The following is a 57382-nucleotide window of genomic DNA, read 5'->3' on the forward strand; positions in this document are numbered from 1 at the left end:
GGCATTGGCCACCAGTTGCAGTGATCAGCCCCGAGGCATTATCTAACAATTGCTCTGCCCATTGGAAAACGCCTCCGAATCAATCCGGACCCTGTGTTATTTCATCAAAAACCAGAAGTAAAAACGATGCACCGCGACCCAGCTGCCCTTCGCCGACGCCAGCTTCGACGTCGTCTTCTCGTCCTTCGGCGCGCTGCAGTTCGTCAGCGACATCGCCGACGCCGTCGCGGAGACCGCGCGGGTGCTGCGACCCGGAGGTCGGTACGCGTTCTCGATCACCCACCCCACGCGGTGGATGTTCCCCGACGACCCGGGCGAGGCCGGCCTGGTCGCCAGCCAGTCCTACTGGGACCGCACGCCGTACGTCGAGGTCGACGACGCGACCGGGCAGGTGTCCTACGTCGAGCACCACCGCACGCTCGGCGACTGGGTCGCCCTGCTGGCCGGGGCCGGCTTCGTGATCACCGACCTGCTGGAGCCGGAGTGGCCGCCGGACCACGACCGGGTCTGGGGCGGCTGGTCGGGGACCCGGGGCCGGTTCACCCCGGGCACCGCGATCTTCGGCGCCGACCTGCGGGCCTGACCCGGGCGCACGGCCCGGCCAGGCCTCCCGCGGTCAGACCGTGGTGGCGGCCTTCTCCTGCTCGACGTGCGCGCCGCCGCCACCCGTGGTGCGGTTGCGGCGGGCGGAGACCAGGAGCAGCGCCCCGGCGATCACGCACAGCGCGCCGCCGACGAAGCCGGCGACCGGCACCCAGACGGTGATGACCGACAGCAGCCGCATGTTCGTCACCGCGTCGTCGGCGAACTGCTGGATCTGCTCGTCGGTGAACCCGATCTTCAGGTCGAGCACCTGGGTGCCGTCGTCGAGGTAGCGCTGCTGGTCCTGCGTCTGCTGCTGGATGGCACCGGTCTTGGGCTCGACCCAGATCTCGACGGTGTTGTCGTAGGTGCCGTCAATACCCTCGGCGATCTCGATCGGTGCGTCGGTGATCGTGAAGGTGTAGACGTAGCACTCGATGCCCTCGATCGTCTCGGTGCGGTCGTAGGTCGCGTCGACCGCGGAGCCGATGGTGCCGTCCCAGTAGGGGTAGGTCGTCTTCTCCGCGTCGAACGGGAACTTGTTGACCAGGCCCTCGTGCGGGACGGCGTCGGCCGGGAGGCCGGGGAAGTCCGGGATCGCCAGGGCGGAGACCCGGTCGGTGGCGAAGGCGTCGGTGCTGGCGGTGATCAGACGCGGGTCGTCGCCGTCGACACAGTCGGGCGCGTTGTCGATGTCGGCCACCACGCACGTGGTGCCGACCCACACCGCGACGTCGTCGGTGGACGCGTCGGAGTCGACCTGGGTGATGTTCTGGACCTTGACCGGGTTCTCCTCGAGCTCGCCGGTCGCGGCGTTCAGCTTCTTGACGGTGCCGTCGAGGTGGGTGACCTGGTTGACGTCGAGCGGGGTCTTCTTGACCACCCCGGGTGCCCAGACGAGACCGAGCACCCCGATCGCCAGCAAGAAGGCGCCAAGGCCCAGCAGCACGACACCGAACCACTTACGCTTCACGAGCAGTCCCTCCCAGGATCAATTGGGCGCACGTTAGCATTACCGACCGGTACAGATGCGACTTCCGTCACAGCCGTGACCGAAAGTTGTCCGCGCCCCTGTGGGAGACTCCCGGCGTGCCGCGCCGACCCGACCGCTTCCTGCTCGCGGGCGCGCTCCTCATCCTCCTGCAGCTGGTCTTCCGGGCCTGGGCGCTGTGGGGATCGTGGTTCTACTTCGACGACCTGGCCTTCCAGTCGCGGGCCATGAACCAGGACTTCGGGTGGTCCTACCTGACCGAGTCCTACGGCGGGCACCTGATGCCGGCCGGGTTCGCGATCGCGTGGGTGCTGACGAAGTGGTGGGTCTACCAGTGGGCGCCCTGGGCGGTGACGCTGCTGCTCCTCCAGCTGGTCGCGAGCATCGGGATGCTCCGGCTGCTCGTGTCGATGTTCGGCCGGCGACCGGTCGTGCTCGCCCTGCTCGCCGGCTACCTGATGTGGGTGTTCACGCTCTCGGCCGGGGTGTGGTGGGCGGCCGGGATCAACCAGCTCCCGCTCCAGATCGCGCTGACCTTCGGGCTCACCGACTTCCTCGCCTACCTCCGCGGCCGGCGGGTCCGGCACCTGGTCGGTTCGCTGCTGTGGGTCGCGATCGGGCTGCTCTTCTACGAGAAGACCGTCCTCGTGCTCGGCATCTACGGCCTGGTCGCCCTGGGCTGGTTCAGCGCCGGCAAGACCCCCGAGCGGCTCCGGCGGCTGTGGGACACCTACCGCCTGGCGGTCGTGCTCGCGGTCGTCGCCGGCGGCGCGTACGTGGCGGTCTACGCCGCCGTGGGACTCAACTTCTCCCCCGGCGAGTCGACGGACGTCGCCTGGGGGCCGATCGCCTGGAACCTGGTGGCGGTCGCGATGCTCCCGGCGGTCGTCGGCGGTCCCGTGGTGTGGCAGCCGCTCACCGGCGGCGCCTTCGCGGACCCGCCGGACGTCCTCCTGGTGCTGTCCTGGGCCGCCACCGCCGCCGTCGCGGTCTACGCGTGGCGCAGCCGCACCATCAGCAAGCGGGCGTGGGGACCGCTCGCCTTCATGACGATCGCCAACGTCGCCCTGCTCGCCTCGGCGCGGGCCGGCGTCGTCGGGCCCGACATCGCCCGCGAGTACCGCTACCAGACGGAGTCGGCCGCGGTGATCGTGCTCGGTCTCGGCCTCGCCTTCCTCCCGCTGCGGGGCGCGGTCGAGGAGAACGAGGTCCGCCCCGACGCGCCGAACGGCTACGAGGGTCGCCGGCTGATCGCGGCGATCACCGTCGCGGTGGTGCTCCTCGCGGCGGTCTCCAGCGTCCGCTGGGTCGACCTCTGGCAGGACCGGAACCCGACCCGCGACTACCTGACGCAGGTCGAGGAGACCCTCACCTCCTCCGACGAGCCCGTGCCGCTCGTCGACGCGGGCGTCCCCCAGACGCTGCTGTGGTCCTTCCGCTACCCGGAGAACACCTACAGCCACCTGTTCAAGCCCTGGGCCGAGCACATGTCGTTCCCCCGCAGCTCCGTCGACGACCTCTACCTCTTCGACGACGACGGCCGCCTCACCGACGTCCAGCTGGACCCGGCGCGGCTGATGGAGGTGCCCGAGGACGCCGATCCCGACTGCCCCTACCCGCTCGAGGGCGGCATCGTGCGGATCCCGCTGGACGGCCCGGTGCTGGGCGACGGCTGGTGGATCGCGGTCAACTACCGCAGCCCGGTCGACACCCACTTCCGTCTCGTCGCCGGGGACCAGGCCCACGACGTCGACCTGCCGGCCGGCAAGCACACCGCGTGGTTCCAGGCCTCGGGGACCTTCGACACCGTGGTGATCAACTCGTTCCCCGACGAGACCGGTCTGTGCGTGACCGGCCTGGTGCTCGGCTCGCCCGAGGCGGCGAAGCCGTCCCGATGAGCGCGGACACCTCGAGCCCACCCGCGAGTCCTCCCGCGAGCCCCACCGCCGGTCCGGTCGCCGGCCGCGAACGTCGCGTGCTGGTCGCCGCGCTGGTCCTGATCGCCCTCCAGCTGGTGGTGCGGGCATGGGCGACGTACGGCGGCTGGTTCCACGTCGACGACTTCAACTTCATCTCGCGGATGGTCCACGACGGCCTCTCCCCCGCGGTCGCGTCGCGCTCCTACTTCGGCCACGTCATGCCCGCCGCGATGTACCTCACCTGGGTCAACCAGCAGGTCGCGCCGTGGAGCTTCGCGCTGCCGGCGACCGAGCTGGTCGCGCTGCAGGCGCTCTGCGACCTCGGCCTGCTCTACCTGCTGCGCACGCTGTTCGGCCTCCGGCCGGGGATCCTGCCGCCGCTCGTGCTGTTCCTGGTCTCGGTCATCTCGCTCGAGGGATCGATCTGGTGGGCCGCCGCGGTCAACCTGCTGCCCCTCCAGGTGGCCCTGTTCTTCGGCCTCGCCGCCCACGTCACCTACCTGCGCACCCGGCGGCTGCGGCACGCCGTGGCCGCGAACGCCTGGATCGTCGCCGGCATCGCGTTCAACGAGAAGACGGCCCTCGTGTACGGCGTCCTCGGGATCGCGACCCTGTGCTGGTTCGCCACCGGGAGGTCGCCGGTGCAGCGGGTCCGCACGGCGGTGGCGGGCCGCTGGCCGGCGCTGGTCCTCTACGTCGCGACCGGTGCGGTCTACGTCGTGCTCTACCTCAACGTCGGGCGGGACTTCCGGGCGTCGAAGCCGCTCGGCTACCCCGCGCTCAGCACCTTCCGGCGGATGTTCCTCGACTCCTACGTGCCCGGCCTCCTCGGCGGGCCGCTGCGCTGGTGGCGGGTCCCCGACCAGCCGTTCTCGTTCGCCCTCCCCGGCGACGGGCCGGCGCTGCTCGCGCTCGCGCTGCTCGCGGTGCTGCTCTGGGAGATCCGCAAGCACCGGCGGCGGGCCCTGCGGGCGCTGTGGATCCCGGGCTACTTCCTGCTCATCGACATGGTGCTGGTGCTGGTGACCAGGGCCAGCGTGTCGGGGCCCCTCATCGGCCTGGACTACCGCTTCCAGGGCGAGCTGGCGGCGGCGTCGGCGATCGCGCTGGCCGGCATGACGATGCCGGTCATCGGCGCCGCGGAGTCCTCGGAGCGCCGCTCCGAGAGCGAGTTCCTCGACCACCCGCGCCGCATCGCGGTGGCCACGGCGCTCGTGGCGGTGCTCGCCGGCTGGTCGACCTGGGGCTTCGTGGACCACTGGCACTCCGACACCGCGGCCGAGCGGTGGTTCGGGCGCCTGGTCCCCCAGCTCGAGGCCGCGACGACGCCGATCGCGACGGTCGACCGGCCGGTGCCCGACTTCGTCACCTTCGGGGTCCGCTACCCCGAGAACCTCGCCAGCCGGCTGCTCGCCGGCGAGGACGCGCTCGCGTTCACCGACGTCGCCACCGACCGGCTGCAGGTGATCGACGACGAGGGGAACATCGTCCCGGCGACGGTCACGCCGGTCCGCGAGGGGAAGGACGGTCCGCACCGCCGGTGCGGGTGGCGCGTCGAGCAGTCGCCGGTCACGATCCCGCTGGACGGGCCGGTGGCCTACGGTGGCTGGTGGATCCGGATCGGCTACCTCAGCAGCGGCGACAGCCCGGTGCGCGTCACGGCCGGGGACGTCACCCGGGACACGACCGTCCGCGCGGGGGTCCACGCGCTGTACGTCGCCGGCGGCTCACGTCTCGACTCGGTCACGATCGGCGGACTGGTCGACGGGGTGGCCTTGTGCACCGATGATGTGACCGTGGGCCGCGCGGTCCCGCAGACCGACGAGGAGGGCGCCGGATGAGCTTCCGGGACCGGAGATTCCCGACGCTGAACGCCGCGCGCGCCATCGGGGCGATCATGGTCGTCCTCACCCACTCGGCCTTCAACACCGGCCAGATCAACCACGGCTGGGTGGGCGCGGTGCTGGCCCGCCTCGACTTCGGCGTCACGATCTTCTTCGTGCTGTCGGGCTTCCTGCTGACGCGGCCGTGGTTCCTGACCGCCGCGCTCGGCAGGCCGGCGCCCTCGACCCGGCACTACCTGTGGAAGCGGGCGCTGCGCATCCTGCCGCTCTACTGGCTGGTCGTCGTGATCGCGCTCGGTTTCGACCCCGCGAACGCCGACATGGGCTGGCAGGACTGGCTGGCCAACCTGACCTTCACCCAGCTCTACCGGCCCGAGCTGCTCCCGAGCTCGCTCACCCAGATGTGGAGCCTCTGCACGGAGGTCGCGTTCTACCTCGTGCTGCCCGCCCTCGCCTGGTTCCTGACCTGGCGGCCGGGCACCCGCCTGCACACGCTGCACCTGCCGAGCGTGTTCGGCCGGTCCGCGATCTTCTTCGCGGCCGGCGTCACCTGGCAGGCGATCGTCGCGCAGATCCCCGGCAACGAGGGTCACTACGCGCAGTGGCTGCCCGGCTACCTGCCCTGGTTCCTGGTCGGGGTGTGCTTCGCGGCCGTCTCCGCCGACCTCGCCGTCCACCCCCGCGAGCACGTCCTCGAGCGGCTCGGCCACGACCTGCTCGGCTGCTGGATCCTGGCGACCGCGGTCTTCGCGATCGCCGCCTCGCCGCTGGCCGGTCCGCGCACGCTGCTGACGCCGGGCGGCTGGGAGGCCGGTCTCAAGGTCGTCCTGTACGCCGTCGCCGGCGGCCTCTACCTGCTGCCGCTGGTGTTCGGGCCCGAGCGCGAGGGCTGGGTCCGCACGCAGCTGAGCGGTCCCGTGCTCTTCTGGCTCGGCGAGATCTCCTACGGCATCTTCGCCATCCACATGCTCGTGCTGAACGGCGTCTTCGCCGTCCTCGACCTCGACTACTTCACCGGCCACTTCGTGACGGTCGCGGCGCTGACGCTCGGCATCACGATCGTGCTGGCGACGATGTCCTACTACGGCTTCGAGCGCCGCGTCATGCGCTTCAAGAACGTCCGGTTCTTCGCCCGGATGGACGCCGAGGCGCGGCCGGACCACGCGACCGTCCTCTGACCGGGCGCCCAGGCGCTCGCCAGCGAGGCGACCGCGAGGCAGACCGCGGCGAGCAGCCAGGACTGGCTCCAGGTGACGGCCCACGACCGGGTCGTGACCCAGTCGACGGTGAGCGCCATCGAGCCGACGACGAGCGCGATGCCGGCGAGCCACGCCCAGCCCGCGAACCGCCGGAGCAGCAGCCCCGCGACCACGGCGACCGCCGCACCACCGAGCCCCCACCACCCGGAGAGCAGCGCGCCCGCAGCCAGGACGACGACGGCGTCGAGCAGCCCGGGTCGTCCTGCCGCGAGCGGCGCCGGCTCCGCGGCGACCGACCGGCGCCGCCGCGGCCAGACGGCGACGGCGACGACGACGAGCACGAGCGCCCCGCCGCCGGCGAGCAGCAGGGTGAACGGCAGCGCAGGGCGGTACTCCACGGTCATCGTGCCGGCGGCACCGGCCGGCACCCGCCAGCCCTGCTTCCACCCGTCCATCCGGACCGGGGTCAGCCGCTCCCCGTCGAGGTCGGCCTGCCACCCGCTGTTGATGTTCTGGGGCAGCGTGACCACGCCGTCCTGAGGCCGCGCCGGCAGGTCGACCGACGAGGGTGAGCCGGCGCCGTCGTGGGCCACGTCGACGGCCGTCGGCTCGGGGTCCGGCACCCGGTGGCGCAGGGTGGCGGACTCGAAGCGGAACAGCGGGTTGGGCAGCGCGAGGAGCGAGGTCGTGGCCGGGGACAGCAGGATCTGCGGGGAGCCGCAGATCCGCAGCGGCACCGTCGCGCCGCGGATCAGGTCGCGGGTGCTCGCCCGGAGCGCCGTGTCGCGGAGCTGGCCGGCCACGGTGACCTGGGGTCCGGTCCCGCAGGGGAAGCGGCGGGGCGTGACGGCGTCGTCGTTCAGCGACTCGCCGTCGACCTCGAGCTCGGAGATGCCGGCCGGCAGCCGGACGAACGCCCGCCCGTACGCCGAGACGGCCGTCCTCGTGTCGCGCACCTGGATGTCCAGCTCGTCGGTCCGCCAGCCCGGCAGCCGGGCCACCCCGTTCTCCGTCACGCCCACGACCACGTGCCGGTCGCCCGCCCGCACCAGCAGCTTCGACGGCAGGGCCGCGGCCGCACCGATGTTGACCTGGAGCCGCAGCTGGTCGACGGTCCGCCGCTCGGGGAGCTGGAGGTGCACCACCTCCCGCGGGTTGCTGGCGACCCAGGTGGTCGCGAGGTCGCCGTCGCCCATGGCGACCGGGCTGGTGGCCACGTCCACGATCGGCGCGTCGCTGGTGAGCTGGGCGCCGGAGGAGAGCAGCAGGCTCGCGTCGACCGTGCGGCGCAGCGACCCGGTGGCCGACAGCCGGTAGAGCGACTGGTACGACGGCACGAACCGCCGCGCGAGGGTGTCCCCGTCCTCCCCCGGCGAGAACAGCGACTCGTCGCACGCGTAGGTCGCGCCCACCATGACGCACGGCGCCCGGTCGGGGTCCCGCGTCACGGCGATCGCGTCGAGCGGGAACCGGTCGTCGGGCAGCGGCATCGTCAGGTAGCGCTGCGCGGCGACCCCGGGGACCTCGACCTCGGCGAGCGCGAAGGTGCCGGGCAGCCGCAGGTCCCGCCCGGCGGCGGTGATCCGCAGGTAGCTCGCACCGGTGATGCCGAGGTCGTAGGTGCGGGCCTTCCCGGGCTCCGGCGCCGGGACGACCCGGCCGCCCTCGTCGGTCTGGATCTCGAGCTCGGCCACCGGCGCCGAGCTGCGGCCCAGGGTGACCTTCACCTGGTCGACGAACGTGGGCCCGACGTAGGTCTCCTGCCACCACTGACCGGTGGGGTCCAGGTGCCGGGCGGACTTCCACTCGGTCGCCGGGTCGTCGTCGAGCGCGGCACCCGGGTGGGTCCCGACCTCCAGCGGCGGCTGCGCGTCCGCGAACGCCTGCGACGTGCTGCTCGAGGCCTGGGCGACCGTCCGGGCCCAGCTCTCCGTGGTCTGCCAGCGCTCCGGGTGGTCGAGGAACCGGCGCGTGGTCTCGGGACCCGCCAGCCGGTAGGGCTCGGTCGCCGGCATCGTCGCCGACACGTTCTCCCGGACCGCGGAGAAGTTGACCTCGCGCCGCTTGTTGCCGTCGGTGAGGACCTCGCCGCCCTCCTCCCCGTCGGCGTCCTCGGCCAGCACCCGCGGGCCGGGACCGAGCTCGGCCATGCCCTGGTCGAGCCCGGAGCCGGGGTCGCCGAGCAGCACCTGCGGCCCCGGGGTGACCGTCCCCGCGGCGGCCCCCTCGACGGTGTAGACGTCCACGGAGCCCACCTCGGCGGCGATGCCGGAGCCCTCGACGACGCGGATGTTGCCGTTGGGCGAGTAGCTCCACGCCCGCGCCCCGAGCCGGGGGCCGAAGGACTCCGCGAGCTCGATGCCGGGCGAGTGGATGAGGACGCTGCGGACGTAGGCGGGGTCCGGAGCACCCGTCTGCAGGCGGTCGAGGTCGTTGCGGACGACCAGCTTGCCGACGCCGTTCTCGGCGAGGAACGGCGCGAGCGTCGAGCTCGGGTGGCCGTCCTCGAGGACCTGGCCGATCGCGTCGAGGAACACCACGTTCCCGGGCTGGGCGAGCGGGATCACGTTGCGCACGGCCCACGGGCTCCTCGCGAGCCCCTGGAGGACGTCGTCGTGGACGTTGCCCCACGTGTAGACGCCGAACGCCGACGCCGGGACCTCGAGGGCGACGGTCCCGTCGTCGTTCTCACCGAGGTAGTCCGCGACCTGGTACCAGTAGTCCGGGACGGCGGTGACGCCCTCGCGGGGCGCGAGGCGGTCCTGCGACCACGGCAGCGCCAGCGCCACGACGGCGAGCACCGCCGCGATCTGGAGCGCCCGCGCCGACCAGGTCGAGGCCCGGTCACGGGCGTAGGAGCCGACGACGGCCAGCGCGTGCGCGAAGCCCAGCACCAGCGGGATCCGCAGCACCACGTCGAACTTGTGGAGGTTGCGGAGCGCGGCGAGCGGGCCGTCCAGCAGGGTCTGGCGGTCGTGGGAGACGAAGCCGGCCAGCTCGTCGGCGTACCCGAACCCGACCAGCACCAGCCCGGTGAGCAGGCCCCACGTCAGGAAGCGCTGGTGCGGGTTGGACCGCAGGGCGAGGCCGACCAGGCCGAAGGCCGCCACGACGGCGGCGTCGAGCATGAGGAACGGCGTCGTCACCAGCTCCTGGCCCGCCGGGTAGTCGATCCCCGCGAAGTAGGCGACCCAGTCGGACTGGCCCAGCACGGTGCGCGTGAGGTCCGTCGGCACCGTGGTGATGGTGGCGTTCTCGATGTAGTCGAGGAACGGCACGCTGTAGCGGCCCAGGAAGACCAGGGGGGCGCTCCACCACAGGGTCGCCATGACCGTGAACAGCGTCCACCAGCCCAGGAGCGGCCACTTCCGGCGGCCGCGCGCGCGGGTGAGGATCCAGATCACGCCGAGGGGCAGCACGGCCGCGACCGCCACCGCGTTGACGCCGCCGCAGCAGGCGACCACGAGCGCCGACCAGGCCGCCGCCCGGCGCACCGAGCCCTCCTGGCTCCCGCGCACCAGCGGCAGCAGGACCCAGGGCGCGAGCGCCATCGGCCAGATCTCGATCGAGGTGCCCCCGAGCAGGGTGGTGATCCGGGGGGTGAGCACGAACGCGAACCCGGCCAGCACCTGGGTGAACGGCGTGCCGAGGCCCAGGCGCTGCGCGAGCCGCACCACGCCGAAGAACGCCAGGCAGAGCAGCAGGCTCCACCACAGCCGCTGGATCACCCACGGCGGCAGGTGGACGAGGTTCCCGAGCAGGAAGAAGGGGCCCATCGGCCACGCGTAGCCGTAGGCCTGGTTCTGGATCTGGCCGAAGGCCGCCGAGGGGTCCCAGAGCCGCACGGCACCGGAGAGGAACTTCCACGGGGCGGTCAGCAGGTCGAACTTGGTGTCGGCGACCGTCTTGCCGGCCGACTGGGAGAAGGCGAGCGCCGTGAGGACGGCGGCGTAGCCCGCCATCCGGAGCCCGGAGGTGGCCACGCCCGGGCGGGCGGTCTGCTGCTGCTCGCTCACCCCTTGCGCACCACGATCACGAGGTTCCACGTCACCAGCTCCCGCAGGACCGGGACCCGGGTCATCCAGTAGCTCCAGCGCGGGTTGTAGCGCGGGATGACCGCGAGCACCTCCCCGCCCTGCTGCCGCCGCACCCAGGACATCGCGTCCCGCACGGTCACGGCGAACAGCGACTCGCCGTACCTGTTCTTGGGCTCGTGGCCGTGGGTGCGCCGGTAGCGGCGCCGCGCCCGGCGGCCGCCGAGGTAGTGCCACGGGGAGGTCTCGTGGCCGCCCCACGGTCCCCACCAGAGCGTGAACGAGATGAAGGCGATGCCGCCCGGGCGGGTGACCCGGACCATCTCGTCGGCCATGTCCCAGGGGCGCGGCACGTGCTCGAGCACGTTCGAGGAGTAGCACAGGTCGACCGCGCCGTCGCGGAACGGCAGGTTCATCCCGTCGCCCACCACGGTGCCGCGGGCGATCTCGCCCAGGCCGGAGAGCTCGCCGACGTCGGCGTCGAGGGCCCAGTACGCCGCGCCGGCCGCGCGGAAGGCGTCCCGGAAGTAGCCCGGTCCCCCGCCGACGTCGAGGACGGTGGCGCCGGCCAGGTCGAGGTAGCCGGACAGCTGACCGACCGAGTCCGCGGCGAGGGCCGAGTAGAACCGCCGCGGGTCGGTCTGCTCGACGCGGAAGTCGCGGAACAGGCGGACCGACCGGCTGAGGTCGGGGGTCCACGCCGGCGCGTCGGTAGCGCCCCCTCCTCGCATGCCGGGAACCCTATCCGAACCAACCGGTAACCTCGCCGCGTGCCGACGACCGACCAGCCCCGCGACGCCGAGGACCTTGCCGGGGACCTCGCCGGGGACCTCGCCGGCCGGCACGTCGCGTTCTTCAGCTGGCGCGACACCGGCAACCCCGAGGGCGGCGGCGCCGAGCGCTACCTCGAGAAGATGGCGGCCGGGCTCGTCGAGCGCGGCTGCCGGGTCACGATCTTCTGCGTCGCCTACGCCGGGGCCGCCCCGGACGAGGTCGTCGACGGCATCCGGTTCGTCCGGCGCGGGTCGAAGCTGTCGGTCTACCTGCTCGGGATGTGGGCGCTGCTGCGTCGGCACCTCGGTCGGGTCGACGTGGTCGTCGACGTCCAGAACGGGCTGCCGTTCTTCACCCCGCTGGTGACCCGGCGGCCGGTGATCGTGCTCGTCCACCACGTGCACCGCGAGCAGTGGCCGGTCGTCTACCCCGGCGTCACGGGTCGCGTCGGCTGGTGGATCGAGAGCCGGCTCGCGCCGCGGCTCTACCGCCGCCGCCAGTACGTCGCGGTCTCGCGCGCGACCCGGGCCGAGCTGCGCGAGCTCGGGGTGACCGGCCCGCGGGTCGCGGTCGTCCACAACGGCTCCGACCCGGTCGTCCGGGTGGAGGCGCACAAGTCGCCGAACCCCTCGGTCTGCGTCGTCGGCCGGCTGGTCCCGCACAAGCAGGTCGAGCACGCCATCGACGCGGTCGCCGCCCTGATCGAGGAGTTCCCCGACCTGCGGCTGCGCGTGGTGGGCAGCGGCTGGTGGGAGGCCGAGCTGCACCAGTACGCCGCCGACCTGGTCGCGCGCGGTGCCGTGGTCTTCGAGGGCCACGTGTCGGAGGTCCGCAAGCAGGAGATCTACGAGGAGTCGTGGGTGATGGCGCTCCCCTCGCTCAAGGAGGGCTGGGGCCTGGTCGTCGGCGAGGCGGCCGCGCACGGGACGCCGACCGTCGCCTACGCGAGCGCCGGCGGGACCCGCGAGTCCATCGTGGACGGCGTCTCCGGGATCCTCGTCAACACCCCGGCCGAGCTCGTGGCGGCGCTCGGGGCGCTGCTGCGCGACGACCAGGGCCGGCGCGTGCTCGCGGAGGGGGCGCGGCGGCACAGTGCCGGCTTCACGTGGGCGCACTCGCAGTCGGCCTTCGCGCACGTCGTCTCCGCCGCGCTGCGGGGCGAGCTCGTCAGCGACCAGGACGCGACCGAGGACTGAACCGAGGACGGATCGGCAAGCAGCCGGACACGCCTCGGGGGACGCTCGGACCGGACCGGACGAACCGGCCCGGGCGGGTCACTGGGTGGAGCCGTAGTCCAGGGTGGGGTTGCTGACGCTGGCCGGCGACTGGTCGGGAGGAGCGGTCTGCGCGTTGACGAGGCCGACGATCGTGGCGCCACCGATGACGGCACCACCTGTCACGCTCGCCATCGTGATGAGAATTACCCTAAGCACGTAGTGTCCCTCCCTTTCGTCGCCGACGGTATCACCCGGACCCACGGCGGGTGTGAATTCTGGACGAGATGGTCTGGAACGAGTTCCGCCCCCCGACCGCGACCACCCCGAGGAACGCCGCCCAGGCCGCGCCGAGTGCGAGCCACCAGCCGACCGGCGGTTCGCGGTCGGCCACCGGCACGTCGAGCTCGACGACCTCGAGACCGGCCGACCCGTACACCTCGGTGCCCGGGACCTCGGCGTCGTAGGCCGGGTCCGTCGGCACCGTCCGGTCGCGCGCCAGCGCGCCGATCCCGAGGTCGCCGAGCGCCCGGGCGCGGTCGGTCGGGCTGGACAGGGCGAGCGCGGCGAGCACGTCGGGGACCCGGGGGTCCTCGCCGGCGACCGCCCGTCCGTCGACGAACAGCCGGTCGTCGACGACGTAGTTCGGCTCGAGGTAGCGCGGCAGCGGGTCGAGCACCTTGTGCCCGTGGTTCCACGTCGGCGCGCGGTAGCTGGTGAAGGGCAGCACCAGCAGGTCGCCCCGGCCGGTGCCGAGGGCGCTGCGTGCCGCGGCCCAGTCGTCGGGGTAGTCGGCGGGGCGCAGCTCACCGGAGACGCCCCACGCCGCGTCGGGCAGGAACGCCAGCGGCACGAGCGCCCCGGCGACCCCGACCAGCACCCGCACCGGACGCTCCGCGACCCGGTCGGCGCAGCGCTCGACCCCGGCGGCGACCAGCGCCGCGGTCAGCGGGGCGCAGAGCGCCAGCCACCGGGCGCCGTCCCGGAGCAGCCCGCCGCCAGGCACCGTGCTCACCACCCACCCGACGGCGCCGGGTGCGGCCCAGGACAGCACCGCGACGCCGTACCCGACGGCCCAGAGGGCGACCAGCGCCGTGGTGGTGCGCCGGCCCAGGCGGTGCGCCAGCGGCCGCGCGCCGACGGCCGCGAGCGACAGGTAGGCGATGGTGAGCAGCGCCGGGATCACGAGCAGCGTGCGGGAGGACGGCACGACCTCGGTGTTCCAGATCCCGCCGAGCGTCAGTGCGGCGAGCGGACCCGGGAGCGACCCCTCGTGGTTGAGCCCGAAGACGGTGCCGGAGGTCGCGGACGTCGCGGTGCCGACGTGCAGGAGGCCGGCGACCAGCCACGGGGCGTTGGCCGCGGCGACGAGGGCGACCAGCCGCGCCGCGGTCGCCCGGGTCAGGCCGACGGCGAGCAGCGTGGCCGCGGCCATCAGCCCGGCGTTCGCGCTCAGCGAGCCCACCAGCAGGAGGAACGGCAGCGCCGCGCCGATCCGCGGGTCGCCGCGCAGCCGGACCCCCTCGGCGACCAGCCACGGCAGCACCGCCCAGCAGAGCAGGAGCGGCCAGTGGCCGATCCACAGCCGCTCCACGACGTACGGGCTCCAGACGTAGACGCTCACCGCGACCAGGCGGGCCAGGGTCGAGCGCCCGGCCAACCGGGCCGCGCCGAGGCCGCCGAGCACCAGGGCGCCGAGCAGCACCAGCTTCTGCAGGAGCATCCCCGGCACGACCTCGTCGAGGACCGCGACCACGGCGTCCGACGGCACCGCCCGCGGAAGCGCCGACCCGAGGCCGAGGAAGTCCGAGCGGAGCGCGAGGTCGGGCACCCAGACCATGTCGTAGGTCAGCAGGTAGCCGGGCCCCAGCGCCGGGCCGAGCATCAGCACGGCGAGGGCGACCGCCCACACCGGCACCACCCACGAGGCTCGGGGCGCTGCTCGGGCCACTAGAGCGGGAGCTTCCGGAACAGGGCACGGGGGACGTGCCGCAGCCCGGACATGACCACCCGCATCGCGGCCGGCACCCAGACCAGCTCGTCCCCCTCCGCCACGCCGCGCACGATCGCCGCGGCGACGTCCTCGGCGTCGACCGACAGCGGCGCCGGGTCGCGGCCCTCGGTCATCTTGGTGCGCACGAAGCCGGGGCGGACGACCAGCACCCGGCCGCCGGTGCCGCGCAGCGCCTCGCCGAGGCCGAGGTAGAACCCGTCCATCCCGGCCTTGCTGGCGCCGTAGGCGAAGTTCGAGCGTCGGACCCGCTCGCCCGCGACCGAGGAGAGCGCCACGACCACGCCGTGCCCCTGCCGGCGGACCAGGTCCGCGAGGCACACGCCGACGCTGACCGCCGCGGTGTAGTTGACGGTCGCGAGGTGGACGGCGGTGTCGTGGTCCTGCCAGGCGAGCTCCTCGTCGCCGAGCACCCCGAAGGCGACCAGCGCGACGTCGATGTCGCGGCCCGCGGCCGCCGCCGCGACCAGCGCCGGGTGGGTCCCGGTCGCCTCGGCCTCGAAGTCGACCGCCTCGACCGTGGCGCCCAGGCCCGTGAGCTCGGCGACGGCGGCGTCGCGCCGCGGGCCGGGCCGGGCCGCGAGCACCACGTGCAGGTCGCCGGAGGCGGCCCACGCGCGGGCGGTGGCGCGGGCGATGTCGCTGGTCCCGCCGAGCAGGAGCACGGTCTGCGGCTGGCCGAGGGCGTTGAGCATCAGGTCTGTCCGATCAGATCTCGAGGCGACGAGCGAGGTCGGACCGGAACACCCGGTCGGGGTCGACCCTCTCGCGGACGGCCCGGAACTCGGGGAGCCGGGGGTACATCTGCGGCAGCAGCCGCGGGTGCAGCCGGGAGTCCTTCGCGAGGTAGACGCGCCCGCCGGCGGCGACCACCGTCTCGTCGAGCTCCTGGAACAGCGGCGCGAGCGCGGGCGTGGCCGGCACGTCGTACGCCAGGGTCCAGCCGGCGGTCGGGAACGAGAGCAGGCCGGCGTTGCCGGGCCCGAACCGCTTGAGGACGGCCAGGAACGACGACAGCCGCTCGCCCGCGATCCGCTCGAGCACCCGCACCAGCGCCGCCTCCTCGCCGTCGGGGACGACCAGCTGGTACTGGACCACGCCGTGCGGGCCGTAGGCGCGGTTCCACCCGGCGATCCCGTCGAGGGGGTGGAAGAACGCGCCGAGGCTCTGGATCTCACCGGTGCGGTGCCGCGGCGCCCGGCGGAACCACGCCTCGTTGAACGCCCGCACGCCGAGCGGGACCACGAGGTTGGCCGGCGGCGTGAACGGGACGGCGACCCGCGGGCCGGCCGGCGCCACCAGCGGGTGGGCGGCAGCGCGGCCGGTGAGCTGGTCCCGGGTGGCGTGCTCGCCACGGGAGAGCACCGAGCGGCCCAGCGCGGCGCCACGAGCGAGGGTGTCGATCCACGCCACCGAGTAGGTGAAGCGCTGGTCGCCCTCACGCATCTCGGTCATCACCGCGTCGAGGTCGGCGAGCCGCTGCGTGGTGACCGTCGCGTACGACGTCTCTACGGGGATGGTGCGCAGCGTCGCCGCGGTGACCACCCCGGTCAGCCCCAGTCCGCCGACCGTGGCCCAGAACAGGTCGGGGTCGCGGTCGGGACCGACGGTCCGGGTCTCGCCGCCGGCCAGCACCAGGTCGAGGTCGACGACGTGGTCGCCGAAGCTGCCCGCGACGTGGTGGCTCTTGCCGTGCACGTCGCAGGCGATCGCGCCGCCGACCGTGACGTAGCGGGTGCCCGGCGTGACCGGGACGAACCGGCCGCGCGGGACCAGCGCCACCATCAGGTCGTGGAGGCTGGTGCCGGCCGAGACCCGGACCGTCCCGTCCGCGCCCACCTCGCCGATGTCGGTCGGCAGCGGCAGCAGCACGACGCCCCCGGCGTTCTGGGCGACGTCGCCGTACGAGCGGCCCAGGCCGCGGGCCACGATCCCGCGCGGGCCGGCCGACCGGACCAGGGCCGGGACCTCGGCCGCGGTCGCGGTCACGGTCCGGCCGGACGACGGCGCGGTGCGGCCCCAGCCGCGGAGCTCGGCGACCTGCTCGGACCCGGGCTCAGACACCGAGCACCCCGAGCGTGAGCACCACGACCCAGACGACCCCGATCCCCTGGAGCACCCGGTCCCCCCACACGATGTCCTCGGGCTCGGCCGCCTGCCCGGCGTCGACGTCGACGGCGTACCGGAGCAGCCCGACCACGAACGGCAGGATCGAGAGCGTGTGCCAGGGGATGCCGGTCGGTGGCGCGTTCTCGAAGGCCCACAGGCAGTACGCCGTCACGGTCACCGCCGCGGCGATGCTCCACACGAAGCGCAGGTAGCTGTCGGTGTAGCCGGTGAGCGAGCGCCGGGTGCCGGCCTCGCTGCCCAGGGTGTGCTTCTCGGAGTAGCGCTTGCCCGCGACGATGAACAGCGAGCCGAAGCCGGCCACCATGAGGAACCAGTCCGAGATCGGGATCGACGCGGCCAGGCCGCCGGCCACGGCCCGCATCAGGAACCCCGCCGCGACCAGCGCGAGGTCGATGACCGGCTCGTGCTTGAGCCACAGCGAGTAGCTCAGGGTGAGCACGACGTAGGAGACCAGCAGCACGACGAACCCGGGGTCGGTGAGCGCCGCCAGGGCGAGGCCGACCGCGAACAGCAGCACCGCGACCACCAGCGCCGCCCGCACGCCGAGCTCGCCGGCCGCGATCGGCCGGGTCCGCTTGCGCGGGTGCAGCCGGTCGGCCTCCCGGTCCGCGCAGTCGTTGACGAGGTAGGTCCCCGACGACACAGCACAGAAGGAGAGGAACGCCAGCACCGTCGGACCGAGGACGTCGGGGTCGCCCAGATCGCCGGCGGCCAGGGGCGCAGCGACCACCAGCAGGTTCTTGGTCCACTGCTTCGGCCGCATCGACCGCAGCACGGCACCGCCGTGAATCACGCGCGTGAGTCTCGCATACGCTTCTGCTCCGTGACCCCGACCCGGCGCGTGAAGCAGCTGCTCAGCGGCGGCGGCTCGATCGCGGTGGCGATGGCGATCATGAACGTCGCGACGTACGGGTTCACGATGGCGGCGGCCCGGCTGCTCGGACCCCAGGCGTACGGCGCCTTCGCCAGCCTGATGGCAACGCTCCTCGTCATCACCGTGCTCCAGCTCGGCCTCCAGGCGACCGCCGCGCGGCGGATCGCGGCCGAGCCCGAGCACGTCGCGCAGATCGAGCGGACCATCCTCGGCGTCACCTACCGTGCCTCGGTCGCCCTCGGCGTGCTCCTCCTCGTACTGACGCCGCTGCTCAACGCGGTGCTCCGTCTCGACAGCCTGCTGACCGCCGCCCTGGTCTCGGTCGTCTCGGTGCCGTTCACGATCATGGGCGGCCAGGCCGGCATCCTCCAGGGCGAGCGGCGCTGGCAGGCGCTGTCGGTGGTCTACGTGCTCAGCGGGGTGCCGCGGCTGATCATCGGCACCGCCCTGATCGCCTGGCACCCGACGGAGACCGCGGCGATCATCGGCACCGGCATCGGTGCCTGCTTCCCGGTCGTGGCCGGATGGTGGTTCCTGCGCAGCCCACGCGACGCGGGCGTGGCCTCGGAGGAGCACGGCTTCCGGCTGGTCATCCGCGAGTCGTTCCACAACTCTCACGTGCTGCTGGCGTTCTTCGCCCTCTCCAACGTCGACATCGTGATCGCGCGCAACGTGCTCCCCGCCCACGACGCCGGCCTGTACGCCGGCGGGCTGATCCTCACCAAGGCCGTGCTGTTCCTCCCGCAGTTCGTCGTCGTCATCGCCTTCCCGTCGATGTCGACCGCCGGCGAGCGACGACGGGCGCTGACCTACAGCCTCGCGCTGGTCTCGGTGATCGGTGCGGTGGTGACCGCCGGCGCGCTGCTGGTGCCCCAGCTCGCGCTGGTCTTCGTGGGCGGTCAGCAGTTCGAGGAGATCTCCGACCACCTCTGGATCTTCGCGGTGCTCGGCACCGTGCTCTCGATGCTCCAGCTGCTCGTCTACTCGGTGCTCGCCCGCCAGGGCCAGCGCTCGGTCTACCTGGTCTGGGCGGCGTTCATCTCCCTGGTGGCCTTCGGCCTGACCTCCGACAGCCTGCGCGGCCTGCTGTCGGTCGTGATCACGGTGGACTCGCTGCTGCTGGTCGTGCTGCTCGCCGTCAGCCTGCACGTCATCCGGCCGGCGCCGGACGAGGAGCCGATCGCGCCCTGACCCGCTCGGGGCGGGCCCGTGGCGCCGCCCTGCTAGTGGGCGGCGTCGTGCCAGCTGCGGCCGAAGCCGACCGACACGTCGAGCGGCACGGTGAGGTCGGCGGCGGCGCCCATCTGCTCGCGGACCAGCGCCTCCAGGGCGTCCCGCTCCCCCGCGGCGACCTCGAACACGAGCTCGTCGTGCACCTGGAGCAGCATCTGGGACGCCAGCCCGGCGGACTCGAGCGCCCGGTCGACGTTGAGCATCGCGATCTTGATGATGTCGGCGGCCGACCCCTGGATCGGCGCGTTCAGCGCCATCCGCTCGGCCATCTCGCGCCGCTGCCGGTTGTCGCTGGTCAGGTCGGGCAGGTAGCGCCGGCGGCCCTTGATGGTCTCGGTGAAGCCGGTCTTGCGGGCCTCCTCGACGACGCCGCCGAGGTAGTCCCGGATGCCGCCGAAGGTCTGGAAGTACTCGTCCATCAGGCCGCGCGCCTCGCCCGGCTCGATGCCGAGCTGCTGGCCCAGGCCGAAGGCGGAGAGGCCGTAGGCGAGGCCGTAGTTCATCGCCTTGATCTTGGCCCGCATCTCGACCGTCACGTCGTCGGCCGGCACGTCGAAGACCCGGGCCGCGGTGATCGAGTGGAAGTCGCGGCCCGACCGGAACGCCTCGATGAGGAGCGCGTCCTCCGAGAGGTGGGCCATGATCCGCATCTCGATCTGGCTGTAGTCGGCCGTCATCAGGCACTCGCTGCCCGGTCCGACCACGAACGCCTCGCGGATCCGGCGGCCCTCCTCGGTGCGGACCGGGATGTTCTGGAGGTTGGGGTCGGTGCTGGAGAGGCGGCCGGTCGCCGCGATCAGCTGGTTGAACGTCGTGTGGATCCGGCCGTCGCCGGCGACCGTCTTGAGCAGCCCCTCGATCGTCTGGCGCAGCCGGATCACGTCGCGGTGGCGCAGCAGGTGGAGCAGGAACGGGTGCTCGGTCTTGACGTAAAGCGCCTGGAGCGCGTCGGCGTCGGTGGTGTAGCCGGTCTTGGTGCGCTTGGTCTTCGGCATCCCGAGCTCGTCGAAGAGCACCACCTGGAGCTGCTTGGGCGAGCCGAGGTTGATCTCCTTGCCGATCACCGCGAACGCCTCCTCCGCGGCGGTGCGCACCTCGGTCGCGAAGTGCGCCTCCAGCGCCTCGAGGTGGTCGGTGTCGACCGCGATGCCGGTCTGCTCCATCTTCGCCAGCAGGTCGACCAGCGGCAGCTCGATCTCGTTGAGCAGCCGGGTCCCGCCGCGCTCCTCGAGCTCGTCGTCGAGCGCGGCGGCGAGGTCGAGGACCGCCCGGGCGTGCAGCATCTCGACCTCACCGGCCCGGGCGTCGCCGAGACCCTCGTCGAGGCCCTCGAGGCTGAGCTGCCCGTCGTCGGTGCCGCCCTGCTTGAGCTCGCGCTTGAGGTAGCGGACCGTCAGGTCGGCGAGGTCGTAGGAGCGCTGGTCGGGACGGGCGAGGTACGCCGAGAGGGCGGTGTCGCGGGCCAGTCCGTGCAGCGGCGTGCCCCAGGCCGCGAGCGCCAGGATCGGCCCCTTGGCGTCGTGGAGCACCTTGGGCTGCGCCGGGTCGGCCAGCCAGGCGGCGAGCGCCGCCTGGTCGGCGGGGTCGATCTCGTCGACCGCGACCCAGGCGGCGGTCCCGTCGCCGGTCGCGAACGCGAGCCCGCTGACGTCGCCGGTGCCGGCGCCCCAGCGCCCGACGACGTGCACGCCGACCCGCTCCCCGGAGGAGGCGTTCTGCGCCAGCCACGGGCCGAGCCCACCGGCGGTGAGCACGGTCATCGCGACGTCGAAGCCCGAGTCGTCGATCTCCTCCTCGGAGGAGAGCGTCTCGAACAGCCGGTCGCGCAGCACCCGGAACTCCAGGCCGTCGAAGAGGGTGTGCACGGCCTGGCGGTCCCACGGCCGCAGCGCCAGGTCGGCGGGCGCCAGCTCGAGGTCGAGGTCGCGGACCAGCTCGTTGAGGCGGCGGTTGCGGATCACGTCGCCGAGGTGCTCACGCAGCGCCTCACCCTTCTTGCCGGTGATCTGGTCGGCGTGGGTGATGACGTTGTCGAGCCCGTCGAACTGGTTGATCCACTTCGCGGCGTACCCCTGGCCGACGCCGGGGACCCCGGGCAGGTTGTCCGAGGTCTCCCCCACGATCGCGGCCAGCTCGGGGTAGCGGGCCGGCGGGACGCCGTACTTGGCCTCGACCGCCTCGGGCGTCATCCGGGCCAGGTCGGAGACCCCGCGCATCGGGTAGAGCACCGTCGACCGGTCGGTCACCAGCTGGAGCGAGTCGCGGTCGCCGGTGAGGATGAGGACCTCCATGTCCGGGTCCTCCAGCGCCCGGCTCACCAGCGTGGCGATGATGTCGTCGGCCTCGTAGCCGTCCTTCTTGAGGAACGGGATGTTCAGCGCGTCGAGGACCTCCTCGATCAGCGGCAGCTGGCTGCTGAACTCCCCCGGGGTCTTGTTGCGCTTGGCCTTGTACTCGGCGTACTCCGCGAGCCGAAACGTCTGCCGGGAGACGTCGAACGCGACGCCCACGTGGGTCGGCTGCTCGTCGCGCAGCACGTTGATCAGCATCGAGGTGAACCCGTAGACCGCGTTGGTGTGCTGTCCGGTGGTCGTGGAGAAGTTCTCGACGGGGAGGGCGAAGAACGCACGGTAGGCGAGGGAGTGTCCGTCGAGGAGCAGGAGGCGTGGCACCCTGCGACTCTATCCGCGCCCACCGACAGGCAGGATGGCCCCATGAGCGAGTCGAAGGACGTGGCGGAGTTCCTCGCCGCCATGCCGCAGGGCATGGGCGGCCTGAACGAGAAGATGGGCATCGAGCTCGTCGAGATCAGCGCCGAGCGGGTCGTCGCGACGATGCCGGTCGAGGGGAACACCCAGCCCTACGGGCTGCTCCACGGCGGCGCGTCGGTGGTGCTCGCCGAGACCCTCGGGTCGGTCGGCTCGGCGTTGCACGCGCACCCCGACCGGCTCTCGGTGGGCATCGAGATCAACGCCACCCACCACCGCTCGGCGACCTCCGGCACCGTCACGGGGACCGCCACCGCCCTGCACCTCGGTCGCAGCACCGCGACCTACGAGGTGGTCGTCACCGACGAGCGCGGCAAGCGCGTGTGCACCTCCCGGATCACCTGCGCGCTGATGCCGCGCGAGCGCTACCAGTCCTAGCGGCCGGTCCTCGCGGCCCGGCTCAGCCCTCGGCCGCGCGGGAGCGCCGCATCGAGCGGCGCGCCGCGAGCACCTGGCCCAGCTGACGGCCCCCGGTCGCGCCGGCCACCGGCCGCCGGTGGGCGGTGAGCCGGGCGCGGACGGCGTGCGTGGGGGCGACCCGGAGGACGGCGTACGGGCCGAGCGCGATGCGGGCCATGAAGCGGTTGGCGTCGCGGGAGCCCGAGACGGCGGCGGTGGCGACGTGGCCGATCCCGAGCTCCTCGGCCCAGGCGACCGCGGCGTCCATCAGCGCGCTGCCCACGCCGTGCCGGCGCATCCGCGGGAGCACGTGCGGCGAGAGCGCCCGGACGACCGGCTCGAGGTTGAGCGCCGAGAGCGTGGTCGCCTCGAGGACGACGGCGCCGGCGAACTCGCCGTCGTACTCCGCGACGACCATCAGCTCGTCGGCGGAGGCCTCGACGCGCGCCAGGACCGCCTGGATGTCGCCCACCTGGTCCTCGGGCCCGACCTTCCTCATCACGTCAGCCCAGAGCTCGGCGAGGTAGGGGGCGTCGGCCGCCGTGGCCGGCCGCAGCGTGACCAGCGAACGCGTCATCGCGTCATGCTCTCTGAGTCCTCCATCGTCAGCCGCAGCTCGTGTCCCCCGAACGCAGCACCACTGAAGGAGACTACGCTCAGCCGCTCGCGTCTGTCAGAGGAGTCCCGTGATCCCCGGTATCGGTACCGCCGTCAACGTCGCGACCGTCCTGCTCGGCAGCACCATCGGGGTCCTGCTGGGCAACCGGCTGCCCCAGCGGACCCGCGACGTGGTCACCGACGCACTCGGCCTGGTGACCCTGCTGATCGCCGGGACGTCGGCCGTGGCGGTCCTCGACGACGACCTCGCCGACCGGGTCGGGGACAGCGCCCCGATGCTCATCGTGCTCGGCTCGCTGCTGGTCGGGGGCATCGTCGGCTCCCTGCTGCGGCTGGAGTCGCGGGTCGAGGCGTTCGGCGGGTGGCTCCAGTCCCGGCTGGCCGGGGAGGCGGGCTCCGCGGAGCGGCACCGGTTCATCGAGGGGTTCGTGGTCTCCTCGCTGGTCTTCTGCACCGGCCCGCTCACGATCCTCGGGTCGCTCAACGACGGGTTGGGGAACGGCGCCGAGCAGCTCGTCCTCAAGGCGGCCCTCGACGGGTTCGCCGCCATCGCGTTCGCCGCCTCGTTCGGCTGGGGGGTCGCCGCCAGCGCCATCACCATCGTGGTCGTCCAGGGGTCGCTGACGCTCCTCGGGCTCGCCATCGGCGGCGTCCTGCCCGACGCCCAGCTGGCGGCGATCACGGCGACCGGGGGCCTGCTCCTCGTCGGCGTGGCGCTCCGGCTGCTCCGGATCCGCGAGATCCCGGTCGCCGACCTGCTGCCCGCGCTGCTCGTCGCCCCCCTCCTGGTCGAGCTCGCCGCCGCAATTCATTGACGTAACGGTTCGCTAACGAGAGGGTGCCGTTGAACCCGGCACCACACCCCCGGTCCTACGGTGGCAGGGCATGCCCCCCCGTTCGGGAGGGCGGGCGCGGTGAAGTGCACCTCACGCGACAGACAGAAAGGTTCACAACGTGAATCGATCCACAACCGCCACTCGGGCACGGCTGATGGCAGCTACCGCTGTCCTCGGCATGGCCCTGGCAGCCTGCGGAAGCTCCGACTCGGGCGGTGGGGACGCTGCCGCAAGCGACAGCCCCTCGGCCTCCGAGTCCAGCGCAGCCACCGAGACCTACACGGACGACAAGTGCGCGGCGAACCAGACGAGCGCCGACAGCTTCCGCATCGGTGGCATCCTGCCGCTGACCGGCAGCCTCGCCTTCCTGGGCCCGCCCGAGATCGCGGGCGTCGGCCTGGCCTCCTCGGACATCAACGCCGCAGGTGGCGTCGACGGGGCCAAGTCCTGCACCGACATCCAGGACTCCGGTGACTCCAACGACATGTCGGTCTCGACCGCGTCCGCCGGGACCCTGGTGGCCAGCAAGCCCTCGGTCGTCATCGGTGCCGCCTCGTCCAGCGTCTCGCTGAACGTGGTCGACACGTTCGCCGACAACAAGATCGTCGAGATCTCGCCCGCCAACACCGCGGTCGACCTCTCCGGCTACTCGCCGTGGTACTTCCGTACCGCCCCGCCGGACGGCGTCCAGGGCAACGCGCTGGGCACCCTGATCACGACCGACGGCTACACCAAGGTCGGCTTCCTGGTGTTCAACGACACCTACGGCACCGGTCTCCGGAACGCCGTCCAGGACACGGTCGAGGCGGCCGGCGGCTCGTGCGTCTACGGCTGCGCCGGCAAGGGCCAGGAGTTCCCGCCGGGACAGACCACCTTCTCCTCGGAGGTCAGCGGCGTGCTCGCCGCCAAGCCCGACGCGATCGTGGTCCTGGCGTTCGACGAGACCAAGTCGATCGTGCCGGAGCTGAAGGCCCAGGGCTGGGACATGTCCAAGACCTACTTCTCCGACGGCAACACGGCCGACTACAGCGCGGACTTCGCCAAGGGCACCCTTGAGGGCGCCCAGGGCACGATCCCCGGTGCTGACCCCGACCAGGCCTTCAAGGACCGGCTCCAGGGCTGGAACCAGGCCGTCAACGGCGAGAAGCTGAAGGACTACTCCTACGGCGCCGAGTCCTACGACGCCACCATCCTCGCCGCCCTGGCTGCGGTGAAGGGCGGAGCCACCGACCCGGCCACGATCCAGAAGAACCTGGCCGCGGTCTCCGGTGCGAGCGACGGCGAGGAGTGCACCACGTACTCCGACTGCGTCGCGCTGCTCGAGGACGGCAAGGAGATCCACTACAAGGGTCCCTCGGGCATCGGTCCGATCGACGACGAGAACGACCCGTCGTCGGCGTTCGTGGGCATCTACACCTTCGACGGCAACAACTCTCCCTCGCTGTCCAGCACGGTCGAGGGCGCGAAGGGCTCCGAGGGGTGACCTCCTGATCACCCGCTGATCACCCGTTGATCACACCGCTCCACGCGGAGGGCCCCGGACCATCGGTCCGGGGCCCTTCGTCCGTCCTGGTGGCCGCCGCCGGCGGCGGACGCGCGACGACCGACGCCCCTGCACGTGCGTGGAGGGGCGTCGGTACGTGGACGGGCGGAGCCCGTCAGTGCTTGTCGGGCCGCGTCTCGTCGACGTCCTTGGCGAGGGTGCCCAGGTAGAGCTCGATCACCTTCGGGTCGTTGGCCAGCTCGCGCCCGCTGCCGGTGTAGGCGTCCCGGCCCTGGTCGAGGACGTAGCCGCGGTCGCAGATCTGGAGGCAGCGGCGGGCGTTCTGCTCGACCATGACCACGCAGACGCCGGTCTTGTTGATCCGGCGCGTGCGCAGGAACGTCTCGTCCTGCCGCACCGGCGAGAGGCCGGCGGACGGCTCGTCGAGGAGCAGGACCGACGGCTCCATCATCAGCGCCCGGGCCATCGCCAGCGACTGGCGCTCACCGCCGGACAGGGCGCCGGCGCTCTGGTTGCGGCGGTCGTGCAGCACCGGGAAGAGGTCCCACATGGCGGCGAGCCGCTCCCCCACCTTCTTGGGCCGCAGGAACAGGCCCATCCGGAGGTTCTCCTCGATCGAGAGCGAGGGGAAGACGTTGTTGGTCTGCGGCACGAACCCGACGCCCATCTCCACCAGCTGGTTGGTGCGCAGGTTGGTGATGTCGCGCTCGCCCAGGGTGACCGAGCCGGAGTGCACCTTGACCAGGCCGAACATCGCCTTGAGCAGGGTGGACTTGCCCGCACCGTTGGGACCGATGATGCCGATCATCTCGCCGGGGTACGCCGCGAGGCTGCACCCGTTGAGGATGTTGACGCCCGGGAGGTAGCCGGCGATGACGTCCCGTGCCTCGATGACCGGGGTCCGGGTCTCGGTGGTCACGCCGGCTCCGCCGGCCTGCTGCTCGCTCATCGGGTCTCCTCCGCCTGGTCGTCGGTACCGCGCTCGGCTTCCTCGGCGGCGACCTCCTGGGCCAGCTCCTCCAGGACCTCGTCGGCCAGCAGGCTGTCGTCACCCAGGTCGGTGTCGTGGTGGGCGCCGAGGTAGGCGTCGATCACGGCCGGGTTCGACATGACGGTGTCCGCCGCGCCCTCCGCGACCAGCCGGCCCTCGGCCATCACCGCGACCCAGTCGGAGATGTGGCGCACGACGTGCATGTCGTGCTCCACGAACAGCACCGTCATGCCCTCGTCGCGCAGCGCCTGGATGTGGCCCAGCAGCGACTGCGTCAGCGCCGGGTTCACCCCGGCCATCGGCTCGTCGAGCATGATCATCTTCGGGTCGCTCATCAGGGCCCGCGCCATCTCGAGGAGCTTGCGCTGCCCGCCCGAGAGGCTGCCGGCGTAGTCGTGCTTCTTCTCGTAGAGCTTGAACCGGGCGAGCAGCTCGTCGGCCTTGTCCTCGATGGCCTGCTCCTGCGCCCGCCAGGCCGGCCGGAACATCGACTTGAAGAGGTTCTCGCCGGCCTGGTGCTGCGCGCCGAGCATCATGTTGTCGATGACCGTCATCCGGCTCAGCGCCTTGGTCAGCTGGAAGGTCCGGACCATGCCGGCCTGCGCGACGCTCGATGCCGACGTCCGGTCGAGCGTGCGCCCGTCGAACGCCCAGTGGGCGCCGTCCTTGGCCGAGGTGGGCCGGTCGAACCCGGTGATCAGGTTGAAGAAGGTGGTCTTGCCGGCCCCGTTCGGCCCGATCAGCGCGGTGATGATGCCCCGCTGGACCTCGAGGTGGCCCACGTCGACCGCCGTCATGCCGCCGAACTGACGGACGATGTGGTCCACCACCAGGATCGGGTCGGGCTTGCTCGCCCCGGGTTCGGGGTCGAACGTGCCGACCAGCGCCGCACGCGCGGCGGGGTCGGCCAGGCCGGACGTGCGGGCGTGCTCTGCCATCTGCTCAGACATCGAAGCGGAGCTCCCTCTTGTTGCCCAGGATGCCTTGCGGCCGGAAGATCACCAGCAGCATCAAGGCGATGCCGACGACGATGTAGGAGAACTGCGCCGTCTTCTGGTCGCTCAGGACGCTGTTCGGGATGTAGGCCTGGGAGGCCGTCTGGATGAAGATCCGCCCGGCGAAGAACAGCACCGACCCGAGCACCGGACCGAAGATCGTCGCGGCGCCACCGAGCAGCAGCGCGGTGTAGCAGAAGAACGTCAGGGTGCGGCCCATCGAGTCCGGCTGCACGCTCGAGGGCAGCACGTAGACCATGCCGCCGATCGCGCCGAACAGGCCACCGATGATCAGCGCCTGCATCTTGATCGCGAACACGTTCTTGCCGAGCGAGCGGATCGCGTCCTCGTCCTCCCGGACGCCGCGCAGCAGGCGGCCCCACGGGCTGCGGACCAACAGGTAGACGATGAAGCTCGACAGCAGCACGAGCGTCCACGCGACCGCGCGCACCCACCAGCCGCTGACGCCGGTGAGCTGGTTGGGCACCGGGAACGAGAAGAACAGCAGGAACAGGCTGAGCACGACCAGCAGCACGACCAGCCCGTTGCGGGCGACGCCGTTGAGCTGGTCGCCGCTGCGCAGCACGTAGACGAGCGCCGCGATCGAGGCGGCCGTCAGCAGCCAGGCGATGATCCGGACCCAGGCGGCGCCGTCGGCCACGTCGGCGTAGTTGAACGGGATCAGCGTGAAGGAGCCGCCGCCGAAGAAGGACAGGCTCGTGAACGGGTCGCGGTACTGGCTGCCCGGGATGCCCTGGGCCGAGCCGGTGAAGTCCGTCAGCAACGACGATCTGCCGACGTACCTGATGATCTCCGCTGCGGAGATCGTCACGATCGCGAGGTAGTCGCCGCGCAGCTTCAGGGTCGGTACGCCGAGCACCAGGGCGAACACGAGTGCGGACCCGAGCCCGAGCAGGATGCCGACCGCGAACGGCAGCCCGTGCCAGACCGCGATGCCCATGCCGTACGCCCCGAGGAGCATGAAGCCGGCCTGGCCCATGTTCAGCAGGCCGGTGAAGCCGAAGTGGATGTTGAGCCCGATGACGGCGATCGCGACCGCCGCCGTGCCCGGCGACAGCGCCTCGCGCATCATCGCGTTGAGAATCGACTGGATGGTGTCCATGACCGTTCCTTCCTCAGCCGACCCGCTGCGGCTTGCCGAGCAGGCCCTGGGGCCGCACGAGCAGGAGCAGGATCAAGATCAACAGGGCGGTGGCGTACTTGAAGTCACCCGGCATCCCGAACACCGGCGACAGCTCGACCACCAGCCCGATGATCAGCGCGCCGATCAGGGCGCCGAACGCCGTGCCGAGACCGCCGAGGGTGACCGCTGCGAACAGCAGCAGCAGGATCTGGAGACCGGTGTCCCACTTGATGCCGTTGGTGACCAGCGCGTAGAGGAGGCCCGAGAGGCCGGCCAGACCCATGGCGACGATCCAGACGAGCCGGATCACCTTGTCGGTGTCGATGCCGGACGCCGCGGCGAGCGCGGGGTTGTCCGACACGGCCCGGGTCGCACGGCCGATCCTGGTGCGCAGCAGCGCGTAGCCGACGATGCCGAGCACGACGATCGAGATCGCCATCGCGACGATCGACTGGTTGGTGATCGTGACCGGCCCGATCTCCGTCACGGTCGGGTTCTCCTGCTCGACCCGGACCGTCCGCGCGCCCACCAGGAGCTGGTAGGTGTACTGGAGGGCCAGGGAGAGCCCGATCGTCACGATCATCATCTGCGTCAGGCCCAGCCCACGACGGCGCAGCGGCTGCCAGAGCCCGCGGTCCTGGGCCCAGCCGGTGGCGGCGCAGAGGATCACGACGAGGACGCCACCGACCCAGATCCCGAGGCCGTGGAGGTTGATCAGCCAGTAGCCGAGCATCCCGCCCAGGGTGACCTGCTCGGCGTGCGCGAAGTTCGAGAGCCCGGTCGTGCCGTAGATGAGCGAGAGGCCGACGGACGCCAGGGCCAGCAGCAGGCCGAGCCGGAGCCCGTTGACCGTGCTCTGGATGATCTCGTCGACCTTGCTGCTGCCCGCGTTGTAGTCCGCGGTGCGCACCGTGAGCAGCGCCGGGACGGTCGTGCCGAACTTGGCCTGGACGGTGACCTCACCGGTGTCCACGTCGAGGTCCTCGGGCAGCGACGACTCGTCGAGCTTGACGGTGTAGGTGCCCTCCTTGTCGACGGAGACGTTCCACTTGCCGGTCTCGCTGGTCGTCACCTCCTGGGAGGTGCCCGACTCGTCGGTGACCGTGAGCTTCACGTCGGGGATCACGTCGGACTCGGTCCGCAGGGTGCCGGCGATGCAGGCCTTGTCCGGTCCGGGCAGGCACAGCGTGTCGACCGCGTTCGCGGGCGGCGCACCGATGAGGAGCAGCAACGGTGCGAGCAGCATCGTCAGTACGACACCGGTCGCGCCCCTGCTCACGGCCCGCGGAGGGGCGAGTGGTCGAGACGTCAAGACGGTCCTCCGATCCAGAACCCGGGCCGGGCTCGCAGGGCAGTTTAGGGGTCAACCGGTCCCGTGGCGCCAGATCACCGCCCGCACCGCGCGAGTCGCGCCGGGTTTTACCGAAGCGTGACCTGCCGGTGACCTTCGCGCACGGCCCGGGAGACGGCCCCGGCGACGACGTCGTCAGCCGGCGATGCCGGGACCGTGGGTGACGACCCCGTCGGCGACCTGGCGCATCGAGAGGCGCAGGTCCATGGCGGTCTTCTGGATCCAGCGGAACGCCTCCGGCTCGGAGAGGTCGAGCTGCTCCTGGAGCAGGCTCTTGGCGCGCTCGACCGCCTTGCGGGTCTCGAGCCGCTCGGTGAGGTCCGCGACCTCGGCCTCGAGCATCGTGAGCTCGGTGAAGCGGCTGACCGCCATCTCGATCGCCGGCACCAGGTCCGAGCGCGTGAACGGCTTCACGAGGTACGCCATCGCCCCGGCGTCCCGCGCGCGCTCGACGAGGTCGCGCTGTGAGAACGCGGTGAGCATGACCACCGGAGCGAGCCGCTGCCCGGCGATCCGCTCGGCCGCGGCGATGCCGTCGAGGACGGGCATCTTCACGTCCAGGATCACCAGGTCGGGCCGCAGCTCCTCCGCCAGTGCGACGGCGGTCTGGCCGTCGCCGGCCTGGCCGACGACCTCGTAGCCGTCCTCGGCCAGCATCTCCGCGAGGTCCATCCGGATCAGCACCTCGTCCTCGGCGATGACGACGCGTCGGTGCGTCCCCTCCCCCGGTCGCGCGGGAGGCGTCGGCTGCTGGCTCACGGGGAGAAGGTTATCCGGCCTCCGTCGTCCGCGCGGCGCCGGACCGCTGCTCGAGGAACAGGTCGACCTCGACCCGTTCGACCCGGCGGCGGTTCAGCTCGGCCGAGGCGACCCGCGCATTGGCGAGCGCGCCCTCGTGGCTGGCGCTGGCCCACGCCCACGGGTTCCACATGTCGACCTCCTACCCTCGCTCCTGCGAAAACTGTAGTGGATTGATCGACTTTGTCCAACGTGGTGACCGGATGCTGGTCCGTTAGGGTTTCCCGCGCACTGCGCCCCGGTATCCCAACGGCAGAGGAAGCGGTCTCAAACACCGTCCAGTGTGGGTTCGAATCCCACCCGGGGCACCAGGCACGCCACGCCGGCAGCACGTCCGCACCCGACCACGAAACTCACGGCTGGACGATGAACCTTCATCGTCCAGCCGTGAGTTTCATCGGCCGGCCGATGAAGCCTCATGGCGGCGGCAGGAGGGACCCGCGTCAGTGGCGTCGGTACGCCGGGGCGACCTCGTTGATGGCGTCACCCATCCGGTGGATGCGCAGCGCGTTCGTCGAGCCGGGGATGCCCGGGGGGCTGCCGGCGATGAGGACGACCAGGTCGCCCTCGCGGACCCGGCCGATCTGGAGCAGCTGCTCGTCGACCTGGCGGACCATCTCGTCGGTGTGCTCGACCGGGTGGGTCTTGAACGTCTCCACGCCCCAGGTCAGCGCCAGCTGGGAACGGACCTGGGCGATCGGCGTGAAGGCGAGGATCGGGATCGGCCCGCGCAGCCGCGACATCCGCTTCGCGGAGTCCCCGCTCGTCGTGAACGCGACGATGTACTTGGCGCCCACCCGCTCGGCGACCTCGCCGGCGGCCTTGGCGATCACGCCGCCACGCGTGTGCGGGTCCCACTCGATCGTCGCGACGTGCGCGCTGTCGCTGGAGTCCTCGAGCGCGTGCGCCTCGGTGGCGGTGATGATGCGCGCCATCGTCTCGACCGTGTGGACGGGGTACTCCCCCACGCTGGTCTCGCCGGAGAGCATGACGGCGTCCGCGCCGTCCAGGACGGCGTTCGCGACGTCGGAGGCCTCGGCCCGGGTCGGGGCCGGAGCGGTGATCATCGACTCCAGCATCTGGGTGGCGACGATGACCGGCTTGGCGTTGAGGCGGGCCTTCTCCACGATCCGCTTCTGCAGGAACGGCACGTCCTCGAGCGGGCACTCGACGCCGAGGTCGCCGCGGGCGACCATGAAGCCGTCGAAGGCCGTGATGATCTCGTCGAGGTTCTCGATCGCCTGCGGCTTCTCGATCTTGGCGATCACCGGCACCCGCACGCCGACCTCGTCCATGATCGCCCGCACGTCCTCGACGTCCTTGGCGTCCCGCACGAAGCTCAGCGCGATGAAGTCGACGCACAGCCCGAGCGCGAACCGCAGGTCCTCGGCGTCCTTCTCGGACAGCGCCGGCACCGACACGGCGACACCGGGCAGGTTGATGCCCTTGTGGTCGCTGACCTTCCCGCCGACGAGGACCTCGGTCCGCACGTCGGTGTCGTCGACCGAGACCACCCGCAGGCGGACCTTGCCGTCGTCGATGAGCAGCGGGTCGCCGGGCTTCACGTCTCCCGGCAGGCCCTTGTACGTCGTGCCGCAGACCTGGTCGTCGCCGGGGACGTCGCGCGTGGTGATCGTCCACTCCTGGCCGCGGCGCAGCACGACGGGGCCGTCGGCGAAGCTCTCGAGCCGGATCTTGGGGCCCTGGAGGTCGGCGAAGATCGCGACCCCGTGGCCGCTGGCGTCCGAGGCCTCCCGCACCAGGCGGTACGCCTCGGCGTGGTCCTCGTGGGAGCCGTGGCTCATGTTGAGCCGGGCGACGTCCATCCCGGCGTACACCAGCTCCCGGATCCGCCGGGGCGACGAGGTCGCCGGGCCGAGGGTGCAGACGATCTTGGCTCTACGCACGCGCTCCACCCTACCCCGACTTTGATCGTTCAAAGACCTAACCCCCTCCCGGCATCGGTGCCGGGGCTCCGGGAGGGGGTGCCGGGCGCGGTCAGACGACCAGCGGACGCTCGGTGGGCGGGATCGGCGCGGGCAGGTTCGTCGAGCCGGTCAGGTAGCGGTCCACCGCGGACGCCGCGGCCCGGCCCTCGGCGATCGCCCAGACGATGAGCGACTGGCCGCGGCCGGCGTCACCGGCCACGAACACGCCGTCGACCGAGGACATGTACGACGCGTCGCGGGCCACGTTGCCCCGCTCGTCGAGGTCGACGCCGAGCTGCTCGACGAGGCCGGCCCGCTCGGGTCCGGTGAACCCCATCGCGAACAGCACCAGGTCGGCCGGGATCTCGCGCTCGGAGCCCTCGACCTGCTCGAACCGGCCGTCCTGGAGACGGACGTCGACCAGCCGGAGCGCCCGGACGTTGCCGTCCCCGTCGCCGACGAACTCGGTGGTCGAGACGGCGTAGACCCGCTCCCCCGCCTCCTCGTGCGCGGAGGAGACCCGGAACACCATCGGGTACGTGGGCCACGGCTGACCGGCCGGCCGGTCCGCCGGCGGCTCCGGCATGATCTCGAGCTGGGTGATCGACGCCGCGCCCTGCCGGGTGGAGGTGCCGAGACAGTCCGCTCCGGTGTCGCCGCCGCCGATGATCACCACGTGCTTGCCGGTCGCGGTGATCTGGCCCTCGACCTCGTCGCCGAGCGCGACCCGGTTGGCCTGCGGGAGGAACTCCATCGCCTGGTGGATGCCGGCGAGCTCGCGGCCGGGGACCGTGAGGTCCCGCGCCGCGGTCGCGCCGACCGCGAGCACGACGGCGTCGTACCGGTCCCGGAGGCGGGAGCCGGTGAGCTGGTCCCCGCCGACGTCGACGCCGGCCCGGAAGACCGTGCCCTCGCGCCGCATCTGGTCCAGGCGCTTGTCGAGGTGCTGCTTCTCCATCTTGAACTCGGGGATGCCGTAGCGCAGCAGCCCGCCGATCCGGTCGGCACGCTCGTAGACCGCGACGGTGTGCCCGGCGCGGGTGAGCTGCTGGGCGGCGGCGAGACCCGCCGGGCCGGACCCGATCACCGCGACGGTGCGGCCCGAGAGCCACTCCGGCGGCTGGGGCCGGACCAGGCCGGAGTCCCAGGCCTTGTCGATGATCGAGACCTCGACGTTCTTGATCGTCACCGGGTCCTGGTTGATCCCGAGCACGCACGCGGTCTCGCACGGCGCCGGGCAGAGCCGGCCGGTGAACTCCGGGAAGTTGTTGGTCGCGTGCAGGCGCTCGATCGCACCCTCCCAGTCACCGCGCCACACCAGGTCGTTCCACTCGGGGATGATGTTGCCCAGCGGGCAGCCCTGGTGGCAGAACGGGATGCCGCAGTCCATGCAGCGGCCGGCCTGGTCGGTGATGATCGGGAGCAGGGCACGCCCGGCGCTGCCGGGGTAGACCTCGTGCCAGTCGTGGATGCGCTCCTCGACCGGGCGCCGCTCGGCGACCTCCCGGCCCTTCTTGAGGAAGCCGCGGGGGTCAGCCATCAGACCCAGCCCTCCATCATCGGGCGGACCGCGAGGAGCGCGGACCGCAAGGTGGGAAGCGACATCTCAGCCATGCAGAGCCTCCATCATCGCGTGGGCGGTCTCGTTCTCGTCCAGCCCGTCGGCCTCGGCCTTGGCCTTGGCCTCGAGGGACTTGCGGTAGTCGGTCGGTACGACCTCGGTGAACCGCGTCAGCGAGGTCTCCCAGTCGGCGAGCAGCGCCTCGGCGACGGTGGAGCCGGTCTCGTCGAGGTGCGCGCGCACCATCTGCTCGAGCTCGACCGCGGCGTCCGGGGTCACCGGACCGAGCTCGACGAGCTCGGCGTTGACGCGGTGCGGCTTGAGGTCGAGGACCCAGGCCACGCCGCCGGACATGCCGGCGGCGAAGTTGCGGCCGGTCTTGCCGAGGACGGCGACCCGTCCGCCGGTCATGTACTCGCAGCCGTGGTCGCCCACGCCCTCGGTGACCACCCGCGCGCCGGAGTTGCGCACGCAGCACCGCTCGCCGACGCCGCCGCGGATGTAGATCTCGCCCGCGGTCGCGCCGTACGCGATGACGTTGCCGGCGATGATCTGCTCGTTGGCCTCGAACGGCGCCGCCCGGTCGGGACGCACGACGAGCCGGCCGCCGGACAGGCCCTTGCCGAGGTAGTCGTTGGCGTCGCCCTCGAGCCGCAGCGTCATGCCGGCGGGCACGAACGCTCCGAACGACTGGCCGGCCGACCCGGTGAAGGTCAGGTCGATGGTGCCGTCGGGGAGACCGGCGCCGCCGTGCTTCTTGGTGACCTCGTGGCCCAGGATCGTGCCGACGGTGCGGTTGACGTTGCGGATCGCGACCTGGGCGCGCACCGGCTCGCCCTTCTCGATGGCGTCCTTCGCCAGCGGCACCAGCTCGGTCACGTCGAGCGACCGGTCCAGGCCGTGGTCCTGCTGGTGGGTGCAGCGCAGGTCCTGGTCGGGGAAGGCCGAGCGGTCCGGCTGGTAGAGCACCGGCGTCAGGTCGAGGCCGGACGCCTTCCAGTGGTCGACGGCCTCGCGGACGTCGAGGCTGCCCACCTGGCCGACCGCCTCGTCGAGCGTGCGGAAGCCGAGCTCGGCGAGCAGCTCGCGCACCTCCTCGGCGATGAACTCGAAGAAGTTGACGACGTACTCGGCCTTGCCGGCGTAGCGCTCGCGCAGCACCGGGTTCTGGGTCGCGACGCCCACGGGGCACGTGTCGAGGTGGCAGACCCGCATCATGATGCAGCCGGAGACGACCAGCGGGGCCGAGGCGAAGCCGTACTCCTCGGCGCCCAGCAGCGCGGCGACGACGACGTCGCGGCCGGTCTTGAGCTGGCCGTCGGTCTGCACGACGATCCGGTCCCGCAGCCCGTTGAGCATCAGCGTCTGCTGGGTCTCGGCGAGGCCGAGCTCCCAGGGGCCGCCGGCGTGCTTGAGCGAGGTCAGCGGCGCGGCGCCGGTGCCGCCGTCGTGGCCGGAGATGAGGACCACGTCGGCGTGCGCCTTCGAGACGCCGGCGGCCACGGTCCCCACGCCGACCTCGGAGACCAGCTTCACGTGGATGCGGGCCCGCGGGTTGGCGTTCTTGAGGTCGTGGATCAGCTGCGCCAGGTCCTCGATCGAGTAGATGTCGTGGTGCGGCGGCGGGCTGATCAGGCCGACGCCCGGCGTGGAGTGCCGGGTCCTGGCCACCCACGGGTACACCTTGTTGCCGGGCAGCTGGCCGCCCTCGCCGGGCTTGGCGCCCTGCGCCATCTTGATCTGGATGTCGTCGGAGTTCGTGAGGTACTCCGCGGTGACGCCGAACCGGCCGGACGCGACCTGCTTGATCGCGCTGCGCCGCTCGGGGTCGTAGAGCCGCTCGGGGTCCTCGCCGCCCTCGCCCGTGTTCGACTTCGCACCGAGACGGTTCATCGCGATCGCCAGCGTCTCGTGCGCCTCCTGCGAGATCGAGCCGTAGGACATCGCGCCGGTGGAGAACCGCTTGACGATCTCCGAGACGGGCTCGACCTCCTCGATCGGGACCGGCGCGCGGCCGACCTCGTCGGCGCCGCGGAGGCGGAACAGCCCGCGCAGCGTCATCAGCCGCTCCGACTGCTCGTCCACGCGCGAGGTGTACTGCTTGAAGACGTCGTAGCGACCGGTGCGGGTGGCGTGCTGCAGCCGGAAGACCGTCTCGGGGTCGAACAGGTGCGGCTCGCCCTCGCGGCGCCACTGGTACTCGCCACCGATCTCGAGCTCGCGGTGGGCCGGCGCGATGCCGCGGGCCGGGTACGCCGTGGCGTGCCGGCGGGCGACCTCCTCGGCGATGGTGTCGAGGCCGATCCCGCCCAGCTTCGACGTGGTGCCGGTGAAGTATCGGTCGACGAGCGCCTGCGAGAGGCCGAGCGCCTCGAAGATCTGGGCACCGGTGTACGACGCGACCGTGGAGACGCCCATCTTCGACATCACCTTGAGCACGCCCTTGCCGAGCGCCTTGATCAGGTTGGCGACCGCCTTCTCGGGCTCGATGCCGACGTAGTAGCCCTCCCGCGCGAGGTCCTCCACGGACTCCATCGCGAGGTAGGGGTTGACCGCCGCGGCGCCGTACCCGACGAGGAGCGCCACGTGGTGGACCTCGCGGACGTCGCCGGCCTCGACCAGCAGCCCGACCTGGGTGCGGGTCTTCTCGCGGACCAGGTGGTGGTGCACGGCGCCGGTGAGCAGCAGCGACGGGATCGGCGCGAGCTCGGCCGTGGAGTGCCGGTCGGAGAGGACGATGATCCGGGCGCCGTCGGCGATGGCCGCGGACACCTCCTGGCAGATCTCGTCGATCCGCTGGGCCATCCCCTCGCCCCCGGCGTCGACCGGGTAGAGGCCGCGGGCGACGTGGGTGATGAAGCCGGGCATGTCGCCGTCACGGTTGATGTGCCGGATCTTGGCCAGGTCGTCGTTGGAGATGACCGGGAAGGGCAGCACCACCATCCGGCACGACGCCGGGGCCGGCTCCAGCAGGTTCGCCTCCGGACCGATCGTGCCGGCGAGCGAGGTCACCAGCTCCTCGCGGATGGCGTCCAGGGGCGGGTTGGTGACCTGCGCGAAGAGCTGGCTGAAGTAGTCGAACAGCAGCCGGGGCTTCTCGCTGAGGGCCGCGATCGGTGTGTCGGTGCCCATCGAGCCGATCGGCTCGGCCCCGGTGTTGGCCATCGGGGTGAGCAGGACGCGCAGCTCCTCCTCGGTGTAGCCGAAGACCTGCTGGCGCCGGCTGACGGAGGCGTGCGTGTGCACGATGTGCTCGCGCTCGGGCACGGCGTCGAGGTGGATCAGGCCGGCATGCAGCCACTCGTCGTACGGGTGCTCGGCGGCGAGCTCGGCCTTGACCTCCTCGTCCTCGATGATGCGGTGCTCGTCGGTGTCGACGAGGAACATCCGGCCCGGCTGCAGCCGGCCCTTGCGGACGACCTTGGCCGGGTCGATGTCGAGCACCCCGACCTCGGAGGCGAGGACGACGAGCCCGTCGTCGGTGACCCAGTACCGCGACGGCCGCAGGCCGTTGCGGTCCAGGACCGCGCCGATCTGGGAGCCGTCGGTGAAGACCACGCAGGCAGGGCCGTCCCAGGGCTCCATCATCGCGGAGTGGAACTCGTAGAAGGCGCGGCGCCGCGGGTCCATCTCGCCGTGGTTCTCCCACGCCTCGGGGATCATCATCAGCACCGAGTGCGGCAGCGAGCGACCGCCCATGTGCAGCAGCTCGAGGACCTCGTCGAAGGACGCGGAGTCCGAGGCGCCCGGCGTGCAGATCGGGAACAGCCGGTCCAGGTCGCCGGGGATGACGTCGGAGCGCAGCAGCGCCTCGCGGGCGCGCATCCAGTTCCGGTTTCCCATGACGGTGTTGATCTCGCCGTTGTGGGCGATGAAGCGGAACGGGTGGGCCAGTGGCCAGCTCGGGAAGGTGTTGGTGGAGAACCGCGAGTGCACGACGGCCAGCGCGGAGGTCATCCGCTCGTCCCGCAGGTCGGGGAAGACCTGGTCGAGCTGGACGGGGGTGAGCATGCCCTTGTAGACCAGCGTCCGCGACGACAGCGACGGGAAGTAGACGTCGGTCTCGTGCTCCGCGCGCTTGCGCAGGCAGAACGCCAGGCGCTCCAGCGCCATCCCCGTCACGCGCGAGCCGGAGCCGGCGACGAAGAGCTGGCTGAAGGTCGGCATCACCCCGGCGGCGGTCTTGCCGAGCGACGACGGGTCGACCGGCACCTCGCGCCAGCCGAGGACCGTGAGGCCCTCCTCCCGGGCGATCTCCTCGATCCGCTGGCGGGTCTTGGCGACCTGCTCGCCGTCGCCGGGCAGGAACGCGGTGCCCACGGCGTAGGAGTGCTGGCCCGGCAGCTCGAAGTCGACGACCGCGCGGAGGAACGCGTCGGGGACCTGGATCAGGATCCCGGCGCCGTCGCCGGAGTTCGGCTCGGCGCCCGCGGCGCCGCGGTGGTCGAGGTTCAGCAGGGCCTGGACGCCCTGCCGCACGATCTCGTGGCTGGCGACCCCGGTGAGGGTCGCCACGAAGGCCACCCCACAGGCGTCGTGCTCGTGGCGGGGGTCGTAGAGACCCTGGGGCGGCGGGAATGCGTGCGAGAACACCGGGCATTCTCCCGTCGTCTCGGCGCCGCGCAGGCCCCACGACGTTGTCGGGTCCGGCGCCGGCGGATCGGCAGTGCGAGTGTGCGTGCAGGGGACGGCATTGGCCCTAGCGGGAGGTGTCAGGCTACCACCCGGTCAGGTCGCGCTGTCCTCTTCCGTCCGGTCGTGGACGGGCCGGTCGACGTACACCTCGTCCTCGCGTCCGGGGCGCAGCCGCGCACTCACCACGAACCACACCAGCCCCGCCAGGAACAGGACCAGCGAGGTCCAGACGTTGAACCGCAGGCCGCCGACGTCGGACAGCTCGACGGTGTCGATCCGGAGCGTCTCGATCCAGCCGCGGCCGACCGTGTAGACCATGATGTAGAGCGCGACGACCCGGCCGTGGCCGAGCTGGAAGCGGCGGTCCGCCCACAGCAGGAACGCGAACGCGGCCAGGCACCACAGGCTCTCGTAGAGGAACGTCGGGTGGAACGTCGTCCCCGGCGGGTAGCCGGCGTTGACGGCGGTCTCGTCGCTCACCGAGAGCCCCCACGGCAGGTCGGTGGGCCGGCCGAACAGCTCCTGGTTGAACCAGTTGCCCCAGCGGCCGAGCGCCTGCGCGACCAGCACGCCGGGCGCGCACGCGTCGAGGACGGGGAGCAGCTTGATGCCCTTGCGACGCGCGCCGATGACCATGCCCAGCGCGCCGAGGGCGATCGCCCCCCAGACGCCGAGGCCGCCGCGCCAGACGTAGAGCGCCTCGATCGGGTGGTTGCCGGCGCCGAAGTAGAGGTCGTGGTCGGTCGCCACGTGGTAGAGCCGGCCGCCGACCAGGCCGAACGGGACCGCCCAGACGGCCAGGTCCGAGATGTCGCCGGCCGTGCCGCCGCGGGCGACCCAGCGCTTCTCGCCGATCCAGATCGCCGCGACGATGCCGAGGATGATCGCCAGCGCGTAGCCGCGCAGCGGCAGCGGTCCGAGGTACCAGACGCCGGAGGACGGGCTGGGGATGGCGAGGGAGGTGAGCACGGGACCTCAGTCGTTGAGCAGGGTGTGGATGTCGGCAGCGAACGCGGCGGACGAGGTCTGCTCGTCCCAGTACACGGTCCCCTCGTCGTCGGCGTCGATGCCGGTGATGGTGGTGCCGTGGGTGATGTCGTAGCCACCGGAGGGCAGCTTCTCGCCCTGGGTGATGCCCACCCCCATCGGCTTCGCCACGTCGACGATCGTGTCGAGGTCGCCGGTCAGCCCGATGAAGCCCGGGTCGAAGTGCTCGAGGTAGGGGCCCAGCACCGCCGTGGTGTCGCGGGCCGGGTCGGTGGTGACGAGCACGACGTCGACGCGGTCGCGGTCGGCGCTGTCGAGCCGGGTCATCGCGGAGGCGAGGTTGGCCATCACGGTCTGACAGGTGTCGGGGCAGTGGGTGTAGCCGAAGAACACCAGGGTCAGCGGCTTGTCGGTGTCCTTGGTGAGGGAGAACGGGTCGCCGTCGGTGTCGGTCAACGGCGTCGACGAGACGGGGAACGGCGGGTCCAGCCGGGTGCCGCTCAGCTCGCCCTCGGCGCTCTGCGCGCTGCCGCCGCACGCGGCGAGCAGCACGGCCAGGACGAGCAGGGGTAGGGCGGGGACGCTCCTACGCACGCCGCACCCCGCGGGCGAGGTCCTCGGTCAGCGCGGTGAGCGCCCGGAGACCCGCGGCCCGGTCGTCGGCGTGGTCCAGCAGCACCCGCACGAAGGCGGACCCGACGATGACCGCGTCGGCGCCGATCCCGTCCTTGGCCGCGACCTCGGCGGCCTGGTCGCCGTTGCTGACCCCCAGCCCGACGCCGACCGGCAGGTCGGAGCCGAGGTCCCGCAGGGCCTTCTTGGTGCGCGCCACGAGCGGGCCGGCCAGGTCGCTGGTCGAGGTGCGGGCACCGGTGACGCCCATGACGGCGGTGGCGTAGACGAAGCCGCGGCTGGCGGCGACCGTCATCGCGATCCGCTCGTCGGTCGAGGACGGCGCGACCAGGAAGATCTTGTCGAGGTCGTGCTCGTCGGCGGCCGCGATCCAGTCCGGGCCGCTGTCGGGGGTGAGGTCGGGGGTGATCAGGCCGGAGCCGCCGGCGGCGGCGAGGTCGGCGGCGAAGCGCGCGACGCCGTAGCGGTCGATGGGGTTCCAGTAGGTCATCACGACCGTCGGGGTGCCGGTCGCCGCCACCGCCTCGACCGTGCGCAGCACGTCGACGGTGCGGGCACCCCGCTCGAGCGCCTGCTGGGCGGCCGCCTGGATCGTCGGGCCGTCCATGACCGGGTCGCTGTAGGGCAGGCCGACCTCGATCACGTCGCAGCCGGCGTCGACCATCGCGTGGAGCGCGTCGATCCCGCCGGCGACGTCCGGGAAGCCGGCCGGCAGGTAGCCGACCAGGGCGGCGCGCTCGTCGGCGCGCGCCTTCTCGAAGGCGGTGCGGACGCTCACGCGGTCGCCTCCGCCCGGTTGAGGTCGAAGTACTCCATGGCGGTCTCCATGTCCTTGTCCCCGCGCCCGGAGAGGCTCACCAGGATCGTCTGGCCGGGCCGCTCGGCGGCCAGCCGGACCGCGCCGGCGACCGCGTGCGCGGACTCGATGGCCGGGATGATCCCCTCGGTGCGCGCCAGCAGGGCCATCGCGTCCATCGCCTCGGCGTCGGTCACCGGGAGGTAGGTGGCCCGGCCGGTCGCGGCGAGGTGGGCGTGCTGCGGGCCGACCCCGGGGTAGTCCAGGCCGGCCGAGATCGAGTGCGACTCGATGGTCTGGCCGTCGTCGTCCTGGAGGACGTAGGTGCGGGCCCCGTGCAGCACCCCGGCGTCGCCGGCGTGGATCGTCGCGGCGTGCCGGCCGGTCTCGAAGCCGTCACCGCCGGCCTCGTAGCCGTAGATCGCCACGTCGGCGTCGTCGAGGAACGCGGTGTAGAGGCCGATGGCGTTCGAGCCCCCGCCGACGCAGGCCGCGAGCGCGTCCGGCAGCACGCCGTACTGCTCGAGGCACTGGGCGCGGGCCTCGTCGCCGATCCCGCGGGTGAAGTCGCGGACCATGCTCGGGAACGGGTGCGGACCGGCCGCCGTCCCGAAGAGGTACGCCGTGTGGTCGACGCTCGCGACCCAGTCGCGCAGCGCCTCGTTGATCGCGTCCTTGAGGGTCGCGCTCCCGGACTCGACGGCGACGACCTTGGCGCCGAGCAGGTTCATCCGCGCGACGTTGAGCGCCTGCCGCTTGGTGTCGACGGCCCCCATGTAGACGGTGCAGTCGAGGCCGAAGTACGCCGCCGCGGTCGCGCTGGCGACCCCGTGCTGGCCGGCACCGGTCTCGGCGATCACCCGGGTCTTGCCCATCCGCTTGGTCAGCAGCGCCTGGCCGAGCACGTTGCGGATCTTGTGGGCGCCGGTGTGGTTGAGGTCCTCGCGCTTGAGCAGGATCCGGGCGCCGACCCGGTCGCTGAGCCGCTCGGCGTGGTAGAGCGGGCTCGGCAGGCCGCCGTACTCCCGCAGGATCGCGTCGAAGTCGGCGACGAACGTCGGGTCGGCCATCGCGTCGTGCCAGGCGACGGTGAGCTCGTCGAGGGCGGCGACGAGCGCTTCCGGCATGTAGCGCCCCCCGAAGCCCGACTGCGGGTCTCCGAACCAGCCGCGCTCGTCCGCGTCGAAGGACGTCGTGCGCTCCGGGTGGGTCGTCATGTCGTGACTCCTGTCATGCTCGCGACCGCGTGCTCGGGGTCGCCGTCCTTCACCAGTGCCTCGCCGACGAGCACGGCGTGGGCGCCCTCGGCCACGAAGCGCTTCACGTCGGCCGGACCGAAGATGCCGCTCTCGGCCACCCGGACGCGGTCCTCGGGGACCAGCGGGGCCAGGCGGCCGAAGGTGTCGTCGTGGATCTGGAGCGTCTTGAGGTTGCGCGCGTTGACACCGACCAGCTCGGCACCGAGGTCGACCGCACGCTCGGTCTCGGCCTCGTCGTGCACCTCGACGAGCACGGTCAGGCCGAGCTCGCGCGCCTCGTCGTGGAGCCGGCGCAGGGTCGCGTCGTCGAGCGCCGCCACGATCAGGAGCACCAGATCGGCGCCCGCCGCGCGGGCCTCGACGACCTGGTAGGAGGTGACGATGAAGTCCTTGCGCAGCACCGGGACGTCGACGGCCGCGCGCACGGCGCGCAGGTCGTCGAGGCTGCCGCCGAAGCGGCGCTGCTCGGTGAGGACGCTGATCGCGGCCGCTCCCCCGGCGGCGTAGCGCCGCGCGAGGTCGGCCGGGTCGGGGATGTCGGCCAGCGCGCCCTTGCTCGGGCTGCGCCGCTTCACCTCCGCGATCACGCTGGAGCCGGGTGCCCGGAAGTGCGGCATCGGGTCGCGGGCCGGGTCGACGTCGGCCAGCGAGGCACGCAGGTCGGCCAGGCTCGTGGCGGACTCCCGTTCGGCGAGGTCGACACGCACGCCGGCGACGATGTCGTCGAGGACGGACATGGAGGCTCCCGCAGAAGGTCGAAGGGACGAAACCAGTGTTTCACGCTGCCTGAACCCCTCCGGCATCGGTAGTCTCCGCCCAACGGCCGGCAGACGGACGGCCACGACGAAGGGTTCCTGCAGTGAGCTACTCCGAACCGCCTCCCCCGCCGCCGCAGTACGGCGCACCGCAGCCGCCCTACGGCGGCGCACCGCAGAAGACCAACGGCAAGGCCATCTGGTCGCTGGTGCTGGGCATCGTGGGCCTGGTCTGCTGTGGCTTCATCGCCGGCATCCCGGCGATCATCCTCGGGAACATGGCCAAGAAGGAGATCGACGCCGGACAGGGCACCGGTCGCGGCATGGCCCAGGCCGGCTTCATCCTCGGCGTCATCGCGGTGGTCCTCGGGATCCTCGGGCTGATCCTGTGGGCGGCCGGCGTCGTCGACGTGAGCGGCAGCGCCAGCACGTCCTGACCTGGACACACGTGGGGCCGGCCCTCCGGGGCCGGCCCTTCGTCATGTCCTGGGCGAGGTCAGGGAGCCAGCCAGCTCCCGGGCAGGTTGCGGAGCACCACGAAGACCACCGCGACGGCGGCGAGCGACCAGAGGAAGGTGCGCCGGACCCGCGGGTGCGGCTCGCGGACGGTGCCCGTCCAGCGGTCCCACGCCCACCGGCCGAGCAGGACGACCGCCACCGGCAGCAGGACCACGAGCAGCAGGTTGCTCGTCGCGGCCGCGCCGAGGTCGCCGTTCGTCAGGTCGTTGACCGCGCGCAGGCCGCCGCAGCCGGGGCAGTAGACGCCCATCGCGGCGCTCGGGCAGAAGCCCCACGCCCCCGCCTGGTGCGGGTCCCGCACGTGCAGGGCCAGCGTGGCGAGACCCAGCGTGCCGATCGCCGCGGCCGGTCCGGCCACCCGCCGCCAGCGGCTCTCCGACCGCGCCGCAGCCACCGAGGTGGGCGGCGCGGTGGCGGTCATGGAGCGTCCGTTCGTGCGGGTGTCTCAGGACTCGTTGTAGCCGAGCTTGGCCATCACGCCGAAGACGACCAGCGAGGCGACGGTGATGGCGGCGCCCACCCAGAAGATCACCATGTTCACCGGGTTGAACAGCAGACCGACGGCACCGACCAGGAAGCCGAGCATGGCGACCGTGACGGCCGTCCACGCAGCGGGGGTGTTGCCGTGACTGTGAGACATGTGCAGTGCTCCTCGGGGAACCGGTCGAGACGTGGCGGCGACAGTCTATTCGGGCTCGGGCGCCGTCGGGTCGTGACCCTCGTCGATCGCCTTCCACAGGTCCAGGCTGGACTGGTCCTCCGGGGGCACCGCGGGCACCGGCGCGCCGCCCGGCGCGTCGTACCGGCGGCCCATCTCGGGCCACGCGGGCGCCCAGGCCAGGGCCAGGGCGCAGCACGCCAGCGAGACGGCGCCGGCCGCGAGGGCCGTCCAGTACCACGCGGTGTGCCCGATGTCGGCGCCGGTGATCCCGACCTGCTCGAGCTCGTCGCGGAGGTCGGCGGCGATCTGGGAGTACGCCACCACGGTGGCGACCACCGCTCCGGCGGCGGCCACGACGCCGAGGAGCGCGACCGTCCGGCGGACCCGGCCGCGGGTGACCAGGACGACCCCCCAGCACGCGAGCACGACGAGGGCGAGCGCCGTCACCAGGGGCATGTTCCCGTCGAAGGAGAGCGACAGCACGCTCCCCGCCCCGGCCGAGGAGCCGCCTCCGTCGACGGCCGGCTTCTCGGCGGCGACCGCGGTCAGCGCGGCGGAGGCCAGGCCCACCAGGACGACCGGCCCGAACGTCCGCCGGCGATCAGGCACCGGCACCCCCGGCCGGTTCGGTGGACGGTTCGGTGGACGATTCGGTGGACGGCCCCGTGGACGGGAGGGCGAGCGGCAGCAGGTCGGCGTCGAAGCAGGTGCGGTCGCCGGTGTGGCAGGCCACCCCGACCTGGTCGACCTTGACGAGCAGGGTGTCGCCGTCGCAGTCCAGGCGCACCTCCCGCACCCACTGCACGTGGCCGGAGGTGTCGCCCTTGGCCCAGTACTCCTGGCGGGACCGGCTCCAGTACGTCGCGCGGCCGGTGGTGAGCGTGCGGGACAGCGCCTCGTCGTCCATCCAGCCCAGCATCAGCACCTCGCCGGTGTCGTGCTGCTGCACGACGGCCGGCACCAGGCCGTCCGCGGTGCGCTTGAGCCGGTCCGCGATCGCGGGGTCGAGGGAGGTCACCGCTCCAGTATCCCGGCTGGGTCAGACGCCGTGCTGCGCGACCCAGGAGGCGTGCAGGCCGGCGTAGACCGACCCCTCCTGCTGCACGAGCTCGGCGTGCGGCCCGCGCTGCACGATCCGCCCCTTGTCCACCACGACCACCTCGTCGGCGTTCTCGGCCGTGCTGAGCCGGTGCGCGATCGTCACCGACGTGCGTCCGCTCATCAGGCGGTCGAGGGCACGGCCGATGCGCATCTCCAGCGCCGGATCGACGGCGCTGGTGGCCTCGTCCAGCACGAGCAGGTCGGGGTCGGCGAGCTGGGCGCGCCACAGCGCCACCAGCTGCCGCTCCCCCGCGGACATCGACTCGCCGCGCTGGCCGACGCGCGTCGCGATCCCGTGCGGCAGCCCGGCCAGCCAGTCGTCGAGGCCGATCTCCTCGGCGGCCGCCAGAATCTCCTCGTCGGTCGCGTCGAGCCGCCCGTAGCGGACGTTCGCCGCGATGGTGTCGTCGAAGAGGAACCCCTCCTGCGGCACCAGGACCACGCTGCTGCGCAGCGACACCTGGGAGATCCGGCGCAGGTCGACGCCGTCGAGCAGGACGGCACCCTCGCTGGGGTCCATCAGGCGGGTCAGCAGCTTGGCGATCGTGGACTTGCCCGAGCCGGTCTCGCCGACGACGGCGACCCGGCTGCCCGCGGCGATGTCGAGGTCGACGTCGCGCAGCACCGGCGGCCCGCCCGGGTAGGCGAACTGCACGTCGCGGAAGGAGACGTCGACGGCGTGGTGCGGCAGGGTCGCGCCGTCCGGCCCCGGGTCGACGAGGTCGGCCGGCGTCTCGAGGATGCCGATGACCCGCCGCCAGCTGACGATCGCGTTCTGGGCGTCGGTGAGGATCTGGGTGCCCATCTGCACCGGCCCGACGAACAGCGAGACGAGGAACGCGAAGGCGAGCACGGTGCCGGCCGTGATGTCGCCGGCGAAGCCCAGCCAGATCCCGACGATGAGCACGCCGGCGTTGGCGAGCCCGGCGGAGACGCCGCCGAGGGAGAACGAGAACGCGGTGAAGCCCTGGGCACGGGTGCTGGCCGCCTTGTACTCGTCGACGGCCCGGTCGATCCGCGCCTGGGTGCGGTCCTCGACGGCGTACGACCGGACCACCGCGGCACCCACGACGGGCTCGGAGATCGCCGAGAGCATGACGCCGACCTGCTGGCGGACCACGCCGTAGGCGGCGGACAGCTTGCGCTGGAAGAAGCGCAGGGACAGGAACAGCGGCGCGAAGCAGACCCAGACGACGAGGGCCAGCTGCCAGCTGTAGACCACCATCACGATGGTCGCGACCAGGACCTGGCCGACGCTGACGACGAAGATCAGCCCACCGAACACGAGGAACTGGCTGACCTGGTCGACGTCGCTGGTCACCCGCGAGACGAGGGCACCACGACGTTCGGTGTTCTGGGTGAGCAGGGGCAGGTCGTGGACGTGCCGGAACGCCTTGATCCGCAGCGTCGCGAGACCACGCTCGGCCGCGGTGAACAGCCGCGACGTCATGAGGTACGACGCCAGGCTGGTCACCAGGATCGCCGCGGCCGCCACCAGGCCCATCTCGACGGTGAAGGCCAGGTCCGGGCCCTGCGGGCCGTTGAGGCCGTGGTCGATGGTGCGCTGGACGGCGATCGGGACGACCACCTGGCCGCAGGAGGCGACCACGGCCAGGGCCAGGGTGACCCAGACCCCGTCCTTCAGCTCGGGCGAGAAGTGCACGCCGCGACGGATCGTCGCGATCGCGCCGATCTCCTCGCCGGAGTCCATCACCGTGCTCATTCGGAGTCCCCCACCAGCTCGGAGTCGAGGTCGGTGCCCAGCTCCGTGGCGACCTCGTAGGCGTTGACGAGGTGGGCGTAGCCGGGGCTGCGCTCGATCAGCTCGGCATGCGTGCCCCGGTCGGCCACCCGGCCGTCCTCGAGGTGGACCACCTCGTCGGCCAGGCCGATCGTCGCCTTGCGGTAGGCGACCACGAGGAGCGTCGTGTCCTGGGAGCCGGACCGCAGCGCCTGGAGGATCCGCGCCTCGACCTCGGGGTCGACGGCGGAGGTCGCGTCGTCGAGGACCAGGAGGCGGGGGCGGCGCACCAGCGCGCGGGCCAGCGAGATCCGCTGGCGCTGGCCGCCCGACAGCGAGGTGCCGCGCTCGCCGAGCCGGGTGTCGAGGCCGTGCGGGAGCGCTGCGACGAAGCCGTCGGCCTGGGCCGCGCGCAGCGCCGCCCACACCTCCTCGTCGGAGACGTCGGCGCCGAGGGTGACGTTGCCGCGGACGGTGTCGTCGAAGAGGAACGCCGTCTGCGCCACGACCGCCAGCGCCTGCGCGAGCTCACCCTTCGCGAGGTCGCGCAGGTCGACGCCGTCGAGGAGGATCCGGCCCCCGTCGGGGTCGACCAGGCGTGCGACGAGGTTGGTGAGGGTGCTCTTGCCGGACGCGGTCGCGCCGACCAGCGCGACCGTGCGGCCCGGCTCGACCGTGAACGTGACGTCGTCGAGGAGCTCCTGCTCGGGGTCGTAGCGGTAGGCGAGGTGCTCGACCGAGAGCCGGGCGCCGTCGTCGAGCGGGGCGACCCGCTGCTCGCCGTACTGCATCTCGCCGGTGGCCAGCAGCACGTTGCGGACCCGGTGGTAGCCGACCACGCTGCGCGGGAACTCGCCGAGCAGCCAGCCGATGGACCGGATGGGGAACGAGACGATGGTCAGCAGGTAGGCGACCGTGACCACGTCACCGGGCTCGGTGGCGCCGGACATGACCCGGGCGACGCCGACGCCGAGGACGACCAGGACGCCGAGGTTGGGCAGCGCCGCCAGCGTCGGGTCGAAGGCGGCGCGGATCCGGCCGGCGCGGATGTTGACGTCGCGGAGGCGGTCGGCCATCTCGGCGAACCGGGCGGTCTCCTCGGACTCGCGGCCGAGGGTCTTGACGACCATCGCCCCGTCGAACGACTCGTGGGCCACCTCGCTCAGCTCGGCCCGCAGCTGCTGGGCCTTCGTCATCAGCGGCGACGCGTAGCGCTGGTAGACGAGGTTGGTGACGACCACCGCCGGGAAGACGAGGAGGCCGATCAGGGCCAGGACGACGTCGGCGGCGAACATCCCGACGACGGCGATCACCATCATCGCGACGGTGCCGACGGCCATCGGCAGCGGCGCGATCGGGCCCCAGGCCGCCTCGACGTCCGAGTTGGCGTTGGACAGCAGCTGGCCCGTGGGGTGCCGCTGGTGCCACTCCATCGGGAGGCGGAGGTACTGACGGGTGACGGCGCGGCGGCTGTGGGCCTGCATGCGGTACTGCATGACGCCGGCGCCGAGGCGGCGCGCGACGATGCCGACCGCGCGGAGGAGGGCGACCCCGAGGAACAGCCCGAGCACGGCCCAGAGCAGGGAGCTGTCGATCTCGCCGGTGTCGAAGGCGGGCAGGACGACGTGGTCGGTGGCCCAGCCCAGCACCCAGGCGTCGGCGACGGTGAGCGCGCCGAACAGCACGCTCCCGATGGTCGAGAGGGTGAAGACCAGCGGCTCGCGGCGGATCGCCACCCCGAGGACGGCGAAGCCCTCTGCTGTCGTGCCCCGCCTGCGACGCTCTGCCACCTGCACCCCTTCCTGCCGCGGCCCGAACCCGCGGTCCCGCCAGGGTATTCCCCGGGGCCGACAGCGGCCGCGGTCGCCGGTGGCACCCCTGCCTATGCTCGACGACGTGACCGACTCCCTGGCGCTCCGCGAGCGCCGTGCCTTCTGCGACCTCGCCCAGGTCCTCGGACCGGACGCCCCCACGCTGTGCGAGGGCTGGGACGCCCAGGACCTGGTGGCCCACCTGCTCGTCCGCGAGCGGGACCCGATCTCCTCGCTCGGCAACGTCGTCCCGCCGCTCTCGGGCCTGACCGAGCGGGCCATGGCGCGGCGGCGGGACAAGCCGTTCGAGACCCAGGTCGAGACGCTGCGCTCGCCCTCGCCGCCGCTGCGGCTGCTGCCCCCCCTCGACCGGCTGATCAACACCTTCGAGCTCGTCGTCCACCACGAGGACCTGCGTCGCGGGCAGCCGGACTGGTCGCCGCGCGCGCTGGCGCCCGAGGACGTCGACCTGCTGTGGTCGCAGCTGAGCCGCGGCGGCGCGTTCTTCGGCCGCGGCCTCCCGGTGCCCACCGTCGTCCGCCGCGCCGACACCGGCGCCACGGCCACGATGCGCAAGGGCGAGGACCCGGTCACGGTCACCGGCGACGTGGTCGAGCTGGTCCTCTTCCTCTTCGGCCGCTCGGCCACGCACGGCCTGGTCTTCGAGGGGCCGGACGCCCGTGTCGCCGAGCTGCGCGCTGCGGACCTCGGGGTCTGAGGTCACCGTGGACCGGTCCGGCGGCCGAGCGGCTCCGCGGGTCGGCTGAGTCCGGGGTCTCGCGGACGGGGCGGCGGCCGAGTGAGATGCTCTGCCTCCACGCCGTCTCGGAGGTCACCATGCGTCGCACCCTCGTCGTCCTCGCGGTGGTCGCCTCGACCTTCGCCGCCGTCCCGCACGCGGACGCCGTGCCGACCTGCGGCGGCCGACCCGCCACCGTGGTCCTCGGCGACGGCGACGACGACGTCCGCGGCACCGCCGGCGACGACGTGGTCGTCCTCGGCGCCGGCGACGACCGGTACACCGACCGGGGCGGCGACGACCTCGTCTGCGGCGGCCCGGGCGCGGACACGATCACCGCCGGCCTCGGCGCCGACCGCGCCTGGGGCGGGGCCGGCGACGACTGGCTCACCGACGTCGACGGCGCCGGGCACGCCCGCGACGTCCTCGCCGGAGGACCGGGCTTCGACGTCCTCGAGCTCGGCAGCACGGGCGTGCACCTCGAGGTCGGCGCGGGCCACGAGACCGGTCACGAGGGCGACGCGTTCTCCGGGATCGACCAGTTCTTCGGCACCAGCGGCGACGACGTCTTCGTCGGCACCGCCGGGCGCGACTCGTACCTCGACCACGCCGGCCGCGACGTGATCAGCACCGAGGGCGGGGACGACGTCGTCTGGTCCGGTGGTGCGTCCCAGGTGTCGACCGGGTCGGGCGACGACCAGGTGACCGCCGCCGGCCCCGCCGACGTACGCAGCGGACCGGGCAATGACACCGTGGGCGTGCAGTTCGCGGCTGCCACCGTGCACGCCGGATCAGGTGACGACTGGGTCCAGGTCGGCGCCGCCGCCCCGCCCCTCGTCGACGGGGGGACGGGCTCCGACACGATCGGCCTGTGGTTCGACTCCGAGGGAGCGACGGTCGACATCGAGGCGGGCTGGGTCAGCAACGCGACGCTGGGCCGGTTCGACGCGGTCGGTTTCGAGAACGTCGGGGGCAGCCCCGGCGACGACGTCATCTACGGCGACGCCGGGAGGAACCGGCTCTACGGCAACCAGGGCCAGGACCAGGTCGACGGTCGCGGCGGTGGTGACGTGTGCGACGCCGAGGTCGTCGTCGGCTGCTGAGTCCGCCGGCAGGCGTCGGGCGCTAGCGCATCCCCCGGCCGAACATGCGGCGCACCCGGTCGGCCACCGACCTCGACGGCTTGATGTCGATCAGGTTCGACCCCTCGGGCAGCGGAAGGTCCGCCGCCTGCTCGGCCGAGAGCGTCGTGCGGACGTAGGTGGTGAAGATCGTCCCGACCTGGTCGGCGTCGACGAACCTGGTGCCGTCGGCCGTCTGGACGACGATGCCGTCGAACACCGAGACCTTCTCGTCGACGAGCACCGCCTGGACGGTGGCGAAGTGGACGCCGTCGCTCGTCTGCACGGACGTGCCGGGCTGGAGGGCGGTGTAGGCGATCGGGTGGGGCTCGTCGGGCACGACGCAAGCCTAGGACAGCCGCGTCGGCTCCGGACCCCCCGTAGGGTCGCGCCATGCCGCGGCTGATCCACCTCAACGGCCCCTCTCGGGTCGGCAAGTCGACGCTCGCGCGCCGCTACGCGGACGAGCACCCCGGGACGCTGGTGCTGGACCTCGACGTCCTCACCGGCCTGGTCGGGGGTTGGCAGGACGACTTCTCGGCCGCCCTGGAGGTGGCGCGGGGGCACGGCCGCGAGGTCGCCGCGCGGCACCTGCGCGCCGGGCACGACGTGGTCCTCCCCCAGCTGGTGACCGTCCACGACCGCGATCCCGACCCGGCGTTCGAGGAGGCGGCTCGCGCGGCCGGGGCCGACTACGTCGAGGTCGCGCTGCTGGTCGAGGACGGGGAGCACCTCGAGCGCCTGCACGGCAAGCGCCCCACCACGGAGGTCGAGTCGCGGGTCCAGGCGGCCCTCGTCGACCCCGGGTCCGACCTCGTGGACCGGATCCGTGGTCACCTGGCCGACTACCTGGCGCAGCGCCCGGGGACGGTCCGGCTCGACACGACGGGCCTCGACGAGGACGCGACGTACCGACGCCTGCTGGCGGCGCTCGGGTCGGCCTGAGGGCACGCGCCCGCCGTCCCTGGGCCGGGCCCGGCAGCGCTCACCTCACGGCATAGGTCAGGAGCACGACGCCGTTGGGGAACCTGCGGCTCTCGCGCAGTGCCAGCCCGGAGCCGTGACCGTCCGGGAAGAGGCGTCGTCCTCGGCCCTGCGCGACGGGGTGGACGAAGAGGCGGTACTCGTCCACCAGCCGGGCTCCGACGAGGGCGTGGCAGAGCGAGATGCTGCCCGTGGCGACGATGTCGCCGCCGTCCTGGAGCCTCAGCCTGCGCACCCGGTCGAGCCAGTCGGCGCCCAGCACGGTGCTGTTGGTCCACGCCGGGTCCGTCAGCGTGGCGGAGACGACGTGCTTGGCCACGCGGTCGAGGTGGGCGGCGATGCCGGTCGCGTCGGACGTCTGCTCGGGCCAGAAGGAGCGCAGCTCGAGGAACGTCCGCCGGCCGAGCAGGAGGACGTCCTCCGCCTCGCTCTGGCGGCGGATCTCGGCCGCCATCTCCTCGTCCTGGTCGGTCGGGTCGAACCAGTCGTCCAGCAGCTCGATCGAGCCGTCGACGGTCATGTTCTGGGTGATGGCGAGTGTCCGCATCCAGTCGTGACCGTCCGGGACGCCGACACTCATCGCTGCCGGGCGTCCCGGGAGCTGCTACGACGCGCGGGCGGCGGCCTCCTCGGCCCCGCCCTGCTCGGGCACGGCCAGCGTCGCGGCGAGCCCGGTCAGGTCCGCCGTCCCGACGGCGGCGACGACGCCGTCGGCGCGGACGAGGAGCCCGCGGCGCGCCGCTCTCCGGAGGGAGCGCGGCAGTCCGGGCACGGCGACCAGGGGCAGGCCGCCGGCGCGCGCCGCCCGGACCACGTCGTCCGGCGCGTCGTCGGTGGTGACCACGGCCGCGCGGTGCCCGAGCAGCGCGTCGAGGGCGGCCGGACCGGCGGGGCCGGGGACCAGGACGTTCGGCACCAGGCCGCCGACCAGGCGCGCGCTCCCGACCCGTCCGGGTCCGGTGATCAGCCGTCCCCGCAGGCGCGGGGTGGTGGTGTCGATGACGGTTCCGGCGAACCCGGGGATCCGGCACAGGACCGCGATCGCCACGCGGCGCACGGCGGCGGCCCGGTCCTGTCCCCCGGTCATCGCCCAGCCGACGAGGACGGCCTTCTTCACCAGGGCCCGCGCGTGCGGCCGGCGCTCCTCCTCGTAGCTCTCGAGCAGCCGGGGGTCCGTGCCCCCGGCCAGGACCGCCGCGAGCTTCCAGGCGAGGTTGTGCGCGTCCCGCAGCCCGGCGCCGAGGCCCTGCCCGATGAACGGCGGGGTGAGGTGGGCCGCGTCGCCGAGGAGGAGGACCCGACCGACGCGCCACCGCGCGGCGAGCCGGGCCTTGAAGGTGTACGTCGCCTGCCGCACCACCTCGAGCCCCGCCAGGTCGTCGCGCCCGGTCCACGGGCGGAGCAGGCCCGCGAGCCGCGCAGGCGCGACGAGGTCGTCGGCGGTCTCCTCCCCCACGAGCTGGAACTCGAACCGGTAGCGCCGCCCGACCAGCTGCATGAAGGTCGCGGCCCGGTCCGGGTCGCAGACCTGCTCCACGCCGTCCCAGACGTCGAGGTCACGGTCGGCGACGACGTCGACGACCAGCCACTGCTCGGTGAACCCGAGGTCCTCCGTCTCGACGCCGAGCAGCTCGCGGACGGTGCTGTTCGCGCCGTCGCAGCCGAGGACGTACGACGCCGGCAGCTGCTCCTCGGCACCGGAGTCGAGGTCCCTCGCGGTGACCGTGCAGGCGGGGCCGTCGACGCCGGTCACGGCGGTGACGTCCCGGCGGGTCCGCACGGAGACCAGCGGGTGCGCGAGCAGCCGGTCCCGGAGCAGCTCCTCGAGCTCGGGCTGGTCGAACATGTTGGCCTCGGGGTAGCCCTGGCTGCTCCGCTCGGCGCTGCGCGTGAACTCCCCCATCACCCGGTGCTGCGCGTCGAGCAGCCGCAGTCCGGAGGCGGGGCGGGACCGGGCGAGGAAGTCGTCGACGACCCCGAGGTCGTCGAGGATCCGCAGCACCTCGTCGTCGAGGTGCACCGCGCGGGGCAGCGGGTAGGGCTCGGCGTACCGGTCGAGCACGGTCACCGCGACGCCGCGATCGGCCAGGAGCAGCGCGGCGGCCGAGCCGACCGGGCCGGCGCCGACGACCACGACGGGGGCGGGGCGGGCCGCAGGAGGGATGGAGGTGCTCACGGCGCGACCGCGATCCGGTGGTGCTGGCTGCCGAGGTCGATCGCGCCGTCCGGCGTCGCGATCCGGGCCGAGACCGCGTCGCCGTCACGCAGGTAGCGCGGGTTGGACGCCTGCTTGTCGAAGAAGACCTTCCACTTCACCTTCGGCGGCAGCAGCGCCCCGATCTTCTCGACGACCACGTGCGGCGCCTTGAGGGCGGTGCCGCCGGGGGTCCCGGTGAGCAGCAGGTCGCCGGGAGCCAGCGGCTGGAAGCGGGCGAGCAGGCTGAGCGCCCGGGCCGGGCGCACGATCATCTCCGCCACGCTGCTGTCCTGGCGGACCTCGCCGTTGACCGACAGGCGCAGCCGCAGCTCGGCGAGCCGGCGCAGCTCGGCGGCGTCGACCAGGGTCAGGTAGGGCCCGACGGGGGTGAACGTCGGGTAGGACTTCGACTCGTAGAACTGGGTGCGGGTCAGCTGGATCTCGCGGGCGCTCACGTCGTCGGTGACGACCAGGCCCGCCACGTAGTCGCCGAGCTCCTCGTCGGTGACCTCGGTGCCGATCGGCAGCGGTGCGCCCAGGACCAGGCCGAGCTCGACCTCGTAGTCGAGGAACCGCACGTGGCCGGGGCGGACGATGTCGCCGGTCGGTCCCGTCACCGAGCTCGACGACTTGCGGAAGAAGGTCGGCGGCACCGAGTCGGGGTCGAAGCCGGAGTCGTGGGCGTGCGAGCGGTAGTTGACCATCTGGGCCACCACCCGGGCCGGGGTCGTCACCGGGCTGAGCAGCTCCAGGTCGGTGACCGGGACGGCGCCGGCGTCGGTCGCGGCCGCGGCCGCCACCGCCTCCCGGTCGGCCAGCAGCTCGGCGGTCGTGGTCGCCGTGGTCCGGACCGGGGTGGCCAGGGCGTCGGCCGACACGACCCACCAGCCGTCGGCGGTGCGGGCGACGTTGGTGCTCATGCCGACATCGCCTTCATCAGGGCCCGCAGGGTGCCGGCGTCGATGTCGTTGTCGTCGACCGCGAGCGCCGTGAGCACGGCGCGGACGAGCTTCGGGTGGGGCTTGGTGCCGAGGAAGTCCCGGCTGACCGGCGGGCCCCACTGGGCCAGGCCGCTCGCGGACATCGGGGACCAGCCGGCCTCGACCGAGCAGTCGAAGCGGTCGCCGTCGGCGAAGTGCTCGAACATCAGGCGGTCGGGGTCGCGCCAGTAGTCGAAGATCTGGCTGCCCTGGATGTGGCGGCCGATGCCCCACACCCGCTGGTAGCCGCGGTCGCGGAGGAACTCGCCCCCGGTCGCGATCGCGTCCAGGTCGGTGACCTGGTAGGCCGAGTGCGCGTACCCGGTCTGGGGCCCGAGGAACATGGCGATCGTGTGGTGGTCCGTGGGCGCGCTGCCCTGGTCGCACCGCATGAAGGCCATCGTCGGACCGTGCTCGCGGAGGTCGTCGAGGAAGAGGAAGTCGCTGACGATCAGTCCGAGCGTCTCGAGGTACCAGTCGAGCGAAGCGCTGAAGCGCGTCGTCTCGAGCGCGACGTGACCGAGCCGCTGCACCTGCGCCGCGGCCCGCGGCGGGCGCTGCGGCACGTTGGGGCGCACGGTGGTCCGACCGAAGTTCAGCGTGAGCGGGGCTCGCTCGGCGAGCGCCGGGAGCTCGGGCAGGCCGGCGACGACGCGGACCTCGTAGCCGCTCGGGTCGACCAGGCGGACGGCGCGACCGCCGCGGTGGTCCTCGACGCGGCTGCCGGTGCTGCGTGCCAGCCGGTCGAGGTCGGACCGGGAGGCGGCCTGCATCGCGTGGCCGACGTACCGCGAGCGGGGGCCGCGTCGGATCACCAGGCAGGGGCCGTTGGCCCAGGTCCCGCGCAGGCGGAGCTCGTCGGGGGTGCGGTCGGCCACCGCGAACCCGAAGTCGACCAGGAAGCGCTGGGCGCGCTCGAGGTCGGGCTTCTCGAACTCCAGCCAGGCCAGGTCGACGACCTTGATCACCGGGTTCGCCGCCCGGGGCCAGCTGATGGACCGCGCGACCGCCGGCATCGACGACCCCGCAGCGGTCTTCGCGACCTCGCTGCGGATGTCGGGCCGGCTCGGCTGGACCCACCCCGACCTCGCGCGGTTCCTCTCCGGCGCCGGGCTCGAGGTGCTGCGGCGCCCCGACGGGCTCGCCCCCCGGGCGCTGCGCGACATCCAGGTGGCGCAGGAGGCCGGCCGCTTCGTCCCGGGCTCGGCGGAGGTCGGCCTGTCCGCGGTCGCCGGCGGGCTGATCGAGCTGCTCCGGCTCCGGACGGAGGAGCCGGACGCCGTCACCGAGGACGCCGTCGACGACCTCGCGCGCGGCATGCTCCGCTTCTTCGGCCTCAGCGACGAGGACGCCGCCGAGATCGCCGCGCGGCCGCTGCCGTCGTACGACGAGGCCTGAGGCCACCCACGGGTCGCCGCGGGTGGGCGGCCCGGCGCCGAGCGGGCTCGCTAGGAGCCCGCCACCGCCTCCCGGGCGGCCACGAACGCGCCGACACAGCGGCGTACGTCGGCCTCGGAGTGCGCCGCCGAGAGCTGGACGCGGATCCGGGCCTGGCCACGGGGCACCACCGGGAACGAGAAGGCGATGACGTAGACGCCCTGGCCGAGCATGTGGTCGGCGATCGCGGTGGCCAGCCGGGCACCGTCCTCGCCGGGGAACATCACCGGCGTGATGGGGTGCTCCCCGGGGAGCAGGGCGAAGCCGGCCTCGGTCATCAGCGTCCGGAAGAGTGCGCTGTTGGCCGCCAGCGTGTCGCGGGCCTCGCTGGAGGACGTCGCCAGGTCCAGGGCCTTGAGCGAGCCCGCCACGACGGCCGGGGCGACCGAGTTGGAGAACAGGTAGGGACGCGAGCGCTGCCGCAGCAGGTCGACGACCTCCTGGTGGGAGGCGACGTAGCCACCGGAGGCTCCCCCGAGCGCCTTCCCGAGCGTGCCGGTGACCACGTCGACGCGGTCCACGACGCCGAAGAGCTCCGGCGTGCCGCGGCCACCGGGCCCCACGCACCCGACCGCGTGCGAGTCGTCGACCAGCACCAGCGCGGAGAACTCGTCGGCCAGGTCGCAGATCTCCGGGAGCGGCGCGAAGCTGCCGTCCATCGAGAACACGCCGTCGGTCGCGACCAGCACCCGTCGCGCGCCGGCCGCGCGAGCCGCGGTCAGCTGGACGCGCAGGTCGGCCGTGTCGGCGTTGCGGTAGCGGTAGCGCGCCGCCTTGCTCAGCCGGATGCCGTCGATGATCGAGGCGTGGTTGAGCTCGTCGGAGACGATCGCGTCCCCCTCGCCGCAGAGCACCTCGAAGACGCCCCCGTTGGCGTCGAAGCACGAGCTGTACAGGATCGCCGCGTCCACCTGGAGGAAGTCCGCCAGGCGCCGCTCCAGCTGGGTGTGCTGGGTCTGCGTGCCGCAGATGAACCGGACCGAGCTCATGCCGAAGCCCCAGGTGTCCAGCGCCTGCTTGCTCGCCGCGACGACCTCGGGGTGGTCGGAGAACCCGAGGTAGTTGTTGGCACAGAAGTTCAGCGCTTCCCCCGCAGTGGTGGAGATGTGCGCCGCCTGGGGCGTGGTGATCTCGCGCTCGCGCTTGTAGAGCCCGGCGCCCTCGATCTCCGCGAGGGTGTCGGCCAGCTGCTGCTTCACGTCGCCGTACATCTCAGCTCCAATCCAGGACGGCCTTGCCGCCCACGCCGGACCGGGTGTGCTCGAAGGCCTGCTCCCAGTCCTCCGCCGGCCCCCGCCAGGTGATCACGGACAGGACCGCGTCCCGCA

The 57382-nt window shown here is 72.6% G+C and carries 50 protein-coding genes, 1 tRNA gene and 1 pseudogene (1 of these 52 cut by a window edge); 15 read left to right on the plus strand and 37 right to left on the minus strand.

Annotation, left to right across the window (positions count from 1 at the left end; genetic code table 11):
- Nucleotides 1–139 precede the first annotated feature (139 nt).
- A pseudogene (locus ACILQ5_RS14785) lies at nucleotides 140–583 on the plus strand (class I SAM-dependent methyltransferase); the annotation flags it as partial.
- Between the two features lie 33 nt (nucleotides 584–616).
- Here the strand turns inward: ACILQ5_RS14785 and ACILQ5_RS14790 are convergent.
- A complete protein-coding gene (locus ACILQ5_RS14790) occupies nucleotides 617–1555 on the minus strand; it encodes a DUF3068 domain-containing protein (protein ID WP_395658783.1) in 939 nt (312 codons plus the stop codon).
- Between the two features lie 116 nt (nucleotides 1556–1671).
- On the opposite strand from ACILQ5_RS14790, the gene ACILQ5_RS14795 reads away from it, so the two are divergent.
- Genes ACILQ5_RS14795 through ACILQ5_RS14805 form a run of 3 tightly spaced genes read left to right on the plus strand, consistent with a single transcriptional unit; the run spans nucleotide 1672 to nucleotide 6514 of the window.
- Entirely contained in the window at nucleotides 1672–3471 is a 1800-nt protein-coding gene (locus ACILQ5_RS14795) for a hypothetical protein (protein ID WP_395658784.1), read from the plus strand.
- The gene (locus ACILQ5_RS14800) at nucleotides 3468–5333 is read left to right on the plus strand and encodes a hypothetical protein (protein ID WP_395658785.1); all 1866 of its coding nucleotides are present in this window, start codon (nucleotides 3468–3470) and stop codon (nucleotides 5331–5333) included. The genes ACILQ5_RS14795 and ACILQ5_RS14800 overlap by 4 nt, the downstream gene beginning before the upstream one ends.
- A complete protein-coding gene (locus ACILQ5_RS14805) occupies nucleotides 5330–6514 on the plus strand; it encodes an acyltransferase family protein (protein ID WP_395658786.1) in 1185 nt (394 codons plus the stop codon). The genes ACILQ5_RS14800 and ACILQ5_RS14805 overlap by 4 nt, the downstream gene beginning before the upstream one ends.
- Here the strand turns inward: ACILQ5_RS14805 and ACILQ5_RS14810 are convergent.
- Nucleotides 6418–10551, minus strand: coding sequence for an alpha-(1->3)-arabinofuranosyltransferase family protein (locus ACILQ5_RS14810; RefSeq protein ID WP_395658787.1), 4134 nt, complete (start codon nucleotides 10549–10551; stop codon nucleotides 6418–6420). The two genes, ACILQ5_RS14805 and ACILQ5_RS14810, sit on opposite strands and share 97 nt — an antisense overlap.
- Nucleotides 10548–11300 (minus strand): class I SAM-dependent methyltransferase, encoded by a 753-nt coding sequence (locus ACILQ5_RS14815; protein WP_395658788.1) that lies wholly within the window; start codon nucleotides 11298–11300, stop codon nucleotides 10548–10550. The genes ACILQ5_RS14810 and ACILQ5_RS14815 overlap by 4 nt, the downstream gene beginning before the upstream one ends.
- Nucleotides 11301–11339: 39 nt before the next feature.
- Here ACILQ5_RS14815 and ACILQ5_RS14820 point away from each other — a divergent pair, with 39 nt between their 5' ends.
- Complete coding sequence (locus ACILQ5_RS14820; protein WP_395658789.1) at nucleotides 11340–12539, plus strand: glycosyltransferase family 4 protein; 1200 nt, start codon at nucleotides 11340–11342, stop codon at nucleotides 12537–12539.
- Nucleotides 12540–12617: 78 nt separating this feature from the next.
- On the opposite strand, the gene ACILQ5_RS14825 is transcribed toward ACILQ5_RS14820, so the two are convergent.
- The 5 genes from ACILQ5_RS14825 to ACILQ5_RS14845 are packed head-to-tail and all read right to left on the minus strand — an operon-like array spanning nucleotide 12618 to nucleotide 17491.
- Nucleotides 12618–12776 carry a hypothetical protein gene (locus tag ACILQ5_RS14825; protein ID WP_395658790.1) on the minus strand — a complete coding sequence of 53 codons (159 nt, stop codon included), beginning with the start codon at nucleotides 12774–12776 and terminating at the stop codon, nucleotides 12618–12620.
- Nucleotides 12777–12807: 31 nt separating this feature from the next.
- On the minus strand, nucleotides 12808–14475 hold the full coding sequence (locus ACILQ5_RS14830; protein WP_395658791.1) for a hypothetical protein: 1668 nt from the start codon (nucleotides 14473–14475) through the stop codon (nucleotides 12808–12810).
- A gap of 32 nt (nucleotides 14476–14507) precedes the next feature.
- Nucleotides 14508–15263, minus strand: a complete 756-nt coding sequence (locus tag ACILQ5_RS14835; protein WP_395658792.1) for a decaprenylphospho-beta-D-erythro-pentofuranosid-2-ulose 2-reductase — start codon at nucleotides 15261–15263, stop codon at nucleotides 14508–14510.
- 13 nt (nucleotides 15264–15276) lie between these two features.
- Complete coding sequence (locus ACILQ5_RS14840) at nucleotides 15277–16632, minus strand: FAD-binding protein (protein ID WP_395658793.1); 1356 nt, start codon at nucleotides 16630–16632, stop codon at nucleotides 15277–15279.
- A complete protein-coding gene (locus tag ACILQ5_RS14845) occupies nucleotides 16625–17491 on the minus strand; it encodes a decaprenyl-phosphate phosphoribosyltransferase (protein ID WP_395658794.1) in 867 nt (288 codons plus the stop codon). Before ACILQ5_RS14845 ends, ACILQ5_RS14840 begins: the two co-directional genes overlap by 8 nt.
- A 30-nt stretch (nucleotides 17492–17521) precedes the next feature.
- Between ACILQ5_RS14845 and ACILQ5_RS14850 the strand changes: the two genes are divergently transcribed.
- Entirely contained in the window at nucleotides 17522–18763 is a 1242-nt protein-coding gene (locus ACILQ5_RS14850) for a lipopolysaccharide biosynthesis protein (protein WP_395658795.1), read from the plus strand.
- Nucleotides 18764–18795: 32 nt separating this feature from the next.
- On the opposite strand, the gene polA is transcribed toward ACILQ5_RS14850, so the two are convergent.
- Nucleotides 18796–21477 carry a DNA polymerase I gene (gene polA, locus ACILQ5_RS14855; protein ID WP_395658796.1) on the minus strand — a complete coding sequence of 894 codons (2682 nt, stop codon included), beginning with the start codon at nucleotides 21475–21477 and terminating at the stop codon, nucleotides 18796–18798.
- A 42-nt stretch (nucleotides 21478–21519) separates the two neighbouring features.
- On the opposite strand from polA, the gene ACILQ5_RS14860 reads away from it, so the two are divergent.
- Nucleotides 21520–21951 (plus strand): PaaI family thioesterase, encoded by a 432-nt coding sequence (locus tag ACILQ5_RS14860; protein ID WP_395658797.1) that lies wholly within the window; start codon nucleotides 21520–21522, stop codon nucleotides 21949–21951.
- A gap of 22 nt (nucleotides 21952–21973) precedes the next feature.
- Here ACILQ5_RS14860 and ACILQ5_RS14865 read toward each other — a convergent pair whose 3' ends face one another.
- Nucleotides 21974–22549 carry a GNAT family N-acetyltransferase gene (locus ACILQ5_RS14865; RefSeq protein ID WP_395658798.1) on the minus strand — a complete coding sequence of 192 codons (576 nt, stop codon included), beginning with the start codon at nucleotides 22547–22549 and terminating at the stop codon, nucleotides 21974–21976.
- Between the two features lie 109 nt (nucleotides 22550–22658).
- Between ACILQ5_RS14865 and ACILQ5_RS14870 the strand changes: the two genes are divergently transcribed.
- Nucleotides 22659–23405, plus strand: a complete 747-nt coding sequence (locus ACILQ5_RS14870; RefSeq protein ID WP_395658799.1) for a DUF554 domain-containing protein — start codon at nucleotides 22659–22661, stop codon at nucleotides 23403–23405.
- Between the two features lie 175 nt (nucleotides 23406–23580).
- Nucleotides 23581–24909, plus strand: a complete 1329-nt coding sequence (locus tag ACILQ5_RS14875; RefSeq protein ID WP_395658800.1) for an ABC transporter substrate-binding protein — start codon at nucleotides 23581–23583, stop codon at nucleotides 24907–24909.
- 175 nt (nucleotides 24910–25084) lie between these two features.
- Here the strand turns inward: ACILQ5_RS14875 and ACILQ5_RS14880 are convergent, their stop codons facing one another.
- The 6 genes from ACILQ5_RS14880 to ACILQ5_RS14905 form a co-directional block, all read right to left on the minus strand.
- Nucleotides 25085–25879 (minus strand): ABC transporter ATP-binding protein, encoded by a 795-nt coding sequence (locus tag ACILQ5_RS14880; protein ID WP_395658801.1) that lies wholly within the window; start codon nucleotides 25877–25879, stop codon nucleotides 25085–25087.
- Entirely contained in the window at nucleotides 25876–26871 is a 996-nt protein-coding gene (locus tag ACILQ5_RS14885) for an ABC transporter ATP-binding protein (RefSeq protein WP_395658802.1), read from the minus strand. The genes ACILQ5_RS14880 and ACILQ5_RS14885 overlap by 4 nt, the downstream gene beginning before the upstream one ends.
- Entirely contained in the window at nucleotides 26864–28039 is a 1176-nt protein-coding gene (locus tag ACILQ5_RS14890) for a branched-chain amino acid ABC transporter permease (protein ID WP_395658803.1), read from the minus strand. The genes ACILQ5_RS14885 and ACILQ5_RS14890 overlap by 8 nt, the downstream gene beginning before the upstream one ends.
- A 13-nt stretch (nucleotides 28040–28052) precedes the next feature.
- The gene (locus tag ACILQ5_RS14895) at nucleotides 28053–29306 is read right to left on the minus strand and encodes an ABC transporter permease subunit (protein WP_395658804.1); all 1254 of its coding nucleotides are present in this window, start codon (nucleotides 29304–29306) and stop codon (nucleotides 28053–28055) included.
- A gap of 240 nt (nucleotides 29307–29546) precedes the next feature.
- On the minus strand, nucleotides 29547–30170 hold the full coding sequence (locus ACILQ5_RS14900) for an ANTAR domain-containing response regulator (RefSeq protein WP_395658805.1): 624 nt from the start codon (nucleotides 30168–30170) through the stop codon (nucleotides 29547–29549).
- Nucleotides 30171–30180: 10 nt separating this feature from the next.
- A complete protein-coding gene (locus ACILQ5_RS14905) occupies nucleotides 30181–30342 on the minus strand; it encodes a hypothetical protein (protein ID WP_395658806.1) in 162 nt (53 codons plus the stop codon).
- Nucleotides 30343–30444: 102 nt separating this feature from the next.
- On the opposite strand from ACILQ5_RS14905, the gene ACILQ5_RS14910 reads away from it, so the two are divergent.
- Nucleotides 30445–30520, plus strand: a tRNA-Leu gene (locus ACILQ5_RS14910).
- Between the two features lie 132 nt (nucleotides 30521–30652).
- Here the strand turns inward: ACILQ5_RS14910 and pyk are convergent.
- The 8 genes from pyk to trpC all read right to left on the minus strand — a co-directional run bounded on the left by pyk (nucleotide 30653) and on the right by trpC (nucleotide 42745).
- Nucleotides 30653–32116: a pyruvate kinase gene (pyk, locus tag ACILQ5_RS14915; protein WP_395658807.1), complete on the minus strand. Its 1464-nt coding sequence runs from the start codon at nucleotides 32114–32116 to the stop codon at nucleotides 30653–30655.
- A gap of 91 nt (nucleotides 32117–32207) precedes the next feature.
- On the minus strand, nucleotides 32208–33677 hold the full coding sequence (locus tag ACILQ5_RS14920) for a glutamate synthase subunit beta (RefSeq protein ID WP_395658808.1): 1470 nt from the start codon (nucleotides 33675–33677) through the stop codon (nucleotides 32208–32210).
- Between the two features lie 66 nt (nucleotides 33678–33743).
- Nucleotides 33744–38291: a glutamate synthase large subunit gene (gene gltB, locus ACILQ5_RS14925; protein WP_395658809.1), complete on the minus strand. Its 4548-nt coding sequence runs from the start codon at nucleotides 38289–38291 to the stop codon at nucleotides 33744–33746.
- Nucleotides 38292–38426: 135 nt separating this feature from the next.
- Complete coding sequence (gene lgt, locus ACILQ5_RS14930) at nucleotides 38427–39302, minus strand: prolipoprotein diacylglyceryl transferase (RefSeq protein WP_395658810.1); 876 nt, start codon at nucleotides 39300–39302, stop codon at nucleotides 38427–38429.
- Nucleotides 39303–39308: 6 nt separating this feature from the next.
- The gene (locus ACILQ5_RS14935; protein ID WP_395658811.1) at nucleotides 39309–39914 is read right to left on the minus strand and encodes an SCO family protein; all 606 of its coding nucleotides are present in this window, start codon (nucleotides 39912–39914) and stop codon (nucleotides 39309–39311) included.
- Nucleotides 39907–40731: a tryptophan synthase subunit alpha gene (gene trpA / locus ACILQ5_RS14940; protein ID WP_395658812.1), complete on the minus strand. Its 825-nt coding sequence runs from the start codon at nucleotides 40729–40731 to the stop codon at nucleotides 39907–39909. Before trpA ends, ACILQ5_RS14935 begins: the two co-directional genes overlap by 8 nt.
- Entirely contained in the window at nucleotides 40728–41966 is a 1239-nt protein-coding gene (trpB, locus tag ACILQ5_RS14945; RefSeq protein WP_395658813.1) for a tryptophan synthase subunit beta, read from the minus strand. Before trpB ends, trpA begins: the two co-directional genes overlap by 4 nt.
- Nucleotides 41963–42745 carry an indole-3-glycerol phosphate synthase TrpC gene (gene trpC / locus ACILQ5_RS14950; protein ID WP_395658814.1) on the minus strand — a complete coding sequence of 261 codons (783 nt, stop codon included), beginning with the start codon at nucleotides 42743–42745 and terminating at the stop codon, nucleotides 41963–41965. Before trpC ends, trpB begins: the two co-directional genes overlap by 4 nt.
- 122 nt (nucleotides 42746–42867) lie before the next feature.
- Between trpC and ACILQ5_RS14955 the strand changes: the two genes are divergently transcribed.
- Nucleotides 42868–43200, plus strand: a complete 333-nt coding sequence (locus ACILQ5_RS14955) for a DUF4190 domain-containing protein (RefSeq protein WP_395658815.1) — start codon at nucleotides 42868–42870, stop codon at nucleotides 43198–43200.
- A 59-nt stretch (nucleotides 43201–43259) separates the two neighbouring features.
- Here ACILQ5_RS14955 and ACILQ5_RS14960 read toward each other — a convergent pair whose 3' ends face one another.
- Genes ACILQ5_RS14960 through ACILQ5_RS14985 form a run of 6 tightly spaced genes read right to left on the minus strand, consistent with a single transcriptional unit; the run spans nucleotide 43260 to nucleotide 48575 of the window.
- Nucleotides 43260–43703: a DUF2752 domain-containing protein gene (locus tag ACILQ5_RS14960; protein ID WP_395658816.1), complete on the minus strand. Its 444-nt coding sequence runs from the start codon at nucleotides 43701–43703 to the stop codon at nucleotides 43260–43262.
- 24 nt (nucleotides 43704–43727) lie between these two features.
- Entirely contained in the window at nucleotides 43728–43922 is a 195-nt protein-coding gene (locus tag ACILQ5_RS14965) for an HGxxPAAW family protein (protein ID WP_395658817.1), read from the minus strand.
- A 45-nt stretch (nucleotides 43923–43967) separates the two neighbouring features.
- Nucleotides 43968–44552 (minus strand): Trp biosynthesis-associated membrane protein, encoded by a 585-nt coding sequence (locus tag ACILQ5_RS14970; RefSeq protein ID WP_395658818.1) that lies wholly within the window; start codon nucleotides 44550–44552, stop codon nucleotides 43968–43970.
- Entirely contained in the window at nucleotides 44545–44961 is a 417-nt protein-coding gene (gene hisI / locus ACILQ5_RS14975; protein ID WP_395658819.1) for a phosphoribosyl-AMP cyclohydrolase, read from the minus strand. Before hisI ends, ACILQ5_RS14970 begins: the two co-directional genes overlap by 8 nt.
- Nucleotides 44962–44982: 21 nt before the next feature.
- Nucleotides 44983–46767, minus strand: a complete 1785-nt coding sequence (locus ACILQ5_RS14980) for an ABC transporter ATP-binding protein (RefSeq protein WP_395658820.1) — start codon at nucleotides 46765–46767, stop codon at nucleotides 44983–44985.
- Complete coding sequence (locus ACILQ5_RS14985) at nucleotides 46764–48575, minus strand: ABC transporter ATP-binding protein (protein ID WP_395658821.1); 1812 nt, start codon at nucleotides 48573–48575, stop codon at nucleotides 46764–46766. The genes ACILQ5_RS14980 and ACILQ5_RS14985 overlap by 4 nt, the downstream gene beginning before the upstream one ends.
- Before the next feature lie 106 nt (nucleotides 48576–48681).
- Between ACILQ5_RS14985 and ACILQ5_RS14990 the strand changes: the two genes are divergently transcribed.
- Nucleotides 48682–49314, plus strand: a complete 633-nt coding sequence (locus ACILQ5_RS14990; protein ID WP_395658822.1) for a TIGR03085 family metal-binding protein — start codon at nucleotides 48682–48684, stop codon at nucleotides 49312–49314.
- Nucleotides 49315–49433: 119 nt separating this feature from the next.
- Nucleotides 49434–50438 carry a calcium-binding protein gene (locus ACILQ5_RS14995; RefSeq protein ID WP_395658823.1) on the plus strand — a complete coding sequence of 335 codons (1005 nt, stop codon included), beginning with the start codon at nucleotides 49434–49436 and terminating at the stop codon, nucleotides 50436–50438.
- Between the two features lie 22 nt (nucleotides 50439–50460).
- On the opposite strand, the gene ACILQ5_RS15000 is transcribed toward ACILQ5_RS14995, so the two are convergent.
- Nucleotides 50461–50796: a hypothetical protein gene (locus tag ACILQ5_RS15000; protein WP_395658824.1), complete on the minus strand. Its 336-nt coding sequence runs from the start codon at nucleotides 50794–50796 to the stop codon at nucleotides 50461–50463.
- A gap of 53 nt (nucleotides 50797–50849) precedes the next feature.
- Here ACILQ5_RS15000 and ACILQ5_RS15005 point away from each other — a divergent pair, with 53 nt between their 5' ends.
- Complete coding sequence (locus ACILQ5_RS15005) at nucleotides 50850–51401, plus strand: AAA family ATPase (protein ID WP_395658825.1); 552 nt, start codon at nucleotides 50850–50852, stop codon at nucleotides 51399–51401.
- Between the two features lie 40 nt (nucleotides 51402–51441).
- On the opposite strand, the gene ACILQ5_RS15010 is transcribed toward ACILQ5_RS15005, so the two are convergent.
- Genes ACILQ5_RS15010 through ACILQ5_RS15025 form a run of 4 tightly spaced genes read right to left on the minus strand, consistent with a single transcriptional unit; the run spans nucleotide 51442 to nucleotide 55585 of the window.
- A complete protein-coding gene (locus tag ACILQ5_RS15010) occupies nucleotides 51442–51987 on the minus strand; it encodes a dihydrofolate reductase family protein (RefSeq protein ID WP_395658826.1) in 546 nt (181 codons plus the stop codon).
- Nucleotides 51988–52044: 57 nt separating this feature from the next.
- Nucleotides 52045–53616 carry a bifunctional 3-(3-hydroxy-phenyl)propionate/3-hydroxycinnamic acid hydroxylase gene (locus ACILQ5_RS15015; protein ID WP_395658827.1) on the minus strand — a complete coding sequence of 524 codons (1572 nt, stop codon included), beginning with the start codon at nucleotides 53614–53616 and terminating at the stop codon, nucleotides 52045–52047.
- Entirely contained in the window at nucleotides 53613–54557 is a 945-nt protein-coding gene (locus ACILQ5_RS15020) for a fumarylacetoacetate hydrolase family protein (RefSeq protein ID WP_395658828.1), read from the minus strand. Before ACILQ5_RS15020 ends, ACILQ5_RS15015 begins: the two co-directional genes overlap by 4 nt.
- On the minus strand, nucleotides 54554–55585 hold the full coding sequence (locus tag ACILQ5_RS15025) for a VOC family protein (protein ID WP_395658829.1): 1032 nt from the start codon (nucleotides 55583–55585) through the stop codon (nucleotides 54554–54556). The genes ACILQ5_RS15020 and ACILQ5_RS15025 overlap by 4 nt, the downstream gene beginning before the upstream one ends.
- Here ACILQ5_RS15025 and ACILQ5_RS15030 point away from each other — a divergent pair.
- Nucleotides 55578–56015, plus strand: coding sequence for a hypothetical protein (locus ACILQ5_RS15030; protein WP_395658830.1), 438 nt, complete (start codon nucleotides 55578–55580; stop codon nucleotides 56013–56015). The genes ACILQ5_RS15025 and ACILQ5_RS15030 overlap by 8 nt on opposite strands.
- Before the next feature lie 50 nt (nucleotides 56016–56065).
- Here the strand turns inward: ACILQ5_RS15030 and ACILQ5_RS15035 are convergent, their stop codons facing one another.
- Nucleotides 56066–57265 carry a glycine C-acetyltransferase gene (locus tag ACILQ5_RS15035; protein WP_395658831.1) on the minus strand — a complete coding sequence of 400 codons (1200 nt, stop codon included), beginning with the start codon at nucleotides 57263–57265 and terminating at the stop codon, nucleotides 56066–56068.
- A gap of 1 nt (nucleotide 57266) precedes the next feature.
- Nucleotides 57267–57382, minus strand: partial view of an L-threonine 3-dehydrogenase gene (gene tdh / locus ACILQ5_RS15040; RefSeq protein ID WP_395658832.1) — the final stretch only. 925 nt of this gene lie beyond the right edge of the window; the window shows 116 of its 1041 coding nt (coding positions 926–1041); the start codon falls outside the window, past its right edge — the gene reads right to left on this strand; the stop codon is at nucleotides 57267–57269.

This window comes from Nocardioides sp., assembly GCF_044226305.1.
Taxonomy (GTDB): Bacteria; Actinomycetota; Actinomycetes; order Propionibacteriales; family Nocardioidaceae; genus Nocardioides.

Bases quoted from the DNA above. Each gene is read 5' to 3' on its own strand.
- ACILQ5_RS14880 (WP_395658801.1), bottom strand. From the start codon at position 25,879: ATGAGCGAGCAGCAGGCCGGCGGAGCCGGCGTGACCACCGAGACCCGG.
- ACILQ5_RS14835 (WP_395658792.1), bottom strand. From the start codon at position 15,263: ATGCTCAACGCCCTCGGCCAGCCGCAGACCGTGCTCCTGCTCGGCGGG.
- ACILQ5_RS14800 (WP_395658785.1), top strand. From the start codon at position 3,468: ATGAGCGCGGACACCTCGAGCCCACCCGCGAGTCCTCCCGCGAGCCCC.
- ACILQ5_RS14805 (WP_395658786.1), top strand. From the start codon at position 5,330: ATGAGCTTCCGGGACCGGAGATTCCCGACGCTGAACGCCGCGCGCGCC.
- ACILQ5_RS14865 (WP_395658798.1), bottom strand. From the start codon at position 22,549: ATGACGCGTTCGCTGGTCACGCTGCGGCCGGCCACGGCGGCCGACGCC.
- ACILQ5_RS14890 (WP_395658803.1), bottom strand. From the start codon at position 28,039: ATGGACACCATCCAGTCGATTCTCAACGCGATGATGCGCGAGGCGCTG.
- ACILQ5_RS14980 (WP_395658820.1), bottom strand. From the start codon at position 46,767: ATGAGCACGGTGATGGACTCCGGCGAGGAGATCGGCGCGATCGCGACG.
- ACILQ5_RS14895 (WP_395658804.1), bottom strand. From the start codon at position 29,306: ATGCTGCTCGCACCGTTGCTGCTCCTCATCGGTGCGCCGCCCGCGAAC.
- ACILQ5_RS15035 (WP_395658831.1), bottom strand. From the start codon at position 57,265: ATGTACGGCGACGTGAAGCAGCAGCTGGCCGACACCCTCGCGGAGATC.
- ACILQ5_RS14995 (WP_395658823.1), top strand. From the start codon at position 49,434: ATGCGTCGCACCCTCGTCGTCCTCGCGGTGGTCGCCTCGACCTTCGCC.
- ACILQ5_RS15020 (WP_395658828.1), bottom strand. From the start codon at position 54,557: ATGAGCACCAACGTCGCCCGCACCGCCGACGGCTGGTGGGTCGTGTCG.
- trpB (WP_395658813.1), bottom strand. From the start codon at position 41,966: ATGACGACCCACCCGGAGCGCACGACGTCCTTCGACGCGGACGAGCGC.
- ACILQ5_RS14875 (WP_395658800.1), top strand. From the start codon at position 23,581: ATGGCAGCTACCGCTGTCCTCGGCATGGCCCTGGCAGCCTGCGGAAGC.
- ACILQ5_RS14960 (WP_395658816.1), bottom strand. From the start codon at position 43,703: ATGACCGCCACCGCGCCGCCCACCTCGGTGGCTGCGGCGCGGTCGGAG.
- ACILQ5_RS15005 (WP_395658825.1), top strand. From the start codon at position 50,850: ATGCCGCGGCTGATCCACCTCAACGGCCCCTCTCGGGTCGGCAAGTCG.
- ACILQ5_RS15010 (WP_395658826.1), bottom strand. From the start codon at position 51,987: ATGCGGACACTCGCCATCACCCAGAACATGACCGTCGACGGCTCGATC.
- ACILQ5_RS14965 (WP_395658817.1), bottom strand. From the start codon at position 43,922: ATGTCTCACAGTCACGGCAACACCCCCGCTGCGTGGACGGCCGTCACG.
- trpC (WP_395658814.1), bottom strand. From the start codon at position 42,745: ATGTCCGTCCTCGACGACATCGTCGCCGGCGTGCGTGTCGACCTCGCC.
- ACILQ5_RS14920 (WP_395658808.1), bottom strand. From the start codon at position 33,677: ATGGCTGACCCCCGCGGCTTCCTCAAGAAGGGCCGGGAGGTCGCCGAG.
- ACILQ5_RS14905 (WP_395658806.1), bottom strand. From the start codon at position 30,342: ATGTGGAACCCGTGGGCGTGGGCCAGCGCCAGCCACGAGGGCGCGCTC.
- ACILQ5_RS14860 (WP_395658797.1), top strand. From the start codon at position 21,520: ATGAGCGAGTCGAAGGACGTGGCGGAGTTCCTCGCCGCCATGCCGCAG.
- ACILQ5_RS14885 (WP_395658802.1), bottom strand. From the start codon at position 26,871: ATGTCTGAGCAGATGGCAGAGCACGCCCGCACGTCCGGCCTGGCCGAC.
- ACILQ5_RS14815 (WP_395658788.1), bottom strand. From the start codon at position 11,300: ATGCGAGGAGGGGGCGCTACCGACGCGCCGGCGTGGACCCCCGACCTC.